The following is a 57,671-nucleotide window of genomic DNA, read 5'->3' on the forward strand; positions in this document are numbered from 1 at the left end:
ATCAAGAAGCCAAAAGCGGAACCACATTTGGGCCTTTATTTCCTGCTACTTTTTCGGTTATCATTATGAGCATCATGCACATCCCTATTTAGCTTGGTGGAAATTGCCTGAAGCCAAAGATTATGTGCCCGAAAGGTGAACAAGAAGCCGATTAATTTTCTAAATTTGCAGCGCATAAATCTCAACAACACATGAAAGACACCAAATACAAACGTATCCTTTTAAAACTTTCAGGTGAGGCATTGTCGACCAGAGACGAGGTTATTGACCCCGTCATTTTAGGCCAATATGCTGCCGAAATCAAAAAAGTACATGATTTAGGTGTTGAAGTTGCCATTGTAATCGGCGGGGGAAATATCTTCCGTGGCGCCAGTGCTGCGAAAGCAGGCATCGATCGCGTTCAAGGAGATTACATGGGTATGTTGGCTACGGTTATTAATGGCATGGCGGTTCAAGCTGCGCTTGAAAAACAAGGCTTGTATACACGCATGATGACTGCATTAAAAGTGGAAGCGGTATGCGAACCCTTTATCCGTCGCAGAGCGATTCGTCACTTGGAAAAAGGACGTATCGTAATTTTTGGCGCAGGTACGGGTAACCCCTATTTTACCACCGATTCAACCGCCTCTTTACGTGCCATTGAAGTAGAAGCAGATGTAGTTTTGAAAGGAACTCGGGTTGATGGTGTTTACACGGCTGACCCAGAAAAAGATCCTACTGCTACTCGGTTTACGCACTTAAGCTTTTCGGATGCGATACAAAAAGGCTTAAAAATTATGGATACCACGGCTTTTACCTTATGCCAAGAAAATAAATTACCGATTATCGTTTTTGATATGAACAAGGAAGGCAATTTGGCAGATCTTGTTTCGGGAGAAGATGTAGGAACATTAATTAGCTAATACCCAATGGAAGAAATTGAATTTTATATCGATGCGACCCAAGAAACCATGGAGGGCGCCATCAAACACTTAAACATTGAATTATCAAAGATTCGCGCTGGTAAAGCAAGTACATCCATGTTGGATGGTTTGATGATTGATTATTACGGCATGGCTACCCCAATCTCAAGCGCAGCGTCCATTACAACCCCCGATGCGCGTACGATTGCTATCAAACCTTTTGAAAAAGGAATTTTTGGCGAAATTGAGAAAGCGATTCGCAATTCAAACTTGGGCTTAAATCCTATGAATGATGGCGAGTTGATTCGATTAGCCATTCCCCCATTAACAGAAGAGCGTCGTCGTGATTTGGTAAAACGTGTGAAGCAGGAAATTGAAGTCGCCAAAATCAATATTCGCAATGCCCGTCAAGACGGAAATAACAGCATCAAAAAACTAAAAGGCGACGGTGTTTCGGAAGATGAAATCAAAACAGCTGAAGATAAAATCCAAAAGCTGACCGATAACTTTATCGCTAAAATTGATCAGATTTTTACCGAAAAGGAAAAAGATATCATGGTGGTTTAATCACCTATTTGAAGGCCTGGTGGAAACACCAGGCTTTTTTATTTAATGTTGGCAAGCCCAACTTCATACCCTACCTCCAACATCCTTCGAATATCCAATTTGGTAAAATGCTGTATATCGATGGTAATGGGTTGTAATGGCCGAATAGACTCAATGTCAACCCGGTGAAAACCTTGATAAGGCCCATCCATTACTACCGTGCCATCCGCAGGTAGCGAATTATTTATTAAAAAAGTTTCTCGCAAATCCGCATTTAAAATCTCATTAACAGCAATATCCATCACGCGATCAACGAGGGCCAACAAATCCCCTGAATCAAAATACCCACCTTCGATAGCTTCAGGATGACAACTCACACAAACGATGTGCTTACCTCCATCATCTAAGGCTTTTCTTACCGGCGTCACATCGCGCAAGCCACCATCCAAATAACTGCGACGCTCGTCCCCGCCTATTTTCACAACCGGCATCAGAATAGGAACCGCTGAAGAGGCCAACAAATAATCCATGAAATTCGACACACTCGGATCCACGTAGTGAATGCGCCCTTCCATGATGTTAACAGCTCCAATCTGTAAACTCACAGGACTCGCTTGTAAGTTCCGAATCGATAAGACATCTTGAATAAGTTCACGCAAAGGTTCCATGGAAACCAACCCACGAAAATTTTTAGTTAATGCCGTCCATCCGAGCTCAAAAATGGATAAAGGCCTAGATAAACATTCCGGGTTTGTAATACGCGTTTCCCAAAAATCCCACAAATCATTGGCAGCCTGTTGGAAAGAAATCGTTTGTCCGACCAACTGCTGTTGGCCGAGCGCGTTAACTAAAAATGCGGCATTTAAACTTCCGGCAGAAATACCGTAAATAACATCAGGTTGGAAACCTTTTTCGGCTAATGCCTTGATGACACCGGCTTGAAATGCCCCTTTGACAGAGCCTCCAGCTAAGACCAACATGTTACTCATAAATTTCGCATTATTTAATTTGGAGGACTAAATTATCCCAAAATGTGATTAAATTTACACAATTTACAAATGTGCAGAACACGCACACAAACTTAATTCTATGTCCATTTCGCTTTCATCTATTCAGGCGCCCATTGCGGAACCCATGAAAGCATTTGAAGGGAAATTCAGGCAGTTCATGAAAACCAAAGTCATGCTGCTGGACACAATCATGAATTACATTGTCCAGCGTAAGGGCAAGCAAATGCGTCCCATGTTTGTTTTCTTGACAGCGGGCTGTGTAGGTGAAATTACCGAAAAAACATACCGCGGTGCGGCGCTAATTGAATTACTCCATACCGCTACCTTAGTCCATGACGATGTGGTAGATGAATCCGATTACCGAAGAGGCTTTTTCTCCATCAATGCCATATGGAAAAATAAAATTGCCGTGCTTGTAGGGGATTACCTCTTATCCAAAGGCCTGTTACTTTCCGTCGACCATAAAGATTTCGATTTATTAACCTCTGTATCCACGGCGGTGCGCGAAATGGCGGAGGGCGAATTACTTCAGATAGAAAAAGCTAGAAAACTGGATATCACAGAAGATGTGTATTTTGATATTATCCGCAAAAAAACAGCAACCTTAATTGCCGCTTGTTGTGCTGTAGGCGTTCAATCAACGGACGCCGATTCAAAATACATTGAAATGGCACATCAATTTGGGGAGAAAGTGGGCATTGCCTTTCAAATTAAAGATGATTTATTTGACTACGGAGATGCTGAAATAGGGAAACCCTTAGGAATAGATATCAAAGAGAAGAAAATGACTTTGCCCTTAATCTATGCCCTACAAAATACAACGAGATCATTGAGAAAACAGATGATTAAAACCATCAAAAATGATTCAGACAACCCAGTCAAGGTTAGAGAAGTTATCCAATTTGTAAAGTCAACAGGTGGTATTTCCTATGCAACTCAACGCATGCAAGAATTTGCCCAAGAAGCCCGTAACATACTACTGCAATTTCCCGAATCAACGTATCGAGATTCTCTAGGAGATTTACTATCCTACACCATCGAAAGACAGAAATAAATAAAAAATTTATTTGCTCAAAAATAAAAAAGGAGACCACAATCGGGTCTCCTTTTTTGATTAATCTATTTAGAAATAGCTTAGCGCGGGCCTCCGAAGCCTCCGCCTCCGCCACCCATACGCATGCCTGGCATACCCATCGGTGCAGGAGATGCTGGAGCGGCATCGCCACCTCCATCGCTTTTTGTATCGTCGTTATTCACCGACTTCTTCTTCTTCGTTGGGCCGAAGCTCATCTTTCCAATTCGGTATGTGAAATTAATTTTAAAGTTCATGTTGCGTAACGTATTCTTCGACTGCTGATCGATCGTAGGCGTCTTGGTTTCGCTACGAATGACAAAACCATTCGGTGTGAAGAAATTCTCCGCGCCAAAACCTAAACTTCCTTTTTTGTTTTTAAAGTCTTTTCTAAAGCCTAAGCTGTAAATTCCAAAACCTCCTTGTGATCCTTGCAACTGAATTTGATTCACACGGTAGAAAGAGAAGATTTGTGCCGCCCAACCATTACCGATGGTATAGTTACCAAAAACACGGAAATTTGATTGCAATCCTTCGTTACGTGCCGACAACATTTTATCGGAAACATTATTAGCCAATACCATGTAGGATAGATCTCCTCCTCCACCTAACATCAATTTATTAGACAAATTGATGTTTAAGTTAATATTCATTCCATACGCATCCTCGCTACCAATGTTCATGGCCGTAGTTTTCAAGGTATCTCCAAAAACTTGGCGAATATTGCTAATCGCTCCCGTCGTATTACGCATGAAGAATGACGTAGAAATATACGTTTGCTTGATGAATTTACTATAGGAAACTTCGTAGTTATTCGTAAACTCAGGCTCCAAGTTTGGGTTTCCTTGGGAAATATTCAATGGATTAGTCGCATTGATGTTTGGATTCAAATTTTGAATACCTGGTCGCTGAAGACGGCGGTTATAACTAAATCTCCACGTGCCCGACTTGAATGACTTGGACATGTTGAAACTTGGAACTAATACGCCATAAGGAGGAATGACCGTATTTTGACCTTCATTTTTCAAGAAGCTCGCCGTAATATCCGTTTGCTCGAAACGAGCTCCTGCCTTGATGCTCCATTTATTTTTGGTCGTCAAAGTATAAGAAGAATATACAGACCAGATACTTTGGTTATAATCAAATACGTTACTTGGAAGAATCAAGTTATTGACAGGCGTGTAAATGCCCTTCTTATCTCCTTCAAAGGAAGCATAATCCGAAGTCACATCACGCGAGATGGCCTTTGCGCCAAATTCAATCATCGACATCTTGTTAATTGGCGTTTGGTAATCCATCTGAATTGTCGCCTCTTGATTATACGAATCATTCACGTTTTTAAATGAGCTCATGATTTCACTCATGGTTGAAGTTGTATTCAAAATCAAATTGTAAAAATCATTTGTCCGGTTGTTTCGACTAAACATCGTCAAGACAGAAAATTCTTTTTGAGCTTTCGCAAAAGTCTTTGTGTAATCAATGTTTATATCAACGTTGGCTGATTCATCCAAGGCATTGGTATTACGTAAACTAAACAACTTGTCGTTACGAATTTGCGATAAGCCATCTTGCCAGTTGGTTCCATTACGCAAACCAAAACGCACACTTGATGTTACAGAATTATACTTGTTGATGTCCCAATCAAAACCCAACTGGTAATTGCCGAAAATACCTTCACGGCGTGTTTCGGCTGTTTGAATATTGGTATTACGAATTCCACCTGCTGCCTCGGTGATTTGTGTACTTTCAAACTTTCCGTTTACATTGTATTCCGAACGTCCGAAACCTCCCAAAGAAAGACCCCAGTTTTTATTTCTAAAGTTTCCGTTCAATGATAAATTGGACCCTCGTAAACCTACGCTTGAATCTAAATTCAAGGTTAGGCCTTGTAAGGTATTTTTCTTTGTTACAATGTTAATGATACCTGCAGAACCTTCCGCATCATAGCGTGCAGATGGCGAGGTAATTACTTCCACCGTCTTAATCATGTCGGCAGGAATTTGTCTTAAAGCATCTGAAAGACTAGATGCCATAATGGTAGACGGCTTGTTGTTAATTAACACCTTCACATTAGTCGAACCGCGCAAAGATGGATTACCATCTAAATCCACAGATAACATAGGTACTTTTTTCAATACATCCGTTGCATCACCACCGCGATTTGTCGCATCTTTTTCTGCGTTATACACCGTACGGTCTACGCGTTCTTCAATCAGCGCGCGCTGACCCTCAACAGTTACCTCAGCCAACATCTTCGCGCTTGAAGGTAATTTAATCACACCTAAATCTTGATCATCATTCTTAGAGTTCACCGAAACAAATAAAGTTTTGCTTTCGTAACCAATAAATGAAATCACAATTTTATAATCACCTTGTGCAACTTTGTTTAAAACAAACTTTCCAACCAAATCCGCAGATGCGCCATCAACTGGACGATTAGTTGCTTTGTTAATTAAGGCTACCGAAGCGAATTCAACCGGTTTTGTGTCTGTAGAATCCAGGACATAACCGATAATCTTAGCTGACCCCTTGGGAGTTGCTTGTGCAGTTCCTGGAATAACTACTTCTTTCTTAGGCGCTGCACCGAAACCGCCCATTCCACCAGGAATCTGCGAAACTGCAGAAAAGGACAAGAGCATCAATGCCAATAGCGTGATATTTTTTTTCATTGTTTGTAGTTTAAAATCGTATTTTACAATTGCAAAATTCGTACATTAATAATTAAGGCCTTTTTTTTTGCGACCAAAAAGGATAATTTGTTGCCCAATATGATAATTCAAGTTCAAAGCCCAAGATTAACCTTAATCCCGCTTACAAATCAACACTTGCAAGTCTGGAAAAAATCAGGGCGCAAAGATTTGGAAATAATGCTGGAACTAAAACATAACCATTGGAAACTAGGATTGTTTTATGAACAAGAAATGCTTCAAGCATTGCATGATTACTGGATTCCTCAAACCGCTAAATTTCCATTGGACTACTATTGGTACACAAATTGGGAAATCATTCTCAATTCTGCGTCCTGCTCTGTAGGGGGAATTGGCTTTGCAGGACTTCCTGACAATAACGGAAAAACAGAACTAGGCTATGCCATCGATCAGAAATTTGAAGGTCAAGGAATAGCAACAGAAGCAGTAGGAGCAATAATTGATTGGGCCTTCCAAGATGAAGGTTTAAAAATCATCCAAGCCGAAACACCCACAGACAACGTATCATCGCAACGGGTATTGATAAAAAATCAATTCAACTATACGGGGGAGAAAAAACTGGAGCTCGAAACACCTATGCAAGTTTTAACCTGGGAACGACTTCGATAAATTTCATTTATCTCGTAAAAATGGTAATTTTACCGAATTGCCAATGTTATAAGGTCTAAAAGCCACCCATTTATATGCAGCATTTTACTTCCGTTAAAGACGCCTACAACATCGACAAACTCGTTAGTGAGGCCTTGTTGATGAAAAAAATGCCTTATGCAGATAAGCATTTGGGGAAGAACAAAACCATGGGGCTTTTATTCTTTAACTCCAGTTTACGTACGCGTTTATCTACGCAAAAAGCTGCCCAAAACCTCGGAATGGAAGTTATGGTCATGAATGTGGGTACAGACGGCTGGCAATTGGAGATGAATGAAGGTGTCATCATGAACGGCGATAAGGCAGAACATGTCATGGAAGCTGCGGCGGTGATTGGCCAATATTGCGATATCGTAGGCGTTCGGAGTTTTCCGGGCTTAGTCGATCGTGAATTAGATTATTCAGAATTGGTTTTAAATCAATTTATCAAGTATACAGGAAAACCTATTATAAGTTTGGAATCGTCGACAAGACATCCGTTGCAATCACTCACGGACTTAATTACGATTACCGAAACCAAACAAGTAGACCGGCCGAAAGTGGTTTTAACATGGGCCCCACATGTCAAAGCATTGCCACAATGCGTGCCTAATTCATTTGCAGAATGGATGAACAACGCCAATGTTGATTTTACCATCGCGCATCCGAAGGGCTATGAATTAGCCCCTCAATTTGCTGGAAATGCAAAGATCTGCTACGATCCACAAGAAGCGTTTGTGGGTGCTGATTACATCTACGCAAAAAACTGGTCTTCCTATTCTGACTACGGAAAAATCCTTTCCTCTGATCCTGCCTGGACAGTCTCAAAAGCAAAGATGGATTTAACCAACAATGCTAAATTCATGCATTGCCTACCGGTTCGTCGGAATGTGGTTGTGGATGATGCGGTGATTGATTCGGAGAATTCGATCGTAATCCAACAAGCCGGAAATCGGCTTTGGGCGGCACAAGCGGTAATTAAAGAAATTCTATTAACCCAAATGCGGGTCGAAAGTCCTTATTTATTTTAGATGAAGGAGCCCTTACATATTGTCAAGATTGGCGGAAACATCATCGATGCCTCTGAGGCATTAGCTTCCTTTTTAGCCAATTTTGCTTCAATTAAAGGGCATACAGTACTCGTCCATGGTGGTGGAAAAATCGCTACATCCTTGGCAGCAGATTTGGGAATTCAAAGTCAAATGATCGACGGTCGGCGCGTCACAGATGCCGAAAGCTTACGCATTGTAACCATGGTGTATGCCGGCTGGATCAATAAATCCATCGTAGCTTCTTTGCAAGCGCTCCAGTGCAACGCAATCGGATTAGCTGGTCCAGATGGCGGATTTGTCATTTCGAAAAAAAGAAATCCAGTGCCTATTGATTATGGGTTTGTAGGAGATATTGAACATGTCAATGCATCGGATTTAGCTGGTTTGATCAACACTGGATTAAGTCCCGTTTTTGCACCGATCACAGCCGATGTTTCAGGTCAATTATTAAATACCAATGCAGATACAATGGCACAAGCTTTGGCCATTGCCTTGGGCGCACATTTCGATGTAACGCTTACGTATTGCTTTGAAAAGCAAGGTGTTTTAAGGGATCCCTCGGACGACACTTCGGTGATTTCGCAGATTAATCAGGCAAATTTTACGCAATTAAAGGCAGATGGTATCGTATCAGCAGGTATGATTCCCAAACTCGAAAATGCATTAAAAGCCATTGACAAAGGGGTTCAAACCGTACGTCTTTGCCACGCAGATTTTGTTTCACAGCCCCTCAAAGGCACGTTAATTCAAGCCTAGATGTATACGGAAGAACAATTTCTTGATGCTCAAAACCTGTTGGCCCAGCTTCTCGCCTGCCCTTCTTTCAGTCGGGAAGAACAAGGAACGGCTGCCATTATTCAGGAATTTTTAGCTGCCAGAAATATTTCATTTCATACGTTAGGCCATAATGTGTGGGCGAAGAACTTGTTATTCGACGCAGCCAAGCCTACCATTTTGTTAAATTCCCATCACGATACCGTGAAGCCGAATGCCTCTTGGTCCTACGAACCCTTTGCGGCGACCATCCAAGATGGGAAAATGTTCGGGCTCGGAAGTAATGATGCAGGAGCTAGTTTAGTGTGCTTAATCAGTGTTTTTTGTGCATTTTTCGACCGAGAGCTGCCATTTAACCTGGTGTTAGCGGCGACAGCTGAGGAAGAAATTTCAGGTAAAGGGGGAATTGAATCCGTGTTAGGCTCAGCCGATTTTCCGGTGATTTCGTGGGCGATTGTGGGGGAACCGACGGATTGCCAACTGGCCATTGCGGAAAAAGGATTGATGGTGATAGATGCAGAGGTAAAAGGTCTCGCGGGTCATGCCGCTAGAAACGAGGGAGTAAATGCGATATACCTCGCATTAGAAGATATTAGCAAAATTAAGGCATTTGAATTTCCAGAGGTCTCAAAGGTACTCGGACCTGTAAAATGCACTGTTTCGGTGATTAATGCGGGAAAACAGCATAATGTGGTACCAGACGTATGTCACTATACGATAGACTGTCGGGTCAATGAATGTTATTCGCTCGAGCAGGTACTCGAGATTTTGCGTGGCTTGGTACAAGCGGAATTAACGCCGCGGAGTACCCGGTTACAATCGAGTAAAATTCCGGATGGACATCCGGTGCTTGCTGCGGCCACTGCATTGGGCTTGAAGACCTTTGGATCACCTACCCTATCTGATCAAGCATTAATGCAATTCCCATCGGTGAAAATTGGTCCGGGGCATTCAGGCAGAAGCCATACGGCAGATGAATTTATATATTTGGAAGAACTGAAACAGGGTATTCAAACCTATCAGAACATAGTATCACAATTAATCTAATACGATCGTGGCAAAACTTTGGCAAAAAGACAATCAAAAAACAGACGCAATCATTGAGCAATTCACGATTGGGAATGACCCTGTTTACGATTTGCAGCTGGCGCGCTACGATGTTATGGGTTCGCTTGCGCACATAACCATGCTCGAGCATGTGGGCCTATTGCCTTCCGCAGAATTAGAGCCACTTTGTGTGGAATTAAAAAATATTCTAAACACGATCGAGGATGGAACCTTCGTCATCGAAGACAGCATGGAAGATGTCCATTCCCAAATCGAATATTTACTGACTCAAAAACTCGGCGATTTAGGAAAGAAAATTCACGCGGGCCGTTCTCGGAACGACCAGGTTTTAGTGGATTTGAAATTATTCATGCGCGCTGAAATCATGGAAATCGCTGACGCGGTGGAAGATTTATTTAATCTTTTAGTGACCAAAAGCGAGGCACATAAAAACGATTTATTGCCCGGTTATACGCATTTACAAATCGCCATGCCCTCTTCGTTTGGATTGTGGTTCGGCGCATACGCAGAGTGTTTAGTCGAAGACGCAGAATTGTTGGAGGCCGCATTTCGGTTGGCCAATAAAAATCCATTAGGTTCAGGCGCCGGTTATGGCTCTTCGTTTCCACTAGACCGGAAATTAACGACCGTATTATTGGGCTTTGAGGCGCCACATGTGAATGTGGTCAATGCCCAAATGTCGCGTGGCAAAACGGAATTTTATGTACTCAACGCCATCAGCCAAATCGCGACGACGCTTAGTCGGCTTGCCATGGACGTCTGCTTATATAATTCGCAAAACTTTGGCTTTATTGAATTACCAAGTTCTTTGACAACGGGAAGTTCGATTATGCCGCACAAAAAGAATCCGGATGTCGCTGAATTGCTACGTGGTAAAGCGAATAAATTAAAAGCTGCTCCAAACCAATTGCAATTGCTGATGAGCAATTTACCATCGGGGTATCACCGGGAATTCCAGTTGACCAAAGAAATCTTAATGCCAGCGATTGACGAAATCAAAGATTGCTTGGAAATCACGCATTACATGGTCACGCACATGAACGTGAAAGCTGATCTATTGAAAGATTCAACATACGATTTACTGTTCTCGGTAGAAGAGGTGAATAAATTAGTCGTTGCTGGAATGCCTTTCCGGGAAGCTTATGTGCAAGTAGGCAAAATGATTGAAGCGGGTGAATTCAAGGGCAGCAGTCGTGAAATCAATCACACGCATTTAGGGAGTATTGGAAATTTAGGTTTGGCGGAAATTCAAGCTCAAAAAGACTTGGTTTGGAGTCGTTTTGGCTTCGAAAAAGTGGAAGATGCAATTGACGATTTATTGAGCTAATTGCTGCGCCAATAATTTCTGCATATACTTTCCTAGAATATCGAATTCTAAATTCACCCGATCACCTACCTGCATTTGATGGAAAATGGTATGTTCATACGTGTAGGGAATAATCGCCACGGAGAAGGTATTCAAGCCAGATTCAACCACCGTCAATGATGTCCCATTGACACAAATCGAGCCTTTTTCAACCGTCACATGGCCTGCAGGATATTGAAAATGGTATTCCCATGATCCATCATGCGTTTTTATGGACGTACAGACTCCAGTCAAATCCACATGTCCTTGCACGATATGTCCGTCAAAGCGACCGTTTGCCGGCATGCAGCGTTCTAGATTTACCTTTTGGCCAAGGGCCAAATCTCCCAAATTCGTTTTTTGAAGGGTTTCTTGAATCGCGGTTACGCGGTATTGGGGTGATTTAATTTCGACCACGGTGAGGCAAATGCCGTTGTGGGCCACCGACTGGTCTACTTTCAGTTCATCTGTAAAAGGAGAAGAAAACCAAAAATCAACATTCGTTCCTTGCGCGTGTTTGCTTTCCAAAACGCCCATCGATTCCACAATACCTGTAAACATGTAATTTATTTTATATTTTTACGAACCCAAATTTACAAGCATTCCTATGAAATTCAATCGCTGGTTTCTGATTCTCTTTGTTATTGTAGCTACACTGATTTATTTCAGTCTTCCCAAACAAACTAAAATACCGGCAAAAACGACCGAGGATTCATTAAAAACCGTTGAAAGTCGACTGACAAAAGACGAAAAACTCAAGACGGATGAGGAATCCCCGATTACCGACCGAGCAAATTTTAAAGGCTTATCCTATTTTCCTTATTCACCCAATTGGGTTATTCCATTTGAAGTCGAGCGAAATGAGAAGGTAGAACGCGTAGGTTTGCAAATGACCGATGGAACGAGTGATACGCTTTTGGTATTTGGTAAAGCACATGGTGAGATAGCAGGCGTGCATGTTGATTTAATCTTGTACCAACATGATACGGGCGATTTTTTTATTCCCTTTAAAGACAAAACCGCCCCCACAGAAACCTATGGAGGCGGTCGGTATTTGGAGTTACCCCTAACTAATTTAAAAGACAATCAATTAATTCTTGATTTCAATCAGGCTTATTTCCCATTCTGTGCCTACAATAAGAGCTTTGCTTGCCCTATTCCACCCAAGGAAAATCAGCTGACTATTCGAATACCCGCTGGAGAAAAAAATCCCTAATCCACTCTACGAACGGTAGAAGCACCACTTAAATCCTTGGAAATATTCAATGGATTTCCTCGGTAGGTAATTTTCGAAGCACCAGAAGCTTCAACGCGCAAGGACTTTTGGACATTCAATTCCACATGGCTAGCACCGCTTGCATCCACATCCACATCGCGTGCTACCATTTCATTTAAATCAATGTGACTTGCACCAGATAAATCGATGGATAATTTTAACACCTGGCCTTTCATTTCAATTTTTGATGCGCCTGATAAATCAAGTGTTAGCTTGTCGGCAACAAGCTTGGTTGTACTCATTTTTGCTGCGCCACTGCAATGCAAAGTCATTTCCTCTTCATCTGTAAATCCTTCCAACGTAACTTTTGAGGCACCATTAAATTCTGCATCGCGCAAACGTGGCATGGTGATATTTAAGATAACTTTATTTTTTTCATTACTCCATGTTATCCAATTTGACCATTTCATTTCATCAATGGTAACTTCTAATTTGGATCCTACAACTTCCACCTCTACATCTTCTAGTCGTGATGACGGCCCTGTGGCCGAAATGGAATAGGTATTTCCTTTAAATATATGTACTTCAAATTCATTTCCTATTTCAAGGGAATTGAAATTACCAACTTTATATTTTTTAGTGGTTAGGTCGGCAGAGGCCGAAGTTTGTATTGAGATTCCTAGGAAAAGAAAACAGACAAAGGTGGTTACGATATTTTTCATACGATTGATTAATTGATAATGCGAACAAGATGCAAGTCTTATGAAAAGCGTTGCATGTACTGAACATTTCATTTTTTATTTAATGAAACTTGAAGTTTTGAATTTGGCAAATAGGTTAAATTTGCGCGTTCCCCCTTTTTCCCTTTCAACGTTTTTATGACATTCAATTCCATTTTTGCTTGATTTGCAACTGAAATACGCGCGTCATCTGTTTTCCAATTCGTAGCTAATAACTCAGACGAATCCATGGCTGCAGCAGCTAACACCTTCGAATTACCGGTTAAAGTCAAACTATGAAAATCATGTAAAATGACATCCAGTGAAGGTAGATCAAACCCTTTAATTTCAGTTCGGCCATTTCCCGCTAAATCAACTTTGCTTACGTTGGGGCATTCAATGGTCACCGTCATTCCATCTGGGATATCATTTAATACCAAAGCCCCATTGCTTACGGACGTTAATCGGCCAAAATCGGCCGTTGCCTCTGCCGACTGGTAGGAAACCTTATATTCTTTTCCTTTCACAATGGTGATGGCAGCGGTTCCGCAGCGCTTTAGTTCGACTAAACTAAACGGCTCAACCGTTTTTGAAATCGAAAAATTCCCAGTTGGAGCTGATGGTGTCTCATCAACATCGGCAGAATCATCATTTGAACCGTCAATTGATTCTTCTGCTTGCTTCAGATTACGATTTAGGCAAATCAAGCCTTTGTCCATGGAGAATGTCCAGGTAGAACCAACAAACAAATCGCCCTCATCCTCATTAAAATAACCCACATCCAACATATTCTCTATGAACTGTCCAAATTCACGTGTCATCCCAAACGTTACACCGTATGGAATCAAGACCTTCACACGCATGCGTTGATTGCGAAATTTTACATTTTTCAGTCCAAAATGGCTATCCAGTACGACCTTTTTGCCTTGAATAGCATAGGCATATTTAATCGCGCGCGCATTGGTTTCTGCTTCTGCCCGTGTGCGGCCATTGGATTTAGCAAATTGAATAATTTGGATCGTTTTCCCGTCATAGCCCTCCAGCGTAATTTGAGCACGTGAAAATCCACCTCGATTGAAATCATGTTCTTCATCTTCGTCCAACAATTCATCCGTGATGATGTTATTCCCAAGAAGCTTTTCCCACATATGCTCATTTGATTCCCGTTTCACATCGAACACGTAGGCCGAATCTGCGGTAATTTCCTTCGTTTGATTCAGGGTTGCGGTCCGCTGGAAGTTGCGACCGACTAAACTAATCGCAGAAAATAAACCGATCCAACCAAAAATAGCAATGGTCGTCGATGTATAGGAGTATATTTTATTGGTCAATTTACGATTCATCAATAAGGACAATCCGCCAATACCAATGCCAATAATCATGGGAACCACTGCCGCGTATACCGCCCAAATTGCCCAGGCTGGTAAGTCTTGCGCTAATAAATAAAAAGGAATTCCAGTTTCTCCGAAATTAAGACCAACTAAACCATGATCCATACCTGAAATCCCAGACGTCGTAGCTACGACCAATGCCACGGCAAAGGCGATCGAAATGATGAGTAACAAAATACCTACTAGGTATTGCACAAACCATTTAATCCCCATCAAAACGGGCTTAAATGCCGTAAAAATAGTGGCCAAGGTACGGAAGGGGAAAAGTAATGCACGCGTTAAGGGCTTTTCCTCAGCAGAACCGGGTTGAAAAGTTTCCTTGATATTTTTTTCAATATTCTCCAGGGTAATAGGTTCCCCCGTCATCGCCATTTTATCGGTCACTGATTTTGCCTTCGGCGTGATAGCCATAATGATGATGTAGGCAACAGCTCCCGAGCCAAAAAAGAACAAAGAGATCACCGCTAATACACGTAATAAACCTACATCCCAGCCGGTATATGCGGAGATTCCGGCCATGACACCACCAACTACTTCATTCTCCGGATCGCGGTAAAACTTGCGGTATGATTTGTTGGTTTCAGGCGTATACTCACCCGGAATGGCGATCCAGCAAGCTATATATACCCAGAAAACTAGATTTGCTGCATGCAATATTGGAAATAGACCGAATAGGCCAACGATCAAAATCAATCGAACCCAGATGGGATCAATTTCAAAATAATTTGCAATGCCGGATGCGACCCCGCCAATTTGTGTATTGGTCAAATCGCGGCGGAAAACTTTTTTCGCTCCCGACTCAGCTGAACTGGTATGCGTTTGCTCTTGTGTTCCTTCTTCTGATTCAATTTCTTTGAAATCAGCTACGGTTCCCAGCGAGGCAATTAACGCATCTACGTGTGCTTGGGTGATTGCCTCTGTTTTTTCGGTCTCGCGGATGTTCCAAAATTTTTCTGCAATACGCGCTTCGATATCATCTACGATATCTTTGGCACCTTCGAAATTTTTAAAATAGGCATGGATGGATTTTAAATACGCATCCAATGTTGCGAAAGCATCTTCTTCGATGTGAAATACAATGCCTGCTATATTAATTGATAACGTCTTTTTCATGTCTGAAAATTTTAAACTTGAGGAGTTTGTGGGTGAATAATTTGGGAAACAGAGGCATGCAAATCATCCCAAGTCCCATGAAGCTCAGCTAAAAAGGTAACACCCTTTTCAGTCAAAACGTAATACTTACGTGGCGGACCTGAAACAGACTCCACCCATTTGTAGTCGAGAAATCCCGCATTTTTTAGTCGGGTGAGCAAAGGATACAAGGTCCCTTCCACCACCATAATTTGAGCAGATGTCAATTCAGTTAGCATCGTAGACGCGTAAACCTCACCCCTCGAAATAATTTGCAGAATACAGAATTCTAAGATCCCTTTCCGCATCTGCACCTTGGTATTTTCAATATCCATCGGTTTATTTTTTATTTATTTGATAGGACAAATGTATAAAAGGTACTATGTAATACAAAGTACCTTAGAAAAATATTTTTTGATTTATGGATAAACGGTGAGTAATTTGTGAGGAATGGCTTACTAAGCTTATGCCCCTATGAAAATCTTATCCAAAGAAGTTGCCTTACCGCTGGCCTTTTACAACCGAGATACGTGGTTGAAGGTTGCATTCTTTGCTGTTTGTGTCTTTATGGCAGGCTTCTCACTCTATTTCACAGATGGGTTGGTTTCCAAATTAGAAGAGCGAGAAAAACAACAAATCGAATTATATGCAGAAACCATTCGGTATGTAATGACGAGTGATGAGAATGCCGACATCAATTTCTTCTTTGAGCGAATCAAAAAAATCAATGAAAATAATACGATTCCAGTCATTTGGAAAGATGGAAGTGGTCACCTCAATTCCATAAATATCACCATTCCAGACGCGATTGACGTGGAGGAGAAACAAGTATTTCTCCAGGCAAAACTTAAAGAAATTATCGCTGAAAACAATAAACCCATCGAAATGGATATGGGTTTCCAAAAAGAATACATCTATTATGGAAATTCTAAATTGTTGAAATTATTGCGCTATTATCCGCTTTCGCAGCTTTTGGTCGTATTGATTGTAGGCTTCCTTGGCTACATCTTTTTCTCCTACTCCCGACGCGCAGAACAAAATCGTGTGTGGGTAGGATTAGCAAAAGAAACAGCTCACCAACTAGGCACACCGCTCTCATCGCTTACTGCTTGGGTTGAAATCTTACGAAACGAACCGAGCATAAATCCGGAAATCGTTGTGGAATTGAGTAAAGATATCCAACGCCTTGAAACCATAACTACTCGATTCTCTAATATAGGTTCTACGCCAATTTTAAATGAGGAGGATTTAGAGGATCTAATTTTCAGTTTCATCAACTATTTGAAAATTCGCATATCAACAAAAGTGCACATTCAAATCAAATCATCGCTTGCACCTGGTCAATTAGCTAACGTAAATAAATACTTATTTGAGTGGGTTATTGAAAATATCTGTAAAAATGCGGTTGATGCCATGAGTGGAACAGGGAATATGTTGATCTACTTACACGAGGGAAAAAACAACATGATACACATCGATATCTCAGATACAGGCAAAGGTATCATTACGGCTAACATGTCTAAAATATTCAACCCGGGATATAGTACAAAAAAAAGAGGTTGGGGCTTGGGTTTGACATTAGCTAAACGGATTGTAGAAAACTACCATGAAGGAAAACTAACACTTAAATCTACTGAACTTAATAAAGGTAGCACCTTCCGTATTTCGCTCCCTAAACCTGTATAAGAAGATCACATGAACACCACCAACTTGGTCTTCGGATCCGCTTTAATCATTATTGGAATTGGTTATTTGTTGAAAAGTTTTAAATTCATTGAAACAAAAGACGCTAAATCCCTCTCCAAATTCCTAATGCATACGACCTTCCCGGCATTGATTTTCACGACGATGCTCAAGGTTGAATTGACTGCTGCTCTAGGTTGGCTCCCATTAATTGCCATGCTTTTTGGCTTTTTATCTTCCTTTATTGGCTTTCTTATCTTCAAAAACGAAGAACCTAAAAATAGAGGAATCCTTACCATGGGGTCAGCAGGCTGGAACCTAGGATTGTTCGCCTACCCTTTAATTGAAGGCATTTGGGGATGGGAAGGTCTAACGTATGCCATCATGTTTGATCTAGGAAATTCAGTCATCAACTTCATGGTGAATTATGGAATGGGTACCTATTTAGCAGGAAACCATGGAAATAAAAACCCTATCCAGCATGTGATTAAGAAGATTTTTACACTTCCTCCATTTCAAGCTATGTTGATAGGTTTAGCATTCAATATTTTCCAAATCCCAGTTTTACCATTAGCCATGGATATCGTTGAAACAATTGCTAAAGGAAATAAACCGATGGTATTGCTCTTGATGGGAATATATTTTAGCGTTCGACTTCCTAAGGCAGCCTTTGCTAAAGTATTTCAGCTACTAGGCCTACGCTATGTGTTAGGTTTAAGTATTGGAATGCTATTATACTATACTGTACCCTTTGAATTTCAGTACCGAAACATGTTATTGATATGCTTGATTTTGCCAGCAGGAATGACACTAATCACCTATTCGGATGAATTAAATTTTGACACAGGTATCGCTGCAGCCATAGTCAATTTTTCGATGCTTATTAGCTTTATCATCATGTGGACCTTAGTGGGGATTTTCAATATGGCACCCCATTAAACCAAATAAATTTGGTATTTTTGCGTAAACAATTTACCAATCACCCGCGTTAGGTCTTGGAAAATCAATCAACGCTATGGTAGTTCCCTATAAAAATCAAAATAAAGGTAAAAAAGAGCAAGTCGCAGACATGTTCAACTCCATTTCACACAAATATGATTTTTTGAATCATTTATTAAGCGGTGGTATTGATATAATTTGGCGGAGAAAAGCAATCAAATTACTCCAGAATAAAGGCATTAAGAAAGTACTCGATATTGCCACCGGAACAGGTGATTTTGCCATCGAAGCACTTAAATTAAATCCAGATAAAATTGTTGGTGTTGATATTTCGGAAGGCATGTTGGCCTTCGGAAAAGAGAAAATCAAAAAAATGGGTTTGGAAGACAAAATCACCCTGCAAATAGGGGATTCAGAAAAACTTCCATTTTCCGACAATAGTTTTGATGCAATTACCGTTAGTTTCGGTGTACGCAACTATGAAACATTGGAAAAGGGATTAAAAGATATGTATCGGGTGTTAAAACCGGGCGGGCACTGCCTGATTTTGGAATTTTCTAATCCAAGACATTTCCCCATGAAACAAGTATACAAGTTCTATTCAAAATATTGTTTACCCTTGCTAGGTAAACTTATTTCGAAAGATCCAGCTGCATACACCTACTTGCCAGAATCGGTGGAAGCATTCCCTGATGGTCCTGATTTCATCAAAATTTATGAAACCTGTGGCTTTACAAGTACACAATGGATACCGATGACTGGAGGAATTTGTTCAATTTACCTAGGTCAAAAAGCTAAATAAGCGTGCAATACATTCGTAATATCGGTGCTATCTTATGCATAATGCTAACTTTCCAATCGTGGGGGCAGCATACCAAATACACCCGTATTTTTCATGAATACTACGATGAAAAACCCGTTCACTTTGGTTTTTTGTTCGGTTTTGCATCGACAAACTATTTTATGCAAGCTGATCAACTTGCTTTAGGCACACTTGATTCTGTCCGTTCTCCTCGCAACTTTGGATTTCAAATAGGTGGACTAGTCAATTATGCCTTTGATAAACACTGGGAACTAAAATCAGGCATAAATATCGCTTTATATGAAAGGCAAATCCAATTCAAAAGCGACGCCAATAATCCACTGTGGAGAGAATCAACTTGGTTAGAAGTTCCTGTATTACTTAAACTACGTTCTTTACGGAGAAACAATCATCGAATGTATGTGATGGGTGGGTTCAAATTTGGTATTGAGGCAAATGTAAAGAAAAAAAGTAGTGCACTAAGTGCAAATACGGCCGATTTATCCCTGGAGTATGGCATTGGTCTGGAACAATACTACCAATTCTTCAAATTTACGCCCGAACTCCGTTTTTCACATGGACTTCTAAATCTATACGTCCCACCATCCGGCACAGGTTCACCTTATTCGAAACTTAATGGCATCCGAACACATACCGTGACGCTTGTAATCAACTTCGAATAATTAAGGCAAGTTCTTTCTAGCCTTGGCAGGGTCAATGGTAACTTCTAAGGATGAAACGGCAGATACACCAAACCAGCCCGCTCCTTGAAGTTTTGAATTTGCATTCGAATTCCTAATATTGGTAGGAATATTAGCAGCAGGGCGTGAAAATAAGCCCGCATTATTCAATTCTAGACTAGCCTGTGAGTAAAAGCTGAATTGATCAAGCGATATGGAATAGAGTTCCACTTTTACTTTATCATTCGCCAAATATAACTCGGGATTTATTGACGCTCGAATAGGCAAATTAAACATCAACCCATCCGTCCCAGATACCTTCTGTAAAGCGGAATCGTAAAAAACCACAAGATTCGATGGCGAATTAAAGAGAACCCCGTTTTTGTAAAATTTAATTCGATAACAGTCCCCTTCTCCTTTTAAATCAACTCCGAAGAATCGCGCTTCAAATCCTTCCTTGGGTTTACCTTCGCCCGCTTGTCTAGGACTCGCTGTAGCCGCCTTGTAAGCAATTGAATCTATAGGAGGCACAGGATTCATTCTTGCCGAAGCAATAAACGTTTCATTGTTGGTTTTCACCGATAATTGGTAGGTTCTACCCACTTTGCCCAACTGGGGTTGTGAAGCAGATGGCTGCCACAGATAAGTACCTGGGGTTTCTTTACTCTCAACGAATATATATGAATTTGCGTTATCATCTTTCACAAGTACCTCAGCGCCTCGAATAGGAGGAACTGGACCATTATCAAAAAAGTCTTGTGATTGAGATAAAATAATTTTCTGTGGCCCAGGTAGATCTGTCAACGTGGATTCTACCACCAAATAACGGTCCGATTTAGGGCTATCTAAGGTTACTACCTCTTCACAGGAAAATAACAAAATAGAAAATAATAGGATAAAATAGCGCATGTTAAAAAGTAAAGTTATAGGTTACTGCTGGCACAAATGACCCGATAATGGATAACTGGACAGCCTCCGTTTTTGACGGGTTTGTTTCGTTAGCTTGGGTATATATCGAGAATGGATTCTTTCGATTATAGACATTATAGACCGAAAACACCCACTCTGACGAGCCTTTTCCAAACAAGGCTTTCTTATTTTTCTTGGTGGCAGAAAAATCCAAACGATGGTAATCTGGAACCCGAATGTTTCCACGAGTACCCGCAACCGTTTGTGGATAAGCTACCCCTTCATAACTGTATTTTTGGGTAGGTATCGAATAAGGAACACCGGTAATGTAAGCAAAATTGGCACCAAAAGACCACTTACTCGAAAAAGCGTATTGACCCACTAAATTCAACGTATGTGTGCGATCAAAACGATTCACATACCATTCATTATTGTTCAATCCCTCTATTAAGCGCTCTGATCTTGCCAACGTATAGCTCATCCATCCGGTTAGCTTACCCACATTCTTCTTCACATAAAATTCAGCGCCGTATGCACGTCCTTTTCCAAAAAGTAAATCTTTTTCAAACAAGGGATTTAAAAACAAATTCGCACGATCCGCATAGTCAATCTGATTTTGCATTTCCTTGTAATAAACCTCGATAGATGTCTCGTAATCATTTCCACTATCTCCTAAATTCTTGAATATTCCCAAGGCAATTTGGTCTGCAATTTGTGGCTTAATGTTATTGGTGGATGATGTCCAAACATCAAGTGGAGTTGAAGCCGCAGTGTTTGACATTAAGTGCACATATTGTGCTAATCGATTATACGACGCCTTGAAAGAAGAATTCTCCCCTACTTTTAAATTCATGGCAAAACGCGGTTCCCAATTACCATAATTCGCCACAGAGGCGGTAGGAGAAACTTGAATCATTTTCAAGGTGTAGCCCGTAGGATTTTCGATACTTTGTGGGACAGAAATTCTTTCATAATACTCCCCGTTATCACTTCGGTAATCATAGTTTGAATACCGTATACCATATTGTATGGAAATACGCGGGCTTATTCTCCATTCATCGCCAACATATGCCGAGAGCTCAATACCACTCTTATCTACTTGACCGAACTCTCTTTTATCACCATTCGATGATGCCCTAGCCTTACCGGGCGAAAATTGATATGACAAAACTTGTGCACCAAAAGTCAAGGTATTGTCAGGACTTAGGTAATACGTAAAGTCTGGTTTAAAACTTAAATTAACAATATTGGAAGTCCAGCGAAATGAATCAGATGGTCGCTTATTTTTTAAATCAGAGTCTAGTAAATAGTCATAATTGCTGTAGAATGTTGTTGCATTCAAAAACAACTTGTTTGAAAAAACGTGATTCCAACGTGCCGAAACTGTACTATTACCCCAGTTAAATCCAAAACCTGTACCAAACACATCACGTCCAAAATAACCCGATAGAAACACGGTATTCTTGCTATTAATATTATAATTGACCTTTGCTGTCAAATCATAAAAACTGAACGCAGCATCTGCATTATTGCCGGTTAAAAAAGGCTTCGCTAAAACATCAATGTAGGAACGTCGAGCTGCCACAATAAACGAAGCCTTATCCTTTATGAGTGGAGCCTCAATCGAAAGTCTTGAAAATATCACGCCTACCCCCCCATTAACTTCTAATTTCTTGGCATTACCTTCCTTCATCTTGACATCCAAAATAGACGAAACTCGGCCACCATATTGCGATGGAATACCACCCTTGAATAACTTTACATCTTTAACCGCATCCGGATTAAATACCGAAAAGAATCCAAACAAATGCGAAGAATTATATACCGGCGCATCATCCAAAAGAACCAAGTTTTGATCCACACCACCGCCTCGTACATTGAATCCCGAAGCCCCTTCACCTACGGTAGAAACACCCGGTAATAATTGAATCGCACGAACCAAATCCACCTCACCTAATAAAGCCGGGATTTTTCGGATGGTTTTGATGTCAACTTTATTTACCGACATCTCGATTCCCCGTACATTTTCATCCACCGCCTTCGCCGTTACCCTTACCTCAGCTAATTCATTAGACTCAGGTTGCATTTCAATATTCAAAGTCTGATTCTTTCCCTCAAAAGTTACCTTGCGTTCTTGCTTGGCAAAACCAGAAGATGAAAAGACCAACGTAAACGAACCGGGCTGGACCGATAAACTGTAAAATCCATAGGTATTTGTCACGTTTCCGGTCTTCAATTCTTTGATATAAACACTCGCGCCAATTAACCCTTCACCATTAGAAGCATCCTTTACATATCCACTAATCGTTGCTTTTTGAGCAAACATACCAAGTGGCACTACCAATAAAAGGGATAAGCTAAATTTCTTTAAAAACATATTTTTTGAATCAAACAGCAAATATAACTCGCATTTACAGGAAAAGTTTTACCACTCATCACATAACAAAAAACAAACACTTTTAATTTAAAATCGGTATTATATTTCCGAATTGTAAATAAAATCATTTATTTTTCTATATTTGTTGCTTACGAACCTATTCAATGGATTTAAAAATATTTGGCCAAGTTATTCGTGAAAAACGAAACGCCTTACACCTTAAACAAGAGGAGCTCAGTATCCAAAGTGGCGTCGCCATTAAAACGATACACTCTATTGAAATGGGCAAAGGAAATCCAGCCATTAAAACCATCTTGCGTATTTTTGAAATACTCGAACTCGACTTCATTGTTGTTTCAGCTAAATCATTGTAAAAAAAAATCACCATGGAACAAGCCATTAGTTTTGAACGCATACCCACACACATATTTGATGATTCAGAAAATGCATCTAAAGCGGTAGCACAAGAAATTGCAAACCTGATCCAAGAAAAAAACAAGGAGGGGAAACCTACCATTTTAGGACTTGCCACTGGCTCCTCGCCCAAAAAAGTATACCAGGAATTAATCCGGATGCACAAAGAGGAAGGCTTAAGTTTTAAAAATGTTATCACCTTCAATTTGGACGAATATCATCCTATGGAGCCCGATTCCGTTCAAAGTTATGTCCGTTTCATGCGCGAACAACTATTCGATCACATCGATATCCCAGCAACAAATTACCATATTCCTGACGGGACGCTGACCATTGAACAAATACCTGAATTTTGCCGAGCATACGAAGCTAAAATTGAAAAACATGGCGGCTTTGACTTCTACCTCCTAGGTATAGGCCGAAATGGTCACATAGGTTTTAATGAACCTGGCTCGGTCATCAATTCAAAAACGCGCTTGATGACCCTCGACATCACCACAAAAATAGACGCCGCTATTGATTTTGGGGGATTAGAAAAAGTGCCTAAAAAGGCCATTACCCTAGGAATTGACAAAATCATGCAGGCCAAACGGATTGTCTTGCTGGCGTGGGGCGAACATAAAGCACAAAGTGTTGCTAAAGCAGTAGAAGGACCTATCACATCCGATATTCCGGCTACTTACCTACAACAGCACCCTAATACGCTTTTCATCTTAGATGAAACAGCAGCTTCTTTGCTAACTAGGATAAAAACACCTTGGCTCGTCGATAGTGTCAATTGGGATCGAAATATGATAAAAAAAGCGGTGACGCATCTTTCGCTCCAACTTGGGAAACCTGTACTAAAGCTAACAAGTAAAGATTATAACGAACATGGCATGTCGGATCTTCTTTCCTTGTATGGCCAGGCGTATGACATCAACATCGAAGTATTTAACTACCTGCAGCATACCATCACGGGTTGGCCCGGTGGAAAACCGAATGCCGACGATTCGAATCGACCAGAGCGAGCATTTCCTGCAAAGAAAAAAGTGATTATTTTTAGCCCCCACCCGGATGATGATATCATTTCGATGGGAGGAACTTTCCAGCGATTACACGACCAAGGACATGATGTCCATGTGGTGTATCAAACATCTGGAAATATTGCGGTAGCCGATGATGAAGCACTTCGATTCGCCGAATTCGTTGTGGATTTCAATGAAAAATTTGAAAGCTCAAACGCCAAAGCGAATAAAATTTACAAAGAGGCTGTCAAATTTTTAAAGAATAAAAAAGACTCTGAATTGGACATTCCCGCCGTACGAGAAATCAAGGGATTAATTCGCCAAGGTGAAGCCAAAAACACCTGTCGTTTTGTGGGTATCAAGAAAGAAAATGCCCATTTCCTTCACATGCCATTCTACGAAACGGGTACCATTCGTAAAAAGCCCCTAGGTGAGGCTGATATTCAATTAATCATTGACATCATCGAAGAGGTTCAACCCCATCAAATCTATGCAGCAGGCGACCTAGCTGACCCGCACGGAACTCATAAGGTATGTTTAGATGCCATTTTCCAAGCAATTGAAAAAATAAAGCACAAAGAGTATATGAAAAACTGCTGGGTTTGGCTTTATAAAGGAGCTTGGGCTGAGTGGGATATCGACCAAATCGAAATGGCTGTTCCTATGTCACCTGATCAAGTATTCAAAAAACGGATGGGTATTTTCAAGCACCAATCACAAAAAGACGGTGTCGTTTTCCAAGGAGAAGATTCCCGTGAATTTTGGCAAAGAGCTGAAGAACGAAACCGAGGCACAGCTCATATCTACAACGCACTTGGTTTAGCTGAATATGAGGCCATGGAAGCTTTTGTCCGGTGGAAATTTTAAACCAAAGCCTCAAATAATATCTCGGCGGTGTGCTTCGCATGGCGTTGCGTACCGTCGTGAATTTGATGCCTGCAGCTCGTGCCAGAAGCAACGATTTCAACTTCAGCGGGTTGAGAACGTACCGTAGGGAAAAGCACTAATTCCCCAATCTGCATCGACAAATCATAATGCTCCTGCTCATACCCGAAAGAGCCTGCCATGCCACAACATCCCGAAGGGATTAATTGTACTTCAAAGTTTGAAGGCAATGAGAGGGCTTTTTTAGCAGCAACCAATGAACTCATGGATTTTTGTTGGCAATGCCCATGCAACTTCAATAACTTCTTTTCAGATCGGAAAAGCGTTCGATCTATACGTTTGGCATCAGCCTCCCGTGCAATAAACTCTTCAAGCAACAAAACATTTTTACTTAAAGCCTGCGCTTTTTCCAACCAAGCATCTGAAACTAAATCCGGATATTCATCCCGGAATGTTAAAATGGCCGATGGTTCTATGCCCACTAAAGGAATTTCAGTGCTTATGAGGCCTGACCATAATTCAACATTCTTTTGTGCGAGTGTTCGCGCCTCATCCAACATCCCCTTCGACAAAAACGAACGTCCTGAAATTGGATGGGCAAGTGTGCGTACTTCATATCCCAAAGCTTCCAATAAGAGAACCGCTTTTCGCCCCACGTCAGCATCGTTATAATTCGTGAATTCATCCACAAATAAATACAAGGATTTGGAAGACTGAATAGGCTTACGTCCCTTCAACCAAGACTGCAAGGTTTGCTTAGCAATTAATGGCATGGTACGATCAGGATGGAAGCCTACAATCTTATTCGAAATACGACGCAAGAAAGGAGTCCTCATCACCCAATTATATAGGATCGGTACACGAGAAGCGAGAGATGAGATAGAGGCAAAATGTCCTACCAACCTACTTCGCAGAGGTGTTCCATTTTCTTTTTGGTACTGATACAAGAACTCCATTTTCAATTTGGCAACATCGACATTGGAAGGACATTCTGCTTTGCAACCTTTACATGCCAAACACAAATCCATCACCTCCTTAATCTCCTTGTGGTTAAATCGGTTTGGCTGCGTGGAACGTGTTAAAAATTCACGCAAAATATTAGCACGGGCACGGGTTGTTTCTTTCTCATTTCGTGTCGCCATAAAAGAAGGACACATAGTTCCACCCGATACAGGTGTCTTCCGACAGTCGCCAGAACCATTGCATTGTTCGGCATGTTGCAAAACATCTTGGCCCTCATAACGGAACGCCGTCTTAAACTCCGGGGTTTGCTGACCCGCCTCATACCGCAAAAACGTATCCATTGGAGGCGTATCTACAATCTTATTGGGATTAAATATCCCCTTGGGGTCCCACCATGACTTCAATTCACGCATTAATTGATAGTTGGCCTCCCCCACCATCCATGGAATAAACTCACCACGTAATCGCCCATCACCATGTTCCCCTGAAAGTGAACCTTGGTATTTCTTGACCAATTGAGCTATCTCCTCCGCAATATGACGGAATTGCTTATGCCCCTCCTCAGTCTTTAGATTAATAATCGGACGCAAGTGCAACTCACCGGATCCTGCATGAGCATAATGCACACAATACAAATTATTCGCTGCTAAAATTTCATTAAACTCAGCTATAAACGCAGGCAAATCATGCACATCTACGGCCGTATCTTCAATAACAGCAACGGCTTTTTCATCCCCCGGTAAATTTGACAAAAGTCCTAATCCAGCCTTTCGTAAATCCCAAACCTTCTTCACATCAGCACCTGTTACGAAAGGAAAATGATACCCCAAATGATCCGAAAGCATCGCTTCCTCCACTGCTTTAGCTTGAGCCGCTAAATCGTCTGCATTATCAGCACGTAATTCGACAACAAGAATGGCGCCTGGGTCACCTTCAACAAAAAACCGATTTTGGCTTTGTTCTGCGTTGGCTTTGGTGCATTCCAAAATATAATGATCCATCAACTCAGAAGCAGAAGGATTAAATCGCAAGGCAATTAAATTTGCACGCAATGCCTCATCTATGGTGTTAAAATGTGCACAAACTAAGCCTAAATGCGTGGGAGGTAAAGGATCAACGTGTAACTTAATGCGCGTCGCAAAACATAAAGTACCTTCTGAGCCAGCTAAAAGGGCACAAAAGTTAAATGCGGGTTTATCTGCGATGAAGGCATTCGTATTCAATAACATATCAACAGCATACCCCGTGTTCCTTCGCTTGATACTTGGCTTAGGAAATTCGTTTTGAATATTCTTTTGGTTTTTCGGATTCGAAAGTGCCGCAAGGGTCTGCGCGTAAATCGTATGTAAACGCGAACCCGGCTGCAGCTTTTGAACAGTTTCAGCAGGATCCTCTGCTTTGAAATGAACAAAGGTACCATCAGATAAATAGCCTTCAACCTCCAAAACGTGATCGCGCGTAGACCCGTAAATAACGGAATTGGAACCACATGAATTATTTCCCAACATCCCACCAATCATCGCACGGTTAGCGGTAGAAGTTTCCGGCCCAAAAAATAATCCGTGCTTTTTCAATTCCACATTCAACACATCGCGCACAACACCAGGTTCAACCCAGACATAAGATTCTTCAACATTTACCTCCAGAATTCGATCGAAATACTTGGAAACATCCACCACCAATCCATTTCCTACCACCTGACCTGCTAAAGAAGTACCAGCTGTACGCGGAATCAAGGGGATTTTATGCTCATCAGCAAAGTGAATCAAAGTCTCAATATCTTGAATGGTCTCAGGAAGCGCAACGCCCATTGGCATTTCGCGATAAGCAGATGCATCCGTCGCATAAAGTGTTCGCATCACGGAATCCGTATGCAAAGCACCTTGTAATTGAGTTGCTAATTGACTAAGAACCTGAGCATCCATGAACATCTACGATTTTCGCTGAGTATGCAATTTACACAATGCATATGTCAGTAGCAATTGAGCAAGTATATATGTCGACATCACGGCACAAGAATTCCAAGGATATTCAAAATAAAACTTACCAAAAGCTAATAAACTATCTGAAACCACAAATAAAAATGCCCCAAAACGTAGTTGAGTGCTACGTAATTGAAAAGCAAAATAGAGCATAGCGCCTAACGTGAAAGCATATACAATGACAGGGGCCAACAAGGATGATGATAAATGTGGATACAAAAAGCCTAAAAAACTGCCTACATAAACGAAAACAGGAAATACCATGTAGGAGAATTTCCAAGCTCCCCATTGAATAAATTGTCGAATGTAAGCCAGTTGCATAATCAAAAACGAACCAAGGCCCAATTGAAAATAAAGCGCAGAATTACCTGGTAATAAAAGAAAAACATCCCCCAACCAAGCAAATAGCAAGGTAAATAAAAGCCTATTCCGCGATGTTGAATGAAGGCCAGCCGACATGACATACATTGCCAAAACAATCATCAACAAGGGTTTTGTTACATAGCGAACGGGAGAATGCGCAGCGAACAAATCAATACACGAAATAATTCCGTAGGCTACAAGGATTCGTTTTGAATTCATCAGTATCGGTATTTTCCTTTTTTGAAATCAAAAATGACAAGAACTTTTCCATTCGCTTTTTTGATCAAGACCGAATCCTGCATAAACGGATCTACGCGTTGAATAAACGAATCCGTTTCATTCAAATACAGATTTACATTTTGAGCATCCAAGGGATCTATTACCAAATTCCGAAGGTACTTCGAATCCAATAAATTAGCCTTTGAAGATGGATATACCACAGTATCACCCGCTTGATATGTTGACTGAATAGCAGCAGCAATCATCGGATATGGATTAGGTCCACGACCTACCGAAAACGTATACTTTTGGTGTTGGTCAGAATAAAGCGGAACAAACAAGCTCACCAATTGATAGGTTTGGGCCAACAAAAATATACACGCAAATATTCGATACCAGATGGCTTGTTTCAACATATAATCAAATATGCCAACCGAAATAAAAATTCCAAAAGGAAGTCCAAAGCAGGCATAACGAAGAAAAAATCCTGAAGTCGTACCAGCGTTAACTGCAGCGGCAAATAAAAACACACTTGGTAAAACAATTTGAATGACACCAAGCAAATAAACCCCACGGCTTGAGCGATCCAATGATTTTATCCATTTAAATAGTAAAAAGATAAAGCATACCAAAAGTACCGTACCAATCTTAAATCCATGCTTAGCATACAAGTCATTTGTCCAGAAAAAATGGTCAGAAAAAATGGAGATTGTCCGTTTGAATAAATTGGATGGGCTTGCAAATTCAAGCCAACCCGGTATTTCTCCATTTTTCTGAATATAGGTGATCAGTTGTTCTGCTGCATTCGCTTGAAAGTCCATAAAATAACGAGCAGGTCCCCAAATAAACCATGAAATAAATGGAATGACCATAAGACACATATGCAGAGTCATGCGCAACCAGATGGATCGATCACGCACAAATACTGCCATATAGATAAATTGGCCCACCAAAGCCAATGCGGTTAAATAGGTGCTAAACAAGGCCCCAATTGAAGAAAGAACCCACAATAGAAGATATTTCTTGTTGTTATTAAGTTGGCCATCCTTTTTTATCACCAATAGCCAAAACAAATAATTTGAGGCGGTGGCGAAAAATAAACTCGTTGCATAATTGCGGGCCTGCTGACTATAAATGACAAAGAACGGTTCGATGGCAGCAAAAAATACAATGGCCAAGGTCCATACATTTGATTTGACAAATTGCCTTGCCCAACGGAACATGATCCAGATTGTCAACATATTAAACAAAACTGAAACGCTTCGCATTGCGGCATCTCCCTTACCAAATAACCAAGCAAAAAGCTTGAGCATCATGTCATGTACAAGGCTATTGCCACTAACATCACCTCGGGCATCAGCATCCAACCAGGATTTTATGCCCCGGGGAGCCCAAAAATCGGCAGGGGTAAATGTCTTATCGGGGCGCATCAGTTCGCCCATGCCACCTTGATTGGTATTGGCAACACCCAGTAAAACACTTGAACGCTCATCGGAAAACAAACTAAATTGCCCAAGGTGATAAACACGCAAAAAAAGAGCCAGCATAATCAATCCGAGAAATACGAAAAAATACAGTTCCTTCTTTAATTGCATAACGTCCTAAAATATGAAAATCACCTAATCTCTCGACTAGGTGATTTTAACTTAAATACTGATCATAAAATTATGAGCCACAAGCCTCACATGCATCTGGATTATCCAATGAGCATGACATATCAGCACGGTTCTGTGAATCATCTGTTTCGAAAGAAGCCGCTGCAGCAGCTTGCGCTGCATGCGCTGCATATTGCAATTCGGTTTCATGCACGTCATTGGACTGCTCGATGGCAACCTCTGCCTGCTTCTCGATTGTAAATTTAATCGCATCAGCAGCAGCTTTCGTACGTAAGTAATACATACCGGTTTTTAAGCCTAATTTCCACGCATGGAAGTGCATTGATGTTAACTTACCAAAGTTTACATCTTGAATGTGAATATTTAAACTTTGTGATTGACAAATGTAAGCCCCACGATCTGCGGCCATCTCCAAGATGGTCTTTTGCTTAATCTCCCAAACAGTTTTGTAAAGTTCTTTTAAATCTTGAGGTATCTCGGGTATATTTTGAACTGATCCATTTGCCGAAATCAATTTGTTCTTCATGGATTCATTCCATAAGTTCAACTTGATTAAGTCTTTTAATAAGTGCTTATTAACAACCGCGAACTCACCTGATAGTACACGACGAGCATAAATATTCGATGTGTATGGCTCAAAGCATTCATTATTTCCTAAGATTTGACTAGTAGAAGCCGTTGGCATTGGTGCAACCAATAACGAGTTACGAACACCGTGCTCAACCACTAGTTGACGTAATTTCTCCCAATCCCAGTTACCTGAAGAAGGTGTCACGTTCCACATATCAAATTGGAAGATACCTTTTGAGATAGGCGAGCCTTCCCATGATGAGTAAGGTCCTTCTACTTTCGCTAATTCCATTGATGCTTCCATGGCTGCGTAATAGATTGTCTCAAAGATATCCTTGTTCAATTGCTGTGCTTCCTCAGATTCAAAAGGCATACGTAACATGATGAATACATCTGCTAATCCTTGAACTCCTAAACCGATAGGACGGTGACGTAAATTTGAATTACGCGCCTCAGGAACTGGGTAGTAATTGACATCAATGATTTTATTCAAGTTGACCGTTGCCGCTTTGGTTACCTCGTACAACTTCGCATGATCAAATTCAGTCACACCTTGCTCGTTTGTTCGAACGTATTTTGGTAAGGCTAATGATGCAAGGTTACAAACGGCCACTTCATCTTTCGAAGTGTACTCCATGATCTCCGTACACAAGTTCGAAGATTTGATGGTACCTAGGTTCTTCTGATTAGACTTGTTATTCGCATGATCCTTGTACAACATGTAAGGTGTACCTGTTTCTGTTTGCGACTCTAATACTTTAAACCAAAGCTCTTGTGCCTTAACAGTTGCACGCGCCTTGCCTTCTAATTCATATTTGTGGTACAATGCCTCAAACTCTTCACCGTAAGCATCAGACAAACCTGGACACTCGTGTGGGCAGAACAATGACCACTCCTCATTACTTTCCACGCGCTTCATGAACAAATCTGGTATCCATAATGCGTAGAATAAATCACGCGCACGCATTTCTTCTTTTCCGTGGTTTTTCTTTAATTCCAAGAAATCGAATACATCTGCATGCCATGGCTCCAAGTATATTGCAAAGGATCCCTTACGCTTTCCTCCCCCCTGATCTACGTAACGGGCAGTATCATTGAACACACGTAACATAGGAATAATACCATTCGATGTACCGTTAGTTCCTTTGATATAGGAGCCTGTTGCACGAATATTATGGATGCTTAATCCAATACCGCCTGCCGACTGTGAAATCTTAGCCGTTTGCTTCAACGTATCGTAGATTCCTTCTATCGAATCATCTTGGGTTGTCAATAGGAAACAAGACGACATTTGAGGCTTCGGAGTACCTGCATTAAACAAGGTTGGGGTGGCGTGTGTAAACCAACGCTCAGATAACAAATTATATGTATGAATAGCTGCTGCTATATCAGTACCGTGAATACCTACAGCTACACGCATCAACATATGTTGAGGACGCTCAGCAATAGCACCATCCAATTTCAATAGATACGATTTCTCAAGCGTTTTAAATCCAAAGTAATCATAACCAAAATCCCGGTCGTAAATAATGGCTTCATCTAACTCTACAGCATTCTTCTTGATGATATCAAATACCTCCTTCGAAAGAAGTGCCGCATTTTGTCCAGTCTTTGGATCGATGTACGTGTAAAGACGTTTCATAGTCGCAGAAAACGACTTCAACGTGTTTTTGTGAAGGTTTGATATTGCGATACGAGCAGCTAGCGTTGCATAATCTGGATGCTTCGTTGTTAATGATGCTGCTGTTTCTGCTGCCAAATTATCCAATTCGGTCGTCTTTACCCCATCATATAAACCCGAAATTACCTTTCTTGCCACCTCCAGCGGTTGGACAAAAAATGGATCTAGGCTGTAACACAACTTCTCAATGCGAGCTGTGATTTTGTCAAACTTGACAGATTCGCGACGACCGTCTCTTTTAATTACGTACATGTGTTTCTATATAATATAATATTAGAATAATCAATAATGTTGCACCCAATACAAAACACAATAAAACACCTCAATAAGAATTTGCTTTTCTTAAATTTAACAAACCAATTTTATATCTAAAATCGGTATCTTGGCGGTTACTTTTTATTGCTTTTAGTAAGCTGAAAATTGAAGCACTTTCAGCGGCTTGGGCACTACGTAAAATTAGAAAAAAATGAGGGGCCATGCAAACATTTTTTAGACTGAAAATAGGAGAAAATAATTGTATATTTAAAATACACCATGACATTGCGCCATAGATAAATCCAATGGCAGTATTCCCCTTAGAAAAGTACCATAAAATATTTTTTAATTTTTTTTTCTCCGATTTTTGGCTTTGTTTTTACTGAAAATTATATGTAAAAATACTTTGTAAATATGTGGAATAGTTTTACTTTTGCAACCCGATTATCATGAAACACTATCCCAAGTGAATCAATTAAATTTTACAAAAGACGGCAGGGAATCGTCATTATACCATCAAAATGAAAAAAGACATACATCCAGAATACAAAGAAGTTGTATTTCACGATTTATCAGCTGATTACAAGTTCTTAACGCGTTCTTGCGTTCAGACTACTGAAACAACAGAATTCGAAGGTGCAACGTACCCAGTTTACAAACTAGAGGTTTCTTCTCAATCACACCCGTTTTATACCGGTAAAAATGTATTGTTAGATACTACAGGTCGTGTTGATAAGTTCAACAAACGTTACGCGAAAAACTAGTATTCGATTAAGCATACAAAAAAAGCCTCATCATGTTCTCATGTTGAGGCTTTTTCCTTTTATTTGCAAGATGTGGAATTCAGGCCAACTAATTGACGATTCTAAGATTTGCCTTCAAATGAGGCCGCTGACCTATGCGCGTAGGTTAAGTGATCTATGGGTGGGATTATCAACGATACAGGACAAATGGCGTGCGCATCAGCAAACCATTCCTTCGGATACCTATATACTAGGATCCTTAATGCCTACCGCTTCAGTTCTCAAAAGCATCAAAGAACTACCCGAATCAAGCGCCTTATATTGGAACAAACAATGGATTGCCTACCGAGCAGCAGCCCCCACTTCCCATCACATACATATTCAACACCTAAAGGATGAGCCTCAGTACATTCAGCACCCAGAAGAATTACTCGATGCCAATAACCAGGCGCTAGTTGACGAAATCGAATCCAATACCATCGATGTCGTCTCACTATCACAAGGTGGTAATACCGTGATTTACCCCGAAAATTGCTACATCGATCCAAGCGCCAAAATAACAGGGACTATACTTGATGCTAGCCACGGCCCCATTCACATTGGTGCCAACGTTACCCTCCAGATTGGAACCTGCATTCAAGGGCCAGCGGCCATAATGGACGGAAGTATTACGAACATTGGAGCTAAAATTAGACCGCACACGACCATAGGTCCAGGATGTAAAGTAGGAGGCGAAATAAGCGCAAGTTTGTTTTTTCCAAACAGCAACAAAGCTCATGAGGGATACATAGGAAACTCCATCATTGGGTCATTTTCAAATTTAGGGGCACTAACAAGCTGTTCGAACGTACGTAATGATTTGAAATCAGTTCAACTGTATGACTATTCCACCAATGCCTTGCGGGATATCCATCGTAAATCCTTTGGCATTGTCATGGGTGATTTTGTTTGTACGGGAATTCATACCAAATTCAATACGGGCACAGTGATCGGCAATCATTGCAATATTAGTGGTAGTCAATTTTTACCGAAATTCATCCCAGCATTGACTTGGGGTGAATATCCCAACTTCGGTCCTTATCGAATGGATCGAGCAGAGGAAAATGCAGTGGCTTGGATAAAGGCAAAAAACCAAAAAATCCCAGAAAATCTGCCAGGCAGCATCCAAGAAATTTGGAAAGAGGAAGCAAATGCTCGAAATTAGCCTATTCATTTATATAGGGAAACCGCATGCGCTTTCAAGACATCCCCGGATTAGATCAAACCAAGAAGCAATTGAGTCAATCTGTTCTTAATGAACATATTGCACATGCTCAATTATTTCATGGCCCAACCGGTGGTGCACAGCTGGCCATGGCCATGGCATTTACCTCTTTTTTGTTTTGTACCAACCGACAAGGTGAAGATTCCTGTGGTGCTTGCCCAAGTTGTCAAAAAGTTCAAAAAGGCATACATCCAGATATCGTATACCTTTTCCCAAGTGTGACTACAAAAAAGATTAAAGAGGCTGAATCAGACGCATTTCTTCCTGAGTGGCGAAACTTTATTACAACATCACTTTACCGCACCTTGCCTGAATGGCTTGGAGCGATGGGGGCAGAAGGAAATAAACAAGGCAATATTCCAGTAGAGGAAACACGAAAATTGCTCAGTAAAATCAGCCTAAAGCCTTTTGAAGCGCCATTTAAAATAGTCATTTTATGGAATCCCGAATCTTTGAATCCATCCTCCGGAAATGCCTTGCTAAAAACCCTGGAAGAGCCCCCAAGCTCTACCCTATTTTTATTAGTTTGTGCTGATGCTCAAAAGCTTTTAACAACCATATTGTCAAGAACCCAACGAATCGCTATACAGGCGGTTGATGAAGAATCTTTAGCCGAATTTCTGGTAAAAGAAACCGGAACAACCCTCGAAAACGCGCAAAATTTGGCAATCAGTTGCGAAGGAAATATTTCATGGGCGCTCGATAAAGCCAAGTCGGAAAACCTAAGTACTTCCACCTGGTTTGCCGACTGGATGCGCGCCATTTACCAAAAGAATTTAACCAAATTAGTTGGCCTCGCTGACCAGTTTGATGGGCTCGCTAAAGAGGACCAAAAAAGCCTTTTAGAATATGCATTACATATATTTAGACAATGTCTCTACCAAATTTCAGATGCTCCTTCGTTGATAAAATCCTTAGAAAAAGAAAAAGCATTTATAGCCAACTTTGCCAAGACGTTGAATCGAAATTCGATTGAAAAAATTAGTGAAAACGTATCAACAGCCCATTACCATTTGGAAAGAAATGGCCGTGCAAAAATGATCCATTTGGATTTATCTTTACAAATAATTCGAATCGCAAATGCCTACAAATAAACCCATTCGAATTGGAACCCGAAATTCCGCTTTGGCTGTTTGGCAAGCGCGCCATATTGCTGATATATTGTTACGTGCAGGATATCAAATTGAGATCATTGAAATCGTAACCATTGGCGATAAAATTCAAGATCGATCCCTTGCTAAAATCGGGGCAAAAGGTGTATTTACGGAAGAATTAGAGAGCATGCTTCGGAATGGTGAAATCGATATTGCGCAGCATTCTGCTAAGGATTTACCCTCAAAACTTGCGGCTGATTTACCTTTAATTGCCTTCACTAAACGAGAAGCAGCGCATGATGTCGTTTTGAGTCTTGACCCCACCTTCCGACTTTCAAATTCTACCAAATCCAAGATAGGCACCTCGAGTACGCGGAGACGCGCGATGATTGCCAAAGAATTCCCACAACATCATCTTGTTGAGATGCGAGGAAATTTACAAACACGACTTGAAAAATTAAAGGCAGGAAGTTGCGACGCCATGCTATTGGCTTTTGCAGGTGTCCATCGCATGGGCATGGAAGAATACATCGTTGAACATTTAGAGGTAAATAGCTTCATCCCTGCTGTTGGCCAAGGATCCATAGCCATTCAATGTTCAACCCATTTATCAACTGATTTACAAGCTGTCATTCGAAGTTCTTGTAACCATGAGGCCACAGAAGCCTGCATTGTCGCTGAGCGTCATTTACTTGCACAACTAGATGGTGGTTGTAGTGTACCCGTATTTGGTCATGCACAGCAACATGAAAATGGCATTCATTTAATCGGTGGTGTCTTAGGATTGAAAGGGGAAGTTGAGCTAAAGGCATCTTCCACAGGCGATAATCCTGAAAAATTAGGCATGGAAGTTGCCAAACAATTAATTAATCAAGGCGCGCAATCGCTTTTACAGGAAATTAGGAAACAATTAGCATCATGAAAAAAACCATTCTAATCACAGGATCGAATGGATTATTGGGCCAAAAGTTGGTAGACCTACTCAGCCAAGAATCGAGTGTCAATTTAATTGCAACTGCTCGAGGAGAAAACCGCTTACCTAATCATGCCGGATATACTTACCAGTCTCTGGATATAACCGACCCTATTGCTGTTGAGGAGATTTTTTGCAAATACCAGCCAGCCATTGTGATTCACACGGCAGCTATGACGAATGTAGACACATGCGAAAGTGATTTAGTTGGCTGTGAATTACTGAATGTCAAAGCGGTGGAATACATCGTGCATGCCTGCGAAAAACATAAAACCTTCCTTTGCCATTTGTCAACCGATTTTATTTTCGACGGAGAGGCTGGTCCATATAATGAAGAGGATTTGCCTAATCCCATATCGGTTTATGGTGAAAGCAAACTGAAGGCAGAAAAAATCATTCAAGCTTCCAAGATTCGCTGGGCTATAGCGCGGACAGTTTTGGTTTTTGGCATAGTGCCTGATATGAGCCGAACCAACATCATTCTTTGGGTAAAAAAATCGCTCGAAGAAGGAAAACAAATTAATGTGGTTACCGATCAATATCGAACTCCCACACTCGCAGAGGATTTAGCAATAGGCTGTTGGCTAATCACTCAAAAGGAAGCTGAAGGCATTTTTAACATTTCAGGGGAAGAATTATTAACGCCTTATGAAATGGCGATTAAAACGGCTGAATTTTATCATTTATCAAAAGATTTGATTAAGCCTGCGGATTCGTCCAACTTTTCTCAACCTGCTAAACGACCACCAAGAACAGGCTTTATATTATCGAAAGCAAAAAAAATACTTGGCTATAAACCGAGAACATTTAATGAGGGGATTGCTTTGATGGCCTCACAAATTCAATAAAAAAAGGCCGCTCGATTGAGCGGCCTTTTTTTATTAGGTATATAATCGCTTATTCCGTATCCGGCTCGAAATCCGCTTGGATTTTCGGGATAGCCATGGAACTTTCAACCTGTTTGGCCACTTCTTTATTTTCCGCTTGCAAAGTCTCCCAAAGCAGATCTTTCAACTCTTGTATTCCTGTGTTTATTACCGAAGAAATAAAAACGAGAGGCAGGTCTTTTGGCAGACTTTCACGCATTTCATCCTCCATTTCGGGAATGGATAAGTCCATTTTAGAAACGACAAGGACCCGACGTTTGTGCAATAATTCAGGATTGTATTTTTCAAGTTCGCCAACCAATATTTTATACTCATCCCCCCAATTTTCTGCATCCGAAGGAATTAAAAAACAAAGGATTGAATTTCGTTCAATGTGACGCAAAAAACGCAAGCCAAGTCCTTTACCTTCAGCAGCTCCTTCTATAATACCCGGAATATCCGCCACAACAAAGGATTTATAATCACGGTAAGCAACCACGCCTAAATTGGGAACAAGGGTTGTAAAGGGGTAATCGGCGATTTCTGGCTTAGCCGCTGAAAGGACAGATAACAGGGTTGATTTACCGGCATTGGGAAAACCCACCAAACCTACGTCTGCTAGAACTTTCAATTCCATAATCACCCAACGATCTAGTCCGGCTTCACCGGGTTGAGCATGTCGTGGAGATTGGTTGGTAGATGACTTAAAATGTGTATTCCCTAAGCCTCCGCGCCCACCGGCAAGTAACAATACTTTCTGTCCTTCTTCCGTTACTTCGGCTAAAAACTCATTGGTTTCAGCATCTTTAACAATGGTTCCCAAAGGAACTTCTACATAGATATCTTCACCTTCTAAACCTGAGCGACGTCCCCCTTCTCCACCTTTGCCATTATCAGCAATGATGTGTTTTTGAAACTTCAAATGAAGTAAAGTCCAGTGCTGGCTATTCCCAACAATGTAGACATGACCTCCTCGACCACCATCACCTCCATCAGGGCCGCCTTTGGGAACGTGTTTTTCTCGTCTAAAGTGCGACGAGCCACTCCCCCCGCGTCCTGAACGCAAGTTGATTTTAACGTAATCAATGAAATTTGATGTCATTAGTTAGTTGTTAGTAAGTATGTAGTGGTCAGTAATCAGTCGCTAGTCCGAAGGGAGTGAGTTCCAAGGTCAAAAACTAACCTCTTACCTTTTACTTATTACCTCTTCGTTCTTATTTCTCAATGATGGAAAGAATCTGACCGAAAATAACTTCGATCTCTCCTACTCCATTAATCCCAGTAAACTTTCCTTGGTTATCATAATAACCAGCCACCGGAGCTGTCTTTTCCATATATTCCTGTACACGTTTACGAATCAGCGATTCGTTTTGGTCATCTGGTCTACCGGATGATTTACCGCGTTCCAATAAGCGTTGGGTTAATTCTTCTTCGGCAACCTCTAGCGCAATCATTTGCGTAATGCTCAACGAATGGCTAGCCAAAAGCGAGTCTAGGGCTTCTGCTTGCGCAACTGTGCGCGGAAAACCGTCAAAAATAAATCCTGCAGCGGACTTGTTTTCATTTAATTTATTCTCAATCATGCCGATAACCACCGCATCAGGAACCAAAATACCCTGATCCATAAGTTTTTTGGCCTCTAAGCCTAAAGTACTTCCAGCAGAAATTTCTGCCCGTAATAAGTCACCAGTTGATAGGTGAATTAATCCATATTTGTCGATAAGTTTCGCTGATTGAGTCCCCTTACCTGCCCCTGGAGGCCCGAATAAAACTAAATTTAACATAAAATAATTGCGTAAAATTCTTTTAAATGGGTAAAAATATATAGACCAACAAAGGTAATCAAAGGATTCAGATTTAACTATTTATAAGCAGAATTGAGTACTTCTACATTACCATGCAATTAAATTTATAATAATTATTAAAAAAAATATTGAAAAAAAACAAAAACAAGGGTACCACGTAAAAAATATTTCCTTAAATTGGTGACATTATATGTCGGCACAATTTGTAGATTGGTCGACACACACTCAAACCAACTTATTATATGAAAAACAATTTCTACGTAAGCCGAGTGGTCTTTCTAATGGTATTCATGTTAACACTTTCATGGGTATCATTTGGTCAAGACCTAAAAGTTACGGGTAGTATCCAAGACGCTAAGGGCGTGGGTATTCCCGGTGTTTCTGTTGCAGTCAAGGGTACAACAACGGGTACTACAACAGATGGTAATGGAGCTTTCTCCATTAACGTTAAAAGTGGCAATGCCGAATTAGTAATTACTTCGGTAGGTTATGTTTCAAAATCTGTCGCGGTTGGAAATCGCTCATCTATCAAAATTACTCTTGATGAGGATGTTAGCCAATTGAGCGAAGTCGTTGTTACAGGTTACACCTCCCAGCGTAAAAAAGACATCACAGGAGCCGTAGCGGTTGTAAGTGCGAAAGAACTTACTGCTGTACCAGCTGCATCGGTAACACAAATGTTACAAGGACGTGCATCAGGTGTGACGGTAGGTAATGATAACTCACCGGGTGGTGGAACGATGGTTCGTGTCCGTGGTTTCGGTTCGACAAACAACAACTCACCTCTATACGTAATTGACGGTGTGCCTACGCAAGGTACACTAAACCAAATCAATCCAAATGATATTGAGTCGATGCAGGTGTTGAAAGATGCTTCTGCAGCTTCTATCTATGGTGCACGTGCTGCGAATGGTGTTGTGATCATCACAACGAAGCGTGGTACGGATGGTGAGCCAAAGATCAGCTTTGACATGTACACAGGTACACAGCAAGTAGGTAAGACTTTAGATTTAATGAATACCAAGGAATTGGGTCAGTATTTCTACGAGTCGCAAATTGGAGCAGGTAGACCTGCAGGAACTTCTCCATCAGCACAATATCGTTTTGGTGCGGATGGTTCTCAGACGATTGCGGATTACATCTATCCAAACGTTTACGGTGCGTTACCAGCTAACTTTACCTATACGAATGACATAACAGATCCAAAATTAGGTGTTACGGCATTTAACATTACGAAAGCCAACAAGGAAGGTACTGATTGGCAGCGTGAAATTTTTGGACCAGCTAAAATCTCCAACTATCAGTTGGGTGCTACAGGTGGCTCAAAATATGGTAAGTATGCAATTTCTGCTAGTTATTTCGATCAAGAAGGTATCTTGAAATATACGGGATACAAGCGTTACTCAGTTCGTGCGAATACAGAATTCAAAAAAGGTGCTATTACTTTTGGAGAGAACGTAACGGTTTCAATCGATGAGCGTGTTGGTATTCCTGCTGGAAATAACAGTGAATCCAATCCAATCATGTTTGCGATTCGTATTCAACCGATTATCCCGGTATTTGATATCACAGGAGGTCCAGTAGCATTAGGTGGAACAAATACATCATTTTTAAATGGTTTTGCAGGTCCTCGTGGTTCTAACCTTGGTAATGCACCTAACCCATTAGCTCGCCTATGGAGAGAGCGTGATAACCCAGTTACTTCTACACGTATCTTTGGTAATGTATTTGCTGAAGTTGAAATCATCAAAGATTTAAAGGCGCGTACAAGCGTTGGTTTTGAATACAACAACTTTAATCAATCAGCTTTTTTCAATCGTGATATTGAAGCAGCGGAAGCGCGTAATGCGAATAGCTTAACGGTAGGAAATAACTTTGATCGCGCCATTACATGGTATAATACGTTGAACTACTCTAAAAAAATAGGAGATCATGACTTCAATGTATTAGTTGGTACAGAGGCTGTTTCAACCTATGGATTTGGTTTTTCAGCACAACGAAGCAATTTTGCCTTTGACGATTTATCCTATCGTTATTTGAACAATGGTTCAGCTGCAGGTCTTACAAACGCAGGATCAGGAGCAACGATTACGGCTTTGTTCTCTCAATTTGGAAAAGCAAATTACTCATACAAAGATTTCTTATTAGCTGATTTTACGTTGCGTAGAGACGGTTCTTCTCGTTTCTCACCAGCGTATCGTTATGGTGTGTTCCCTGCATTCTCTGTAGGTGCGCGTCTTTCTGAGTTAGCCTTATTTAAGAATATCACTGCATTGAATGATTTGAAAGTACGTGCAGGTTGGGGTAAAACAGGTAATCAGTTGATTCCAAACGTATACAATGCATATACATTATTTACACCAGATCCGAACAACAACGCTTATGACATCGGTGGTGCAGGTAATGCCATCGCTTCAGGTTTTGATATCGCGCAATTTGGTAACTCAAATGGTCGTTGGGAAACAAATACATCCACAAACATTGGTTTGGATGCAAGTTTGTTCAACAACAAATTAGACGTTGCTTTTGACTGGTATACACGTACAACATCAGACATGTTAACACAAGTACCTATTCCAAGATCATCTGGAACAGGAAGTATCCCATTTGTGAACATTGGTGAGGTAAACAACACAGGTATTGATTTAAACGTAACATACAGAGATCAAATCGGTCAATTACGTTATTCACTTTCAGGACAAATTAGCCATTACAAAAACAATGTGGTTAAGTTAAATGATGATCCGCAAGCACAAATTTTTGGATTCTCGACTCGTCTACCAGCTATTTCTCTAACAAGAGCAAATTTGCCAATTGCTAGCTTCTTCGGATACGTTGTTGAAGGTGTACTTAAAGATGATGCAGAAGCTGCAGCAGCGGTACAAATTCCAGGATATACCCGTGCAGGTGTATTTAAGTTCAAGGATGTGAATGGTGACGGTAAAATTAATGCATCGGATAGAACGGTCATTGGTAATCCTCATCCAGACTTTACATATGGTTTAAATCTTAATTTAGGGTATAAGAATTGGGATTTAACTGTGTTTGCGCAAGGTGTTCAAGGTAATGAGTTATTCAACTACTTAAAGTATTGGACAGACTTTAATACCTTCCAAGGAAACCGTTCGACAGATATGTTGTACAAGTCATGGAAGAAACAAGGTGACGTAGCACAATTGCCGCGCTTGAATGCAAATGATACCTTTAGCCAGCAAATTTCAACATATTTCGTTGAGGATGGTTCATACATGCGTATCAAGAATATCCAGTTAACTTACAATGTACCTAACACGATGTTGAAGAAAATCAAACTTAGTTCGATGCAGGTATATGTGCAAGGACAAAACCTGTTGACTTTCACCAAGTACAAAGGTTTAGATCCTGATATCAACATTAGAAACTCAGGAGCAGACAATCAAGATATCCACATGGGTATTGATGAGGGTGCATTCCCTGTGGCTAAATCTTACAATGTAGGTTTAAGAGTAGGATTTTAATTAATTATAATTTGAAATAAATCAGATAAAAAATGAAAAAGTTAATCATATTCGCATTGTTTGCGACAGTTGGAATAAACTTTTCTTGTTCAGAGTCGTTCCTAGAGGTACAACCTCAAGGTGCTGCTTCTCTAACGTCTCTATCTAATAAAAGCGGAGTAAATGCCCTACTAATTGGCGCTTATTCTTTATTGGACGGAGTTGGTGCAGGAAATACAGGACGTCAATCTACCATCTCAAACTATGTGTTTGGTGGAATTACATCCGGTGATGCCGTAAAAGGTACAGATGCTGGTGACCAGCCAGAGCAAAGTTTCATTGAGCAATATACTTGGTTTGCAGAAAACACGTATTTCAATGGTAAATGGCAACATACCTATGATGGTGTTGCCCGTTCCAACGAGGCCATCTTACTTGCTAAAAGCCCAGATGTAAAGGACATGACAGAAGCAGAGAAAACGCAAGTAATTGCGGAAGCTCGTTTCTTACGCGGTCACTACCATTTCGAAGGAAAGAAGATGTGGAACATGATTCCATATATTGATGAAAACACCTACAAGCGTGATGATCCAAATTCAACGAAAATACCAAATGACAAGGATATTTGGCCAAACATCGAGGCAGATTTCAAATTTGCAGCGGATAATCTTCCTGCAACACAAGCACAAAAAGGAAGAGCTACGAAATGGGCAGCGATGGCTTATTTAGCAAAAACGTATATGTTCCAAAAGAAATATAGTTTAGCTAAGCCATTATTATTAGATATCCTTCAGAATTCAGGTAAAAAATTAGTAGCTGATTACCATGACAACTACAGAAACACGACGAACAATAACATTGAGTCAATTTTTGAGGTTCAATTTTCAGTAAATGATGGTTCTACAGGAAATAATGGAAATGCAGGAGACAACCTAAACTGGCCATATAGTGCTAACGCTCCTGGTCGTGGATGTTGTGGATTTTACCAGCCATCTCAAAACCTAGTGAATGCATTTAAAACTACTACTGATGGTTTACCAATGATTGGTAAAAACAAAGCAGGTCTAGAGGATACTTACAATGAGGTAGATTTACCGAATGATCAGGGTATTGGCGCTGCAGCTGCTTTCGTGTTAGACGTGTCTGCTCCAGTAGATCCACGTTTAGATTGGACAGTAGGTCGTCGTGGCGTAAACTTCTTAGATTGGGGTAAAATGCCAGGATCGACTTGGATTCGTGACCAAAACTATGCGGGTCCATATTCTGGTAAAAAATGGATGTATTATTTAGCAGATGAAGGAAGTTCGACACACTCTACCAGCCGTCGTTCGGTTAACAACAACTACCGTCTACTTAAATTATCGATGGTAATTTTATGGTTAGCTGAAATCGAAGCTGAAGAGAATAACCTTTCGAAAGCGGAGGAATATGTAAATATGATCCGTAACCGCGCTAAAAATAGCAAAGTTCAAGATGCATCTGTTAATAATGTTATCAATCCTTATCCAGCTGGAACATTTGCAGCTAATGGTAAAGATTTTGCATTAAATGCAGTTTACATGGAAAACCGTTTGGAATTTGCGATGGAAGGTCACCGTTTCTTCGACCTAGTTCGTTGGGGAATTGCAAGTGACTTCCTAAACAAGATGTATATTCCAAAAGAAGGAGCTCCAGGCAGAGATATGACTGGAAGAACATATAACAAAAGAAGTTATATGGTTGGTAAATCATTTACTGACAAAAACAGATATTTCCCGCTACCAATCGATGAGATCTTAAATTCTCAAAAAGCTGGAAAGCCTACATTGAAACAAAATGACGGATATTAATCTATCTTGAATTTTTTTAAAAAAAGTCAGAACCTCGTGTTCTGACTTTTTTTGTTTTAGGGCGTCCAACATTTCCCGTATATTTGACAAAATTTAAACCTATGCTAGCAGATTCATTTGAAACCATCGTTCAGCGCCGCCGCAGCAACAGACGCTTCGACCCAGAAGTAAGTGTCGCTGATGAGGTGATTGAACGAAGCCTTCAACGAGCAATTTTATCCCCCAATAGTAGTAATATGCAGTTATGGGAATTCTATTGGATTCAAAGTCCGGAAGAGAAAGCAAAATTCCATTCCCTTTGCTTAGGTCAATCTGCAGCAAAAAACACAGCACACCTCGTTGTCTTTGTTACGCGTTTAGACTTATGGCCACAACGAGCAAAATGGAATTTAGCGCGCATACAGGAATCCCTTCAGGGGAAAGAGCCCAATAAAATGGAGAAGCGAGGTTTGCAGTATTACAGTAAATTAATGCCATTATTGTACCGCCAAGATCCTTTTGGATTCTTTACAGGTATTCGTAAGGCCATGTGTTTTTTCATGGGAATACGGAAACCCTTTATGCGTTTTGGAGGTAAAGCAGATCAGCGTGTTATGGCGCATAAATCTTGTGCCTTAGCTGCACAAACCTTTATGCTATCCATTGCAGCTGAAGGGTATGAATCTTGTCCGATGGAAGGATTTGATGCGGTACGCGTAAAGAAAGCACTCGGATTACCTTCCGGAGCAGAAATCAATATGATCGTCTCTGTAGGAAAGGGAACTGAAGAAGGAGTTTGGGGAGAACGCTTCCGCCTACCTTATGAAGATGTCGTTTTTAAACGCTAAAGACAATCGACATCAGGAATGACCTGTACACCTTTAAAGATCGGTTTGCTAGGTAATTCATCCATCAATGCACGTAATTCCAATTTAAATTGAGCCAAGGATACACCTTTCTCTAATTTGATTAGGATTTCCATGACAAATTGATTGCGAATTCGTTCAATAAGTGGGCGCTCAGGTCCAAGAATACGACCATGTCCATATTTTTCTTTCAACTGGCCCCCTAAGTCAATAGCCGCCTTTTCAACGTGAGTAGATTCAATATGACGCAGCGTCAATTTAATTAAACGAACAAAAGGTGGATAAGCATAGCCTTGACGCTCCACAATTTCATCCGCGTACAAGGCGGCATAGTCCGCATGCTGAATAAATTGAAATAATCGATGCGTCGGTTGATTCGTTTGTATATATACCTGACCTTGAACATCTCGCCTACCAGCTCGGCCTGCTACTTGCGTAATCAATTGGAATGCCCGTTCATGAGCTCTAAAGTCGGGGAAATTAATAATCTTATCAGCATCAAAAATGGCAACAGTCGATAGGCCTTCAAAATCCAAGCCCTTGGCAACCATTTGGGTACCCACTAGTATATCAATATTTCCAGATTGAATTTCGCTTAGGAGGCTATTAAATGCTGTTTTCGAACGCGTTGTGTCTAAATCCATCCGACCAATCCGCGCATCTGGAATGAGTAATTGCAATTCTTCTTCCAACTTCTCCGTTCCATAGCCCATGGTTTTTAAACTAGATCCTCCACAAGCCGCACAGCGACGCAATAAAGCTTCCCGATAACCACAATAGTGGCATCGTAATTCTTGATCTTTCGCGTGATACGTTAAACTCACATCACATTGATTACATTCAGCAATCCAATCACAATCCTGACACTGAATGTATGGGGAATATCCTCTTCTATTTTGAAACAATAAACTCTGTTTCCCTTGTTTGAAATTTTCCTCCAACATACTGACCAAATCCACAGAAAACCCACCCTTCATTTGCTTCATCTTAGTGGCATACTTCGTGTCAATCAGATTTAATTGCGGCAAGGTAGCCTTCCCAAATCGTTCCATTAATGTCACCAAGCCATACTTTCCTTGCTTGGCTTGATAATAGGATTCTATAGAAGGCGTAGCAGAACCCAACAAGACCTTGGCTTTTTGTTGGCCAGCTAATACCATCGCCACATCGCGGGCATGATAGCGTGGTGCGGGGTCTACTTGTTTAAAAGATGACTCATGTTCTTCATCCACAATGATTAATCCTAGCCTAGAAAAAGGGAGAAATACGGATGAACGCACACCAACAACAAAAGGATACTTGCCTTCCACGATGGATTTCCAAACCTCCACCCGCTCATTATCTGAAAATTTGGAATGATAAATCCCAACCTGCTCACCAAAAATCTTTTTTAAACGGGCAACTATCTGAGTAGTCAACGCAATTTCAGGGAGTAAATACAAAACCTGATCGCCATTGGCCAAGGCCTCCTGAATCAATCGGATGTAAATTTCCGTCTTCCCGCTTCCCGTTATTCCATGCAATAAGACGGTGTCCTTTTCCTGAAATTGTTCCAAAATGGCATGATAAGTCTTTTCCTGCGCCTGATTTAAATCAAAAGAAGCAGGTATAAAATCGTCCGAATCTGTCCCAAAACGAGATACTATCGTCTCGAAGGATTCGAAAATTCCATTTTTAATTAAAGTCTGTAGTGCACTTTCTGATAACCCAGCTTGGGTAAAACTTGACTTTTCCAACCCCCGCCCATTCGATTCCACGTCCCGCATTACGGGTATAAACTGTAAATAATGCAATAAAATACTGATTTGCTTGGTTTTGGACTCCAACTGACTGATTAATTCTGTCAATGCCTCTTTACTTGTGTGGGTGGAAACTAAACGAATCCGTCGTTGAACTTTCGGTGTATATCGATCCTTTAACTCATCAAAAATCAAAATAGCCCCCTTTCCTACCATGGATTTTATATGGTGGTAAGGACTCTTTACCTCAGCAATACGGGCGACCTCATCGTAGGTCAAGGCACCTTTCTCTTGAATAGCTTGAAAAATAACGGCCTCCTTCTCAGTTAAATCTTGTTGAAGTTGAAACTCAGGGTGAATCTGGACCTTAGATTGACTTGAAATCTTTAAACCAGCCGGTAGGGCCACTTGAAAGACTTCACCCGGGTAGCACATGTAATAATTCGCCACCCATTGAAAAAGCGCAATCTGAGATGCCGTAATTAAGGGAGATTCATCCAATATCTCCAATATATACTTAGCTTGATATTGCTTTGGCGGTTGGTGATGAACACTGACAATAACCGCTGTTAACACTTTGGTAGAACCAAATGGAACTACGATGCGTAATCCTGCCTCTACCCATGTGGCCCACTGACGAGGTACGCGGTAGGTAAAATAGCGCGGAATGGGTAATGGAAGCAATGCGTCAACAAAAACTGTTGACTGCTCCGTTTCAAAAAGTACATTTGATTCGCCCATATAAGCTACAAATAAACGGAAAGTTCAGGACCTGAACAAGTCAGTTATTTCCAAGAAAGCGTTTCAATTAAATGTAAAGCATCTTGCTTTAGAAAATGAATTATAGGGGCCAAAGAATCGTTTTGGGTAGCCGTTTTAACATAAATTGCCCCACGCAAAAAATGCTTAGAACTATCCGTTGTGAAAAACTGCAAAGACGTGGCAACTTCGCCATTCAATTCTATTAAACCCGCTTTTCTACCATCCTTAGTCGTCATCACAAAATCATGAATTCCGGAAGCCTTTCCCTGATGTTTATAGGCAAGCGCAAATGCATCATTAATCAATGCTTTCATTTTCTGTTTATCACCTCCTAATGGTTTATAGGTAATTTGAATAAAGGCATCCCAACGCGGATAGTACAAATAAATCCAATGTGGTTCTGCCTTAAAGACCTCTTTTTTATTCCCAATGGTAACGGTATCGGGGATAACTTGCGCATAACGGGAGATTTCAAATTGATATGGATGTCCAGCCTCTACGGATTTATACGTTGCTGAGGGCAAATCGATGCGATTAAATCCCTTAGGCCTAGGTAAATGATTTTCGGGCTCGCTTGAACAAGCAATTAACATACACATAAAAACCAATCCGACGATATAACGCATAGAAGATTTATTGAGGCATATCAACGCCATGATAGTCCAAAATAGGTTGTTGGATTTTCTGAAATACTTTTTCCCGAAGAACTGGTAAATCTTCTTGGGTCAACCCTAAGGTTTCAATGGGGGCATGTACACGAACTTGAATAAGCCCTGGTTTCAGCGCAATGTAATCATCATCCATCAGTTGGTGATTATTCAAGAACGAAACGGGAAGTATCGGAACTTGTTGCTGGATCGCCATAGCAAAGGCCCCATCCTTTAAGGGAGAGGACATATAGGGGAAATTTTTGGAAGTAATTCCTCCCTCAGGAAAAATAATAATGCTGCGATTGGATTGCAATGCCCGAATCGATTTTGCCAAGGTGGCGCTGCGTGAAGCTCGATCATTGCGGTCAACTAATATATTCAGCCGACTATACAAATAACCAAATAGGGGTACTTTTTTGATAGATGACTTGCCCACAAAAGAAAAGTAATTCGGAAGAATTTTAACAAACGCAGGTATATCGAGGTATGAAAAGTGGTTTGCGCAAAAAACATAAACTTGCTTGGGGTCTATTTTTTGTTCTGAAACTACTTCAAACCGCAGGAATCCAAAGGCGAAAAATAAGTGGGACCAGATCCGTACCAAACGATGGGCAAAGCGTTTAGTATCCTTATGCTGCAGAAAAATCAACATGAAGGGAAACAAAACTAGAAACCATCCAATAAACCAAAAACCGGTCCATACAGAGTATAAACCGATTAGCGGGTTGGATAGATAAGGGTGTTTTTTCTTCATGGATAAACCCTGAAATTTATTCTACGATACCTAATTGAACCGTATTGGTTTTCTTAGTTGTATGTGCAGGTATTGATAGTGTTGTAACAAATACATCTCCCACTTGTAACAAATTATCTTTCTTTAGGCGATCAACCATTCCCTGAACCGTTTTCTCAACACTTTCGGATGCAGCATCATAATAGAAAACTTTTGCGCCCCAAAGTAAGCCCATAGTAGACATAAGTTGCTTATCATTAGTAAAGACAAATAAATCTGCTTTTGGACGGTGAGCCGATAATTTAAACGCAGTCTGACCCGAGTTTGTGATGCAAAGTATCGCTTTGGCTTTTGAATCACGTGCAAGACGACAAGCGCCTGAAATCAAACGATCCGTTAAGGTTACATTGGATGTATTCGCTAAGGCGTGATTTTTAAAATAAATAGCAGCCTCATCTCCTTTAATAATTTCAATGGCATTTTGTTGTTGCTCTACGACCTCATGAATATGAGCCATCGTTTCAACGGCTTTAATCGGATATGAACCTGATGCTGATTCACCCGACAACATCGTTGCTGACGCTCCTTGTAAAACGGCATTAGCCACATCGGATGTTTCGGCGCGCGTAGGTACTGGATTAGTAATCATGGATTCCAACATCTGAGTAGCCACAATGACCGGCTTACCAGCGGCTGTACACTTCTCCACCATTACTTTTTGTAAGTAAGGAACTACAGCCCCATCCATTTCAACCCCTAGGTCACCACGAGCTACCATGATGGCATCAGTCGCCTCAATAATTTCATCTAAATTATCGATAGCTTCAGGCTTTTCTATTTTGGCAATCACCTTGGCTGTTTTTCCGTAGGCTTTAATTTTATCTTTTATATCCCAAATATCCGATGCTTTACGCACGAATGATAGGGCAATCCAATCTACCCCATGATCTAAACCAAAATAAAGATCGGCAGTATCTTTTTCAGTTAAGCAAGGCAAAGAAACTTTTGTACCAGGCAGGTTAATACCCTTCTTTGACTTCAAAATCCCACCATAAATCACTTCGGTAATTACTTCTTTTTTAACTTTATCAATCGCAAGTACTTTCACTTCTAAATTACCGTCATCCATCAAGATGCGCTCCCCAACATTAACATCCAAATACATGGAGGTATAGGTTGTCCCTACCTTTTCAGAAGTACCTAATAGATTTTCATCCATAGCAAAAATCAATTGCTTACCAGCTTCCAAAGGCACACCATTGTTTTCAACCAATTGCGTACGGATTTTAGGTCCTTGTAGATCTTGAAGAACGGTCAAATTAAGACCTAATTCATCACTGATTGAACGAATCGTTTGCAAGCGCGCCAAATGATCCTCATGCGTTCCATGAGAAAAATTTAACCGGAAAATATTTACTCCTGCTTGGGCTAATTGAATTAATGCTTCTTTTGATTCAGATGCGGGGCCTACTGTGGCAACAATTTTTGTTTTGCGTTGATACGACATATATTAATTTAGTCAAATTACTCTGCAATTTACATTTAAGTCGGCAAAAAATGGAATTAAATCAAGATAATAAACCCATAATTTTGCAAAAAAATAAGAAATGAAATGCCTAAAATCACTTGCATCTAATATTTTACTCGATTTATCCTATGCAGCAAAGGACATAAAAAAAGGAGCTAACAGTAGCTCCTTTTAACCATGTTTTTGGAATTAGTTTTCCCACATATCATGCTCCATTTCCAACAATTTATATTCAAGGAGTTGGGACATCATCAGCCCTTCTTTTTCTCCCCCGTATAAATCAGAAAGCAACTTGTCTTCTACATTACCTTTCTTGATAATGCGAGCTTGGAACATTCTTAAGTCAAATGCATCCGCCATATTTTTATGTTGCATCTCATTTTCTGAATTATACCAAACACAATTCGGTTCTGAGCGGAAAAGTTTATACAAATCTTTAAAACGGAAAGTGGCAATTTCCTTATCAAAACCTGCCTTCGTTTTGGAGGCAGGGATAACAATTTTAATTGACTGAATATCAAAATACAATCGAGATCGACGACGGTCAATAACCGCATCTTCACGAATCTCTAATATAGAAAGATCTTTTGCATAATAATACTCGACACCTATGGGTGTAGGCTTTTGGTCAAAATCATCTTTAGCTGGCACTTCAGTTGACTTGGGGGCACTACCTCCCCATCCATCATCCGTTCCTGCAGCCTTTGGTGAAGAGCCTTCCGCTCCAAAGCCGGCTGCTTTTTCAGCATCAGATAGCGCAGATTCTTGAGATTGCTCTTCCATTTTCAGGTTATCCAAAAACTTCTCGTAAGTCAACTTTGTGGTCAATGAATCGTTGGTGTAAGGAACCAAAACGCCTGCTTTGACCCAATCCATGATAAACTTGGTAATCTCGTTGTTTTTTGAGAAAAATGGCTGGTTAATTTTCTCATTCAAATCCATACGACGCCATAAACGAGCCTTGTAATGAATACTAGATTCATCGATTGGACGTACTGAATTTTGATTTGGAGGAACTGGTTTTTCTTGTGCTTGAGCATAAAAACCCAATACTGCAAAAACCATTAATAAGAAATATCGATTTACTGATTTCATAAAATTCAGGTTAATTCAAAGGAATGTTTTTAGTCATCGTAAATGGTATAGATTCAACAGCTCCCTTAAAATTTTTCCGTTGAACGCCCTTAACCTCAATATAATAGCGATCTCCGGCTTGTGCCTGAGCTGCTAACTTGCCTATTGACCCGGAACCTTGTAAGGTTACATCGTCAATTTTTCGCTGACCTCTCGCTAATGCCACATACAATTCAGATACACGGAAATTTGCATCTTCTGGATTTGTTGATTTAAAAGATTCGTCAGCAATGGCACGTGCATCAATAGAACGTAAACCACCGGCACTCGCGCCACGTTTTTCGTCTAATTCACCCCCGTTACCATAAATACGAACTTCTGGTCTTGGTACTCTACGTACACGGAATGTTTCCTTGCCAAGTAAAGTTCCACCATTGGTGATATTCAACGTTACATTAGCAGATGAAGGAACGATTGTAACTTTACCGCGATTTTGCCCTCCAATCGCCTCACCACCATCAGCGGAGAACGTCGGATTCCACAAAGCTCCCAAACCTGGGCTAGCTACACTTAAACGATTCGCACAGCCTAAATATAAGGCAGGCAAAGTTGCTGTCTCAATATTATAAGTAGGCTTCAGGACAAAATACTCTTTTTGGATTGTCTCCGTCTTTGGACCCGTAGGACTCATGTAAGAAACAGAGGCTGTATAAGACTTTCTTGACAATCCATTTGCATCAAAGCCTCCGCCTGACGTTTTAAATTTAATTTGACCACGTCCATCCAAAACAGGTATAGAAGAGCCGTTAAAACTCATACGAGGAGTAAATCCACTGGAGGTAGCTGCAATAAATACTTCTGCTTGATACTCCATTCCTGCTACAACCGTATTGGCATTTGCCGAAACTTGTGCAAAAACTTTATCAAATTTAATTTCTTTAGCACCCACTTTAGCGGCTAATTGCGCTAAAACATCACTTTCATACCTACGTATCTCCGCTTGCTTTTGAGAAATTGTGGCTAAAGCAGCTGGCACTGGAGTTTGAGCAAAATTCAATTCGGCAAAATCTTTATTGGCTTGATTCGCATCTTTACTCGCAATCGGATCTGATTTAGCATCATTAGCTAAAGAAGGGAATTTAGTACCTGGATCAGCTAATTTTTGTAAATCTTGAACGTATTTAGCAAACATCGTCTCCATCTTGTAGGCCTCTCCCTTTTTATCAGAACCAACCATAAGAGTAAATACCTTCTCTTCTTCTTTCGGATTTTTAATATTTCCTGTTTCAGGATCAATGCCGCCACCCGTTTCTATAATTTTACCTTTAACTTCATCCAAATGATTAACTAAAGCATCCGCTAATCGGCGCACTTCATTCGCACGTTTAGTAACCTCAGCATAAGCCCCTGGATTAGGTAAATCTTTGATTCGTTCTTCAATACCTTGCACCATTCCTTTATTCTTTGCAGTTGCAGACTGATTTGCAATCTCTAAACTGGAATTCAAAATGGTGAATTTCTGTAATAACGCATCGGATACTTGCAAGGCAAGTAATGCGGTAAGAACTAAATACATCATCCCGATCATTTTCTGCCGGGGTGTCTCTTTTAAACTAGCCATATATTATCTAAGCAGTAATAGAATCAAAAATTATCCTTTCATAGCAGTCAACATGCTGCCATACACTTGATTTAATGCCTGAATATTGGCATTTAACTTAGCTAATTCAGCTTTGAATTGCTCGGCATCTTTCGATGTTGCAGCAATTTGTTCAACTGTGGTATTAACATTGCCATAGTAACCATTAATCGCTTTTAAATGCTTACTTGATTCTTGAATCTCTGTTTCATAAATCGCATTCAATGCGGCTAATTGATCTCCTGCTTTGGCATATTGCTGCGCATACTTGGCTGCTTCTGTTGAGGATATCGAAATAGAACCTAATGAAGCATTAGCATCAGCAACCGTTTTATTCAACGACCCCAATGATTGAGAAGAGGCATTTAACGATTGTACAAAATCATTAGCAGCACCCGTAGCTTTTGAAATTTCTTGTAAGCTATTCGCCGTTTCTGTTAACCCTTTCAAACTCTTGGTTAAATTCTCAACTACATCAGCGCCTAAGCCCGGTTGATTAGCTAAATTAGCTAAGCCGTTTCCTGCAGGACGAGGAGCCGCAGCTTCACCACCCACCAATTCGGGATAAACGTTTTCCCAATTGTATTCCTTCTCCGGTTTGGCCTGTAGGTATAAAACACCAAATAGAATAAAGATGGCAGCCTCGGTAAACATACCTACCATCAACATCTCGTTAGCACCATCCCAGTGAACGATTTTAAATAATGCTCCAATAATTACGACAGCAGCACCAAAACTTGCTACCACATTAATTGATTTTTCTAATCCCTTCATTTGACTTTATTTGAATCTTTGATTGTTAAATTATTTCTTAAGTGCTGGACGTCCCAGGTAACGCATCATAGAACGGAAACCGATATATGAACGCTTTTTACTTTGTAATTCATATGCGCGTGTTCCTGTTTCTAAGTAATAGGCTATGTCCTTCCAAGAACCCCCACGAACTACTTTACGCGGCTCATCGTCATCCTTATTGACCGTATTTAAATCCCATGTAACTGCCGATGCATTATCTGAGTAAGCATCAATACACCACTCAGCAACGTTGCCCGACATGTTATATAATCCAAAATCATTTGGATCAAATGCATTGGCAGGAGATGTGTAAGCATATCCATCTGCATCATAATTACCACGGTGTGGCTTAAAATTCGCCATTAAACATCCTTTTGCATTCGCAACGTATGGATTGCCCCATGGATACTTCGCTGAAGCACGACCTCCGCGAGCGGCCCATTCCCATTCCGACTCAGATGGTAATTCAAAACGAGGCAAAATATATTCACCTTGCTTCTTGCGGTACTCGTTAAGCATCTTGGAGCGCCATAAACAAAAATATTTGGCTGCTTCCCAACTAACCCCTACCACAGGATATTGATCAAATGCTGGGCTAGAAAAATAGTATTCCAACATAGGATCCCCATTATGGAAAGTAAAATCATTCTTCCATACCGTAGTATCTGGATAAAAATCAGACATAATTTTATCCTCACCTAAAACAGAAACGGAATCTTTTAAAAGAGAATTGGTAAACTGACGATATTCATGGTTGGTAATTTCCGTATCATCCATATAAAACGCCGCAACCGTCACACGCTTATTAAAGCTAATTCCGGAGCGAGAGGCATCTTCATCAGCCTGCCCCATCATGTAACTTCCAGATGGTACTAATACCATTCCGTAAGGCGTAGGCTGACTCCATCCCTTACGAGCAGACGCAACCACTTCCCCATTTTCAATACCAGGAGCATCTTTAGCAGACTTGCCAAATTTTAATCCCCCCTTTTTCGATGAAGAAGAAGCCCCTTTAGAACTACTGAGGGTTTTTGAACTCTTTGAGCCACCCTTTGAACCGCCACAACCAAATAGTGTAACAGACAAAACAAAGGCTGACAAAACGATTGCCAATGGCTTTCCAACAAATTTAAAATTCATATAGACGAATTATTATATCTCAACTTAAACGTTACTATTCAAAAAAAATTGCGCACTAAACAGTTTAAGTACACACAATTAAATCAAATTCCTCAAAATTAACGGAATTTCTAATAATATGAGTACAAAACATCCTTTTTTTTGTAACATAATTTATTGATTATTTTCTCTAGTTAAATCGAGGCGTTTTAACAGGGATTATTCTCGGGGCCAACTGAAATGATGGCAGAACAAATCTCAGCATAATTTCATGGGACAAATTAGCCTTGGCTGAGGCATTCACCAAAGACAAATCCAACGCGTACGCGATATCTAACCGATTGTTTAATACCGAAATTCCAGTCATAAAGCTGCTGGCATCATCCCAGCGATAGGCTGCTCCTACCCAAAATTGCTGCTGGTAGGTCACTTTCGCACCACCTTGAGGTAAAAAAATGCCGCTGTAATATATGAGTTGGCCAAAAGGTGTTACATCAAAGCGATCATTTAAACCGATGGTCCCTTTTGCGTGTAGGTTAATTGCCAACTGGTTGGCCAACTTTATATTGGGATTACCAAAATCAAATGAAGATTGATTCAGGTGTCCAACTCCAAGTCCGACTTCCAATAAATCAGTGGAATACAACAAGCCGGCATTAAAATCAGGGATGGATTGTGACACTTGCCTACCTGATATATCTACTGCCAAAGGGTCATTTGCATCTCGCACTCGAAAAATTTGTCCATCAAAAGATTTATTATGCATGCCGAAGCCCGCACCAAAAGAGACTCTTGCCCCACTTGCTAAAGGAAAATGATAGGCCAACTGAAGTCTAACGACTTGTTGACCCACACCCGATGGCGTCTTATCATTCATCACGATAAGTCCCATCCCCAAATTTTGAAAATTCAATGGAAGGGATAAACCAATAATATTTGTTCCTAAATTCCCAGAACCATCTTGTGAGGTTTCATAGGAGGTCCATTGATTCCGATAATGATTCTGAACATAGGCATCACGACCAACACCCGCTGCCGCAGGATTAAAATACAGTGTATTTAGGTGTGCCAAACTTAAACCTGGATCTTGCTGAGCAAAAGCTGAAATACTCAAAAAGACAAGTAGCGCGTACTTTATTGATTTATCCAGGATGTGTATAATTCCTTGCATGGTTAGAATTCTGCCAAAAGCTGAGCTAAAATAAACAAAATAACGATAGCGGAATAGCCTCTAACTAAAAAAAGCTCCCGTTGGGAGCTTTAAATTATTTATTGGCTTGTTTAATGTAGTGCTCTAAGGCTCCCGTCATAGAAGGGGCATTCGGCATAGGTGCCTGAATATCTAATATGAGCCCCGCATCATGTACGGCTTGTGCAGTCGTCGGACCGAAAGCTGCTAAACGCGTATTATTTTGCTTAAAATCTGGAAAATTCTCATACAATGAGGTAATTCCTGAAGGACTAAAAAATGCAATAATGTCGTAAAAAACGTTCTCCAAATCAGACAAGTCAGCAGAAACTGTCTCGTACATTACCGCTTCTGTCAACTGGAAATCATTGGTACCCATGTAATCAGGCAAATCTTTCTGCCGTTTATTGGAGCAAGGGAATAAAAACTTCTCGGTTTTATGTTTTTTAATTACCTCCAACAAATCCAAGGCCGTTTTTGTACCGGTAAAAATTTTGCGCTTACGAATAACAATGTATTTGTGTAAATAATTAGCTGTTTGCTCCGTGATACAAAAATACTTCATGTCGGCTGGTACCTCGATTTTCGCTTCTTTACAGATGCGGAAAAAATGATCGATGGCATTGCGACTTGTGAAAATAA

The 57,671-nt window shown here is 40.6% G+C and carries 48 protein-coding genes (2 of these 48 cut by a window edge); 24 read left to right on the plus strand and 24 right to left on the minus strand.

The genetic code is table 11. The features are described from left to right. The 3 genes in view from ACIQZ2_RS01185 to frr are tightly spaced (at most 52 nt apart) and all read left to right on the plus strand, a layout consistent with a single transcriptional unit that may run on beyond the window. Positions 1-139, plus strand: partial view of a fatty acid desaturase gene (locus tag ACIQZ2_RS01185; RefSeq protein WP_395767004.1) — the 3' portion only. It extends 560 nt beyond the left edge of the window; the window shows 139 of its 699 coding nt (coding positions 561-699); its start codon lies off the left edge, out of view; it ends in the stop codon at positions 137-139. A gap of 52 nt (positions 140-191) precedes the next feature. Next, positions 192-902, plus strand: a complete 711-nt coding sequence (gene pyrH / locus ACIQZ2_RS01190; protein WP_395767005.1) for a UMP kinase — start codon at positions 192-194, stop codon at positions 900-902. 6 nt (positions 903-908) lie between these two features. Continuing rightward, complete coding sequence (frr, locus tag ACIQZ2_RS01195; protein ID WP_395767006.1) at positions 909-1,469, plus strand: ribosome recycling factor; 561 nt, start codon at positions 909-911, stop codon at positions 1,467-1,469. Positions 1,470-1,507: 38 nt separating this feature from the next. Here the strand turns inward: frr and ACIQZ2_RS01200 are convergent, their stop codons facing one another. Continuing rightward, complete coding sequence (locus ACIQZ2_RS01200) at positions 1,508-2,437, minus strand: patatin-like phospholipase family protein (RefSeq protein WP_395767007.1); 930 nt, start codon at positions 2,435-2,437, stop codon at positions 1,508-1,510. 100 nt (positions 2,438-2,537) lie between these two features. On the opposite strand from ACIQZ2_RS01200, the gene ACIQZ2_RS01205 reads away from it, so the two are divergent. Continuing rightward, a complete protein-coding gene (locus tag ACIQZ2_RS01205) occupies positions 2,538-3,512 on the plus strand; it encodes a polyprenyl synthetase family protein (RefSeq protein ID WP_395767008.1) in 975 nt (324 codons plus the stop codon). Between the two features lie 80 nt (positions 3,513-3,592). On the opposite strand, the gene ACIQZ2_RS01210 is transcribed toward ACIQZ2_RS01205, so the two are convergent. Next, positions 3,593-6,199, minus strand: a complete 2,607-nt coding sequence (locus tag ACIQZ2_RS01210) for a TonB-dependent receptor domain-containing protein (protein ID WP_395767009.1) — start codon at positions 6,197-6,199, stop codon at positions 3,593-3,595. A gap of 99 nt (positions 6,200-6,298) precedes the next feature. On the opposite strand from ACIQZ2_RS01210, the gene ACIQZ2_RS01215 reads away from it, so the two are divergent. The 5 genes from ACIQZ2_RS01215 (at position 6,299) to argH (ending at position 11,086) form a co-directional block, all read left to right on the plus strand. Further along, positions 6,299-6,847: a GNAT family N-acetyltransferase gene (locus ACIQZ2_RS01215; protein ID WP_395767010.1), complete on the plus strand. Its 549-nt coding sequence runs from the start codon at positions 6,299-6,301 to the stop codon at positions 6,845-6,847. A 74-nt stretch (positions 6,848-6,921) separates the two neighbouring features. After that, the gene (locus tag ACIQZ2_RS01220; protein WP_395767011.1) at positions 6,922-7,896 is read left to right on the plus strand and encodes an N-acetylornithine carbamoyltransferase; all 975 of its coding nucleotides are present in this window, start codon (positions 6,922-6,924) and stop codon (positions 7,894-7,896) included. Beyond that, complete coding sequence (gene argB, locus ACIQZ2_RS01225; protein ID WP_395767012.1) at positions 7,897-8,673, plus strand: acetylglutamate kinase; 777 nt, start codon at positions 7,897-7,899, stop codon at positions 8,671-8,673. Continuing rightward, the gene (locus ACIQZ2_RS01230; RefSeq protein ID WP_395767013.1) at positions 8,674-9,738 is read left to right on the plus strand and encodes a M20/M25/M40 family metallo-hydrolase; all 1,065 of its coding nucleotides are present in this window, start codon (positions 8,674-8,676) and stop codon (positions 9,736-9,738) included. It abuts the gene before it with no gap. A gap of 7 nt (positions 9,739-9,745) precedes the next feature. Continuing rightward, the gene (gene argH, locus ACIQZ2_RS01235; protein WP_395767014.1) at positions 9,746-11,086 is read left to right on the plus strand and encodes an argininosuccinate lyase; all 1,341 of its coding nucleotides are present in this window, start codon (positions 9,746-9,748) and stop codon (positions 11,084-11,086) included. On the opposite strand, the gene ACIQZ2_RS01240 is transcribed toward argH, so the two are convergent. Continuing rightward, positions 11,075-11,665 (minus strand): riboflavin synthase, encoded by a 591-nt coding sequence (locus tag ACIQZ2_RS01240; protein ID WP_395767015.1) that lies wholly within the window; start codon positions 11,663-11,665, stop codon positions 11,075-11,077. The genes argH and ACIQZ2_RS01240 overlap by 12 nt on opposite strands. Positions 11,666-11,711: 46 nt before the next feature. Between ACIQZ2_RS01240 and ACIQZ2_RS01245 the strand changes: the two genes are divergently transcribed. After that, the gene (locus tag ACIQZ2_RS01245) at positions 11,712-12,320 is read left to right on the plus strand and encodes a DUF1684 domain-containing protein (protein ID WP_395767016.1); all 609 of its coding nucleotides are present in this window, start codon (positions 11,712-11,714) and stop codon (positions 12,318-12,320) included. On the opposite strand, the gene ACIQZ2_RS01250 is transcribed toward ACIQZ2_RS01245, so the two are convergent. From ACIQZ2_RS01250 to ACIQZ2_RS01260, 3 genes are all read right to left on the minus strand, one after another. Further along, positions 12,317-13,042 carry a head GIN domain-containing protein gene (locus ACIQZ2_RS01250; protein WP_395767017.1) on the minus strand — a complete coding sequence of 242 codons (726 nt, stop codon included), beginning with the start codon at positions 13,040-13,042 and terminating at the stop codon, positions 12,317-12,319. The two genes, ACIQZ2_RS01245 and ACIQZ2_RS01250, sit on opposite strands and share 4 nt — an antisense overlap. Before the next feature lie 68 nt (positions 13,043-13,110). After that, positions 13,111-15,543: a PspC domain-containing protein gene (locus tag ACIQZ2_RS01255; protein WP_395767018.1), complete on the minus strand. Its 2,433-nt coding sequence runs from the start codon at positions 15,541-15,543 to the stop codon at positions 13,111-13,113. An 11-nt stretch (positions 15,544-15,554) separates the two neighbouring features. Continuing rightward, positions 15,555-15,896, minus strand: coding sequence for a PadR family transcriptional regulator (locus ACIQZ2_RS01260; RefSeq protein WP_395767019.1), 342 nt, complete (start codon positions 15,894-15,896; stop codon positions 15,555-15,557). A 139-nt stretch (positions 15,897-16,035) separates the two neighbouring features. Here ACIQZ2_RS01260 and ACIQZ2_RS01265 point away from each other — a divergent pair, with 139 nt between their 5' ends. From ACIQZ2_RS01265 to ACIQZ2_RS01280, 4 genes are all read left to right on the plus strand, one after another. Beyond that, positions 16,036-17,247: a sensor histidine kinase gene (locus ACIQZ2_RS01265; protein ID WP_395767020.1), complete on the plus strand. Its 1,212-nt coding sequence runs from the start codon at positions 16,036-16,038 to the stop codon at positions 17,245-17,247. Positions 17,248-17,256: 9 nt separating this feature from the next. After that, complete coding sequence (locus ACIQZ2_RS01270) at positions 17,257-18,183, plus strand: AEC family transporter (RefSeq protein WP_395767021.1); 927 nt, start codon at positions 17,257-17,259, stop codon at positions 18,181-18,183. Between the two features lie 76 nt (positions 18,184-18,259). Further along, positions 18,260-18,985, plus strand: a complete 726-nt coding sequence (gene ubiE, locus ACIQZ2_RS01275; RefSeq protein WP_395767022.1) for a bifunctional demethylmenaquinone methyltransferase/2-methoxy-6-polyprenyl-1,4-benzoquinol methylase UbiE — start codon at positions 18,260-18,262, stop codon at positions 18,983-18,985. Between the two features lie 41 nt (positions 18,986-19,026). After that, entirely contained in the window at positions 19,027-19,668 is a 642-nt protein-coding gene (locus ACIQZ2_RS01280; protein WP_395767023.1) for a porin family protein, read from the plus strand. Here the strand turns inward: ACIQZ2_RS01280 and ACIQZ2_RS01285 are convergent, their stop codons facing one another. Both ACIQZ2_RS01285 and ACIQZ2_RS01290 read right to left on the minus strand, forming a co-directional pair. Further along, positions 19,669-20,574 (minus strand): DUF4249 domain-containing protein, encoded by a 906-nt coding sequence (locus ACIQZ2_RS01285; RefSeq protein WP_395767024.1) that lies wholly within the window; start codon positions 20,572-20,574, stop codon positions 19,669-19,671. 1 nt (position 20,575) lies between these two features. After that, positions 20,576-22,951, minus strand: coding sequence for a TonB-dependent receptor domain-containing protein (locus tag ACIQZ2_RS01290; protein ID WP_395767025.1), 2,376 nt, complete (start codon positions 22,949-22,951; stop codon positions 20,576-20,578). A 164-nt stretch (positions 22,952-23,115) separates the two neighbouring features. On the opposite strand from ACIQZ2_RS01290, the gene ACIQZ2_RS01295 reads away from it, so the two are divergent. Both ACIQZ2_RS01295 and nagB read left to right on the plus strand, forming a co-directional pair. Then, the gene (locus ACIQZ2_RS01295; RefSeq protein WP_395767026.1) at positions 23,116-23,325 is read left to right on the plus strand and encodes a helix-turn-helix transcriptional regulator; all 210 of its coding nucleotides are present in this window, start codon (positions 23,116-23,118) and stop codon (positions 23,323-23,325) included. 12 nt (positions 23,326-23,337) lie between these two features. Next, positions 23,338-25,239, plus strand: a complete 1,902-nt coding sequence (nagB, locus tag ACIQZ2_RS01300; protein WP_395767027.1) for a glucosamine-6-phosphate deaminase — start codon at positions 23,338-23,340, stop codon at positions 25,237-25,239. Here the strand turns inward: nagB and ACIQZ2_RS01305 are convergent. The 4 genes from ACIQZ2_RS01305 to ACIQZ2_RS01320 all read right to left on the minus strand — a co-directional run bounded on the left by ACIQZ2_RS01305 (position 25,236) and on the right by ACIQZ2_RS01320 (position 32,903). Further along, the gene (locus ACIQZ2_RS01305; protein WP_395767028.1) at positions 25,236-28,145 is read right to left on the minus strand and encodes an FAD-binding and (Fe-S)-binding domain-containing protein; all 2,910 of its coding nucleotides are present in this window, start codon (positions 28,143-28,145) and stop codon (positions 25,236-25,238) included. The genes nagB and ACIQZ2_RS01305 overlap by 4 nt on opposite strands. 6 nt (positions 28,146-28,151) lie before the next feature. Continuing rightward, positions 28,152-28,784: a lysoplasmalogenase gene (locus tag ACIQZ2_RS01310; protein ID WP_395767029.1), complete on the minus strand. Its 633-nt coding sequence runs from the start codon at positions 28,782-28,784 to the stop codon at positions 28,152-28,154. Further along, complete coding sequence (locus ACIQZ2_RS01315; RefSeq protein WP_395767030.1) at positions 28,784-30,331, minus strand: glycosyltransferase family 39 protein; 1,548 nt, start codon at positions 30,329-30,331, stop codon at positions 28,784-28,786. The genes ACIQZ2_RS01310 and ACIQZ2_RS01315 overlap by 1 nt, the downstream gene beginning before the upstream one ends. Positions 30,332-30,449: 118 nt before the next feature. Then, entirely contained in the window at positions 30,450-32,903 is a 2,454-nt protein-coding gene (locus tag ACIQZ2_RS01320; protein ID WP_395767031.1) for a ribonucleoside-diphosphate reductase subunit alpha, read from the minus strand. 524 nt (positions 32,904-33,427) lie between these two features. Here ACIQZ2_RS01320 and ACIQZ2_RS01325 point away from each other — a divergent pair. From ACIQZ2_RS01325 to ACIQZ2_RS01345, 5 genes are all read left to right on the plus strand, one after another. Beyond that, the gene (locus ACIQZ2_RS01325) at positions 33,428-33,670 is read left to right on the plus strand and encodes a type B 50S ribosomal protein L31 (RefSeq protein ID WP_315576023.1); all 243 of its coding nucleotides are present in this window, start codon (positions 33,428-33,430) and stop codon (positions 33,668-33,670) included. Between the two features lie 70 nt (positions 33,671-33,740). Then, a complete protein-coding gene (locus ACIQZ2_RS01330; protein ID WP_395767032.1) occupies positions 33,741-34,853 on the plus strand; it encodes a putative sugar nucleotidyl transferase in 1,113 nt (370 codons plus the stop codon). 26 nt (positions 34,854-34,879) lie between these two features. Further along, on the plus strand, positions 34,880-36,007 hold the full coding sequence (locus ACIQZ2_RS01335) for an ATP-binding protein (protein WP_395767033.1): 1,128 nt from the start codon (positions 34,880-34,882) through the stop codon (positions 36,005-36,007). Beyond that, positions 35,994-36,929, plus strand: coding sequence for a hydroxymethylbilane synthase (hemC, locus tag ACIQZ2_RS01340; protein WP_395767034.1), 936 nt, complete (start codon positions 35,994-35,996; stop codon positions 36,927-36,929). Before ACIQZ2_RS01335 ends, hemC begins: the two co-directional genes overlap by 14 nt. Next, entirely contained in the window at positions 36,926-37,828 is a 903-nt protein-coding gene (locus ACIQZ2_RS01345) for an SDR family oxidoreductase (RefSeq protein ID WP_395767035.1), read from the plus strand. Before hemC ends, ACIQZ2_RS01345 begins: the two co-directional genes overlap by 4 nt. Before the next feature lie 49 nt (positions 37,829-37,877). Here the strand turns inward: ACIQZ2_RS01345 and obgE are convergent, their stop codons facing one another. Together obgE and ACIQZ2_RS01355 are read right to left on the minus strand one after the other, a co-directional pair. After that, positions 37,878-38,948 (minus strand): GTPase ObgE, encoded by a 1,071-nt coding sequence (gene obgE, locus ACIQZ2_RS01350; protein ID WP_395767036.1) that lies wholly within the window; start codon positions 38,946-38,948, stop codon positions 37,878-37,880. Positions 38,949-39,060: 112 nt separating this feature from the next. Continuing rightward, the gene (locus tag ACIQZ2_RS01355) at positions 39,061-39,630 is read right to left on the minus strand and encodes an adenylate kinase (protein WP_395767037.1); all 570 of its coding nucleotides are present in this window, start codon (positions 39,628-39,630) and stop codon (positions 39,061-39,063) included. Between the two features lie 263 nt (positions 39,631-39,893). On the opposite strand from ACIQZ2_RS01355, the gene ACIQZ2_RS01360 reads away from it, so the two are divergent. The 3 genes from ACIQZ2_RS01360 to ACIQZ2_RS01370 all read left to right on the plus strand — a co-directional run bounded on the left by ACIQZ2_RS01360 (position 39,894) and on the right by ACIQZ2_RS01370 (position 45,783). Further along, a complete protein-coding gene (locus ACIQZ2_RS01360; protein ID WP_395767038.1) occupies positions 39,894-43,148 on the plus strand; it encodes a SusC/RagA family TonB-linked outer membrane protein in 3,255 nt (1,084 codons plus the stop codon). 32 nt (positions 43,149-43,180) lie between these two features. Continuing rightward, positions 43,181-44,956 carry a RagB/SusD family nutrient uptake outer membrane protein gene (locus ACIQZ2_RS01365; protein ID WP_395767039.1) on the plus strand — a complete coding sequence of 592 codons (1,776 nt, stop codon included), beginning with the start codon at positions 43,181-43,183 and terminating at the stop codon, positions 44,954-44,956. A gap of 101 nt (positions 44,957-45,057) precedes the next feature. Further along, a complete protein-coding gene (locus ACIQZ2_RS01370) occupies positions 45,058-45,783 on the plus strand; it encodes a nitroreductase family protein (protein WP_395767040.1) in 726 nt (241 codons plus the stop codon). On the opposite strand, the gene priA is transcribed toward ACIQZ2_RS01370, so the two are convergent. The 10 genes from priA to ACIQZ2_RS01420 all read right to left on the minus strand — a co-directional run. Continuing rightward, positions 45,780-48,281 carry a primosomal protein N' gene (gene priA, locus ACIQZ2_RS01375; protein ID WP_395767041.1) on the minus strand — a complete coding sequence of 834 codons (2,502 nt, stop codon included), beginning with the start codon at positions 48,279-48,281 and terminating at the stop codon, positions 45,780-45,782. The two genes, ACIQZ2_RS01370 and priA, sit on opposite strands and share 4 nt — an antisense overlap. A gap of 44 nt (positions 48,282-48,325) precedes the next feature. Next, positions 48,326-48,928 (minus strand): gliding motility lipoprotein GldD, encoded by a 603-nt coding sequence (locus ACIQZ2_RS01380; RefSeq protein ID WP_395767042.1) that lies wholly within the window; start codon positions 48,926-48,928, stop codon positions 48,326-48,328. A 7-nt stretch (positions 48,929-48,935) separates the two neighbouring features. Continuing rightward, positions 48,936-49,706, minus strand: coding sequence for a lysophospholipid acyltransferase family protein (locus ACIQZ2_RS01385; protein ID WP_395767043.1), 771 nt, complete (start codon positions 49,704-49,706; stop codon positions 48,936-48,938). A 16-nt stretch (positions 49,707-49,722) separates the two neighbouring features. Beyond that, the gene (pyk, locus tag ACIQZ2_RS01390) at positions 49,723-51,192 is read right to left on the minus strand and encodes a pyruvate kinase (protein WP_395767044.1); all 1,470 of its coding nucleotides are present in this window, start codon (positions 51,190-51,192) and stop codon (positions 49,723-49,725) included. Positions 51,193-51,402: 210 nt separating this feature from the next. Continuing rightward, positions 51,403-52,308 (minus strand): gliding motility protein GldN, encoded by a 906-nt coding sequence (gene gldN, locus ACIQZ2_RS01395; protein WP_395767045.1) that lies wholly within the window; start codon positions 52,306-52,308, stop codon positions 51,403-51,405. A 10-nt stretch (positions 52,309-52,318) separates the two neighbouring features. Continuing rightward, positions 52,319-53,908 carry a gliding motility protein GldM gene (gene gldM, locus ACIQZ2_RS01400; RefSeq protein ID WP_395767046.1) on the minus strand — a complete coding sequence of 530 codons (1,590 nt, stop codon included), beginning with the start codon at positions 53,906-53,908 and terminating at the stop codon, positions 52,319-52,321. 30 nt (positions 53,909-53,938) lie between these two features. Continuing rightward, complete coding sequence (gldL, locus tag ACIQZ2_RS01405) at positions 53,939-54,700, minus strand: gliding motility protein GldL (RefSeq protein WP_395767047.1); 762 nt, start codon at positions 54,698-54,700, stop codon at positions 53,939-53,941. 30 nt (positions 54,701-54,730) lie between these two features. Continuing rightward, complete coding sequence (locus ACIQZ2_RS01410; protein ID WP_395767048.1) at positions 54,731-55,861, minus strand: SUMF1/EgtB/PvdO family nonheme iron enzyme; 1,131 nt, start codon at positions 55,859-55,861, stop codon at positions 54,731-54,733. 169 nt (positions 55,862-56,030) lie between these two features. Then, positions 56,031-57,011, minus strand: coding sequence for a type IX secretion system membrane protein PorP/SprF (locus tag ACIQZ2_RS01415; RefSeq protein ID WP_395767049.1), 981 nt, complete (start codon positions 57,009-57,011; stop codon positions 56,031-56,033). A gap of 94 nt (positions 57,012-57,105) precedes the next feature. Next, positions 57,106-57,671, minus strand: partial view of a uroporphyrinogen-III synthase gene (locus ACIQZ2_RS01420; protein WP_395767050.1) — the 3' portion only. It continues 226 nt past the right edge of the window; only the last 566 of its 792 coding nucleotides appear in the window; its start codon lies beyond the right edge, outside the window; it ends in the stop codon at positions 57,106-57,108.

Origin of the sequence: Aquirufa sp. (genome assembly GCF_044342065.1) — a bacterium.
Taxonomy (GTDB): domain Bacteria; phylum Bacteroidota; class Bacteroidia; order Cytophagales; family Spirosomataceae; genus Aquirufa.

Excerpts from the sequence above, each read along its gene's own strand:
- ACIQZ2_RS01305 (WP_395767028.1), bottom strand. The coding sequence starts at position 28,145 with ATGGATGCTCAGGTTCTTAGTCAATTAGCAACTCAATTACAAGGTGCT.
- ACIQZ2_RS01345 (WP_395767035.1), top strand. The coding sequence starts at position 36,926 with ATGAAAAAAACCATTCTAATCACAGGATCGAATGGATTATTGGGCCAA.
- ACIQZ2_RS01240 (WP_395767015.1), bottom strand. The coding sequence starts at position 11,665 with ATGTTTACAGGTATTGTGGAATCGATGGGCGTTTTGGAAAGCAAACAC.
- ACIQZ2_RS01265 (WP_395767020.1), top strand. The coding sequence starts at position 16,036 with ATGAAAATCTTATCCAAAGAAGTTGCCTTACCGCTGGCCTTTTACAAC.
- obgE (WP_395767036.1), bottom strand. The coding sequence starts at position 38,948 with ATGACATCAAATTTCATTGATTACGTTAAAATCAACTTGCGTTCAGGA.
- ACIQZ2_RS01255 (WP_395767018.1), bottom strand. The coding sequence starts at position 15,543 with ATGAAAAAGACGTTATCAATTAATATAGCAGGCATTGTATTTCACATC.
- ACIQZ2_RS01215 (WP_395767010.1), top strand. The coding sequence starts at position 6,299 with ATGATAATTCAAGTTCAAAGCCCAAGATTAACCTTAATCCCGCTTACA.
- argB (WP_395767012.1), top strand. The coding sequence starts at position 7,897 with ATGAAGGAGCCCTTACATATTGTCAAGATTGGCGGAAACATCATCGAT.
- ACIQZ2_RS01210 (WP_395767009.1), bottom strand. The coding sequence starts at position 6,199 with ATGAAAAAAAATATCACGCTATTGGCATTGATGCTCTTGTCCTTTTCT.
- ACIQZ2_RS01370 (WP_395767040.1), top strand. The coding sequence starts at position 45,058 with ATGCTAGCAGATTCATTTGAAACCATCGTTCAGCGCCGCCGCAGCAAC.
- frr (WP_395767006.1), top strand. The coding sequence starts at position 909 with ATGGAAGAAATTGAATTTTATATCGATGCGACCCAAGAAACCATGGAG.
- ACIQZ2_RS01280 (WP_395767023.1), top strand. The coding sequence starts at position 19,027 with ATGCTAACTTTCCAATCGTGGGGGCAGCATACCAAATACACCCGTATT.
- pyk (WP_395767044.1), bottom strand. The coding sequence starts at position 51,192 with ATGTCGTATCAACGCAAAACAAAAATTGTTGCCACAGTAGGCCCCGCA.
- ACIQZ2_RS01285 (WP_395767024.1), bottom strand. The coding sequence starts at position 20,574 with ATGCGCTATTTTATCCTATTATTTTCTATTTTGTTATTTTCCTGTGAA.
- priA (WP_395767041.1), bottom strand. The coding sequence starts at position 48,281 with ATGGGCGAATCAAATGTACTTTTTGAAACGGAGCAGTCAACAGTTTTT.
- ACIQZ2_RS01415 (WP_395767049.1), bottom strand. The coding sequence starts at position 57,011 with ATGCAAGGAATTATACACATCCTGGATAAATCAATAAAGTACGCGCTA.
- nagB (WP_395767027.1), top strand. The coding sequence starts at position 23,338 with ATGGAACAAGCCATTAGTTTTGAACGCATACCCACACACATATTTGAT.
- ACIQZ2_RS01385 (WP_395767043.1), bottom strand. The coding sequence starts at position 49,706 with ATGAAGAAAAAACACCCTTATCTATCCAACCCGCTAATCGGTTTATAC.
- ACIQZ2_RS01270 (WP_395767021.1), top strand. The coding sequence starts at position 17,257 with ATGAACACCACCAACTTGGTCTTCGGATCCGCTTTAATCATTATTGGA.
- ACIQZ2_RS01220 (WP_395767011.1), top strand. The coding sequence starts at position 6,922 with ATGCAGCATTTTACTTCCGTTAAAGACGCCTACAACATCGACAAACTC.
- ACIQZ2_RS01250 (WP_395767017.1), bottom strand. The coding sequence starts at position 13,042 with ATGAAAAATATCGTAACCACCTTTGTCTGTTTTCTTTTCCTAGGAATC.
- ACIQZ2_RS01295 (WP_395767026.1), top strand. The coding sequence starts at position 23,116 with ATGGATTTAAAAATATTTGGCCAAGTTATTCGTGAAAAACGAAACGCC.
- ACIQZ2_RS01245 (WP_395767016.1), top strand. The coding sequence starts at position 11,712 with ATGAAATTCAATCGCTGGTTTCTGATTCTCTTTGTTATTGTAGCTACA.
- ACIQZ2_RS01230 (WP_395767013.1), top strand. The coding sequence starts at position 8,674 with ATGTATACGGAAGAACAATTTCTTGATGCTCAAAACCTGTTGGCCCAG.
- ACIQZ2_RS01360 (WP_395767038.1), top strand. The coding sequence starts at position 39,894 with ATGAAAAACAATTTCTACGTAAGCCGAGTGGTCTTTCTAATGGTATTC.
- pyrH (WP_395767005.1), top strand. The coding sequence starts at position 192 with ATGAAAGACACCAAATACAAACGTATCCTTTTAAAACTTTCAGGTGAG.
- ubiE (WP_395767022.1), top strand. The coding sequence starts at position 18,260 with ATGGTAGTTCCCTATAAAAATCAAAATAAAGGTAAAAAAGAGCAAGTC.
- ACIQZ2_RS01325 (WP_315576023.1), top strand. The coding sequence starts at position 33,428 with ATGAAAAAAGACATACATCCAGAATACAAAGAAGTTGTATTTCACGAT.
- ACIQZ2_RS01410 (WP_395767048.1), bottom strand. The coding sequence starts at position 55,861 with ATGAATTTTAAATTTGTTGGAAAGCCATTGGCAATCGTTTTGTCAGCC.
- ACIQZ2_RS01365 (WP_395767039.1), top strand. The coding sequence starts at position 43,181 with ATGAAAAAGTTAATCATATTCGCATTGTTTGCGACAGTTGGAATAAAC.
- ACIQZ2_RS01290 (WP_395767025.1), bottom strand. The coding sequence starts at position 22,951 with ATGTTTTTAAAGAAATTTAGCTTATCCCTTTTATTGGTAGTGCCACTT.
- ACIQZ2_RS01260 (WP_395767019.1), bottom strand. The coding sequence starts at position 15,896 with ATGGATATTGAAAATACCAAGGTGCAGATGCGGAAAGGGATCTTAGAA.
- gldM (WP_395767046.1), bottom strand. The coding sequence starts at position 53,908 with ATGGCTAGTTTAAAAGAGACACCCCGGCAGAAAATGATCGGGATGATG.
- ACIQZ2_RS01315 (WP_395767030.1), bottom strand. The coding sequence starts at position 30,331 with ATGCTGGCTCTTTTTTTGCGTGTTTATCACCTTGGGCAATTTAGTTTG.
- ACIQZ2_RS01335 (WP_395767033.1), top strand. The coding sequence starts at position 34,880 with ATGCGCTTTCAAGACATCCCCGGATTAGATCAAACCAAGAAGCAATTG.
- ACIQZ2_RS01200 (WP_395767007.1), bottom strand. The coding sequence starts at position 2,437 with ATGAGTAACATGTTGGTCTTAGCTGGAGGCTCTGTCAAAGGGGCATTT.
- ACIQZ2_RS01330 (WP_395767032.1), top strand. The coding sequence starts at position 33,741 with ATGTGGAATTCAGGCCAACTAATTGACGATTCTAAGATTTGCCTTCAA.
- hemC (WP_395767034.1), top strand. The coding sequence starts at position 35,994 with ATGCCTACAAATAAACCCATTCGAATTGGAACCCGAAATTCCGCTTTG.
- ACIQZ2_RS01380 (WP_395767042.1), bottom strand. The coding sequence starts at position 48,928 with ATGCGTTATATCGTCGGATTGGTTTTTATGTGTATGTTAATTGCTTGT.
- ACIQZ2_RS01310 (WP_395767029.1), bottom strand. The coding sequence starts at position 28,784 with ATGAATTCAAAACGAATCCTTGTAGCCTACGGAATTATTTCGTGTATT.
- ACIQZ2_RS01320 (WP_395767031.1), bottom strand. The coding sequence starts at position 32,903 with ATGTACGTAATTAAAAGAGACGGTCGTCGCGAATCTGTCAAGTTTGAC.
- ACIQZ2_RS01355 (WP_395767037.1), bottom strand. The coding sequence starts at position 39,630 with ATGTTAAATTTAGTTTTATTCGGGCCTCCAGGGGCAGGTAAGGGGACT.
- gldL (WP_395767047.1), bottom strand. The coding sequence starts at position 54,700 with ATGAAGGGATTAGAAAAATCAATTAATGTGGTAGCAAGTTTTGGTGCT.
- gldN (WP_395767045.1), bottom strand. The coding sequence starts at position 52,308 with ATGAAATCAGTAAATCGATATTTCTTATTAATGGTTTTTGCAGTATTG.
- ACIQZ2_RS01205 (WP_395767008.1), top strand. The coding sequence starts at position 2,538 with ATGTCCATTTCGCTTTCATCTATTCAGGCGCCCATTGCGGAACCCATG.